Consider the following 57,671-nt stretch of genomic DNA (forward strand, 5'->3'; position numbering starts at 1 on the left):
CCGTGATTTCTTAGATGACCTGTTGCTGTAAGCTGTTATACTAAAAAATCAAAACTTCAAAGGATGAGTGAAGGCGTCATCCGTTTTATAACAAATTAGTTTATCTGTAATTCGTTCAAAGGTAACGAAGCAGCTGAGGAGAGAAAGCATCACTCATTGACAAAATATCTGAATAGGGTTTGTTATGAAAGGTTCTAATCATTACTAGCTATCCGTGATTTCTTAGATGACCTGTTGCTGTAAGCTGTTATACTAAAAAATCAAAACCTTAAGGGATGAGTGAAGGCGTCATCCATTTCATAACTATCTGATTTATCTCTTCGTTCAAATGAGAGAAAACCACTAGATGAGTGAAATCGTCACTCATCGTCAAATACTCTAAAAAAGATTTCTTATAGAACTTTCAAAGCAGTTGTTTAGCAAGTTATTTTTGTTTAAGTACTAAGTGAAACATCAGTGATTTTTAGCGTTTAAAAACCTAAGTTCCTAAAGTGTGAGCCAGTCACTCGCTAGTAAATTTATCATCACTGTTTATTCGGTAACTATTCATTGTCTGGCAAGTTATTTCCCTATTAAATCTGCTAACAAACTTTCCATCATGATCCAAACCTTTAGCCATTCTTCAAAAAAATGCTGATAAAGTAATAAAAAACAGGTATATCGACATCTCCTTTTCGGCTAGTTTGTTCTAATCCATCAATAAGCTAGTTGTTTTGATAGGACACTTATTTCTTCTATTTATTTATACCTTCACTATTAATACGAAATCAGAGAGGCAATCCTTACTAGTTTTAAAAATTCTTAACTTAAATTTAAAAGTATAACTGTAAATTACGAACTATTTCGACCTGAATTAGTTTTAAATTAAGAATTAGCCGTAGACGTAACTATCAGTTTTCCAATAGTTTCTGGCTAGTTTACATGGTATGATTTAGTTATGTCATTCAATTTCACTAGTGAACATAGGTTTAAAAAAACAATTTAATAAAGGAGACGATTTAATGGAATTAATTTTGAAAAAAGAAGGTTATTCAGTGGTTCAGTATCCTGTTAGTTACCAAGCAAACTTACAACATATAGAGGGGTTTAAGAGTGTTATCTGGACGGCAGAGGAGTGTTCCGTCGTTGCCTTGACTGATCAGTTGGATATGACTGAGGCTACGGCAGTGGAAGATGGGTGGGCCTTGTTGCAGATTACTGGTGTTCTAGATTTTGCCTTAACGGGTATTTTAACGCAATTGGCCAATCCTTTAGCAGATGCGGGAATTTCGATCTTTGCATTATCGACTTATAACACAGATTACCTTTTAATAAAAGCCGTTGATGTTGAGAAGGGGATGACAGTCCTAAAAATGGCAGGTCATCAATTGACTATTGTTTAGGTTTCGGCAGATTAGTCCGTGTGGCCTTCCTTTCTGAATGGACTAGTGATAAAATGAAACAACGAATGAGTCAGAGTCAATTCGATATTGTGTAAAGGTTGTGTTATTGGTGAATGAAGAAAATGTATCGAGGCAAAAATGGGGGATGCTGGCTGGCCTGATGGCTTATGTCCTTTGGGGAATTTTACCTTTCTATTGGAAAGCAGTTGGCAGTGTTTCTCCCTTATCTGTCTTGAGTTATCGAATTGTTTGGTCATTTGCTTTTATGATGGTCATTTTGATTGTCAGTGGAAAATGGTTCAGTTTTATTAAGGAAGTAAAAGCCGTATTAAGAAATCACCGTCGCTTGCTGGCGATTGTGGCAGCTGCTTTATTGGTTACAACAAACTGGTTTATTTTTATTTTTTCAGTCAGCAGTGGTAAAGTGATCGATGCTAGTTTGGGCTATTATATGAATCCATTAGTTAATGTGGTGTTAGCGACTGTTTTTTTGAAAGAACGTTTAGGTCGAGGGGAACTGATTGCTTGCTTGTTAGCAGCACTTGGCGTGGTTTTATTAGCCTTTCAAAGTGGCGTTGTCCCTTGGTCGTCTATTGCGATGGCAGTAACCTTTAGTTTGTATGGGTTAATTAAGAAGGTTGCTGCAGTTAGCTCCATGACTGGGTTAACATTGGAAACAGCGATTGTAGCGCCCTTTGCTTTAGTTTATTTGTTTTTCTTTTCTGCTGAAGGTTTTATGTCTTTTGGGTTAAGCTTGAATTTACTGTTAATCGGCGCTGGCATCGTTACAGCCATTCCGTTATTTTTATTTGCAGAAGCAGCAAAAAATATATCTTATATTTTGGTTGGCTTTTTACAGTATATCGCGCCAACTCTGATGCTGATAGCGGCTATTTTTCAGTTCAAAGAAACCTTTGCCCTCCCCCAATTATTAGCTTTTGGGTTGATTTGGTTAGGCATTCTGATTTTTACTGGAAGCAATATATTAGTGCTTCGTAAAAATAAACAATTGAGTAAGGGAATATCAATCGACAGTTGAGTGCATCAAGTGTCGTTTTTTTTTTGCGGTCAATCATGAAGAATGTTTGAAGAATTTTCTCGAAAAGTGGGTATTAAACTAATAATTAACTATAGGGGATGTTTTTATGATAAAATGAATCAGGTAAGATTTTAAACTCTCAGGAGGTAAGATATTGAACAAGAAAGAGATAATTAGCAATATTATATGGTTTGGCGGTCTATTAATCGTCTTATTCATAATCCGGACCTTTGTCTTTATGCCTGTAGTGGTGTCTGGCAATTCGATGGACCCAACGTTGCAAGATCGAGAACGTGTCATCGCAACCAAAACGAAAAAAATTGAACGATTTGATATTGTCACATTTCCAGCACCCGATGATCCGAAAAAGAGTTATGTCAAGCGGGTGATTGGCTTACCTGGAGACACAGTGGAGTATAAAAACGATCAACTGATTATTAATGGTGAAGAGTATGACGAACCTTATTTAAAGGAATTTAAAGGTGAATTGGCAGAAGGTGATTTTTTGACCTATGTAACAGGAGAAGATGGTCAGCCTCACAGTGAGTTCAGTTTAGGAAATTTAACAGCTCTAGGTTCCAGTACGGTACCTGAAGGTGAATTGTTTGTATTGGGCGATAATCGCCAAATTTCAAAAGACAGCCGTTTAATCGGTTTTATTGAAAAAGCGGATATTACTGGTAATGTTAAGTTCTGTATCTGGCCGCCTAGTAAATTTGGTCCAGTTAATAAGTAATTAATTAAAAAGCGTCTCAATGATAAACGGTCTTACTTATCATTGAGACGCTTTTTGCATGGCTTGAAGCAGCTCTTTGAGATTAGATCTTACTCTTGCTGTCAAGTATTCAATTTTGATTCAACTTAATCCCTTATATTGCCCCTTGTATTGGCATCTGTGATTGATTAAACTGAAACTAATTAGTTGAAAGTTAGAATGAATCCAACCTTTAGGCGTTTCTAAACGTCTAATCTATGAACCGTGTAATTATTAGGGAGGAAGTGAGTGAGTTGGTAGATGAAATGGATGTTCAAGCGGCAATGAAAGGCGATCGCCGAGCGCTTGAATCCTTGCTGAAAGCTCAATATCAGCAATTATATAAGACGGCCTTTTTATATGTAAAAAATGAAGCCGATGCTTTAGACGTTGTTCAAGATTCGGTCATAAAAATAATGACGAAGATTGGCAGTTTGACTCAGCCAACCTATTTTACAACTTGGGCCGTGCGAATTGTGATTCATACAAGTTTAGATCTATTGCGACGGCCAAGTCTTCAAGTATCAAATGAACCTTTGGGGGACCTAGAAGCGAAAAAGGAGTTGTCGGATGACAATCGTCTGGATATTCATGCGGGCATCGCCAGCTTACCAGAAGACTTGCAGGAAGTGACTATTTTACACTATTTTCATGGTAGAAAAATCAGAGAAATCAGCTTAATAACGGAAGAACCAGTAGGGACAACCAAATATAAGTTGCACCAGGCCCGTGGATTATTGCGAGATTATTTGGAAGGAGGGGACTGTGATGAAGCTGACTAGTCAATGGGAAAAAGAATGGCAAGAAATAGACGTTCCTCAAGACGCAGTCTTTCAAGCAATTGAAAAAGGCTTGAGAGGTGATGAGAAGGTCAATTGTAGTCAAGGGCAATTGAAAAAGTCAGGAATAAAACGATTCTTTGTCAAACAGCGCCGATTGTTAGTTATTGCTGCTGCGTTAATACTGCTTGCCACGGCAAGCGTCGCAAGTGTTGCTGGGAATCGACAACTGAAACAACAGGCTAATAAGAGTGATAGTAGGTCTACTCTAGAGAAAGAAGTAGTGCCTACCGCTCCTGATAGCGGGGCCGAGGGGACAGGAAAAAGTGAGACGAAAGGGAAAATCGAATTTTATTCTGATGAGGCTGGAACAACCGAAGCTAATCAAGCGGTGGAGACCAGTGAAAAATCGGCACAAAAATTAATCAAAACCTATGATATTATTAAAGAGACCAATGACTTTAGAGAGACAATTGAAGGGATTGAAGAGACCGTTAAATCTTATGGCGGATACTTTAGCCAATCAGATATCACCAATCAGGAAAGTGATCGTCAGCTGCGCTCGGCTCGTTATACGATTCGAATTCCCCAAGCAAAAATCGAAGAATTTAGTAACGCATTAGCTAAAATTGGCGAAACTATTTCTGCTTCGGAAAATGCCACCGACCATAGTTTGAGTTACTCAGATAATCAAAGTCGAATTAAAGCATTGCAAACAGAGGAAGAAGCACTATTGAATTTATTGGGAAAAAGTGATACTGTTCAAGAGATGATAAACATTCAAGATCGGCTATCACAAGTTCGAAGTTCAAAGGAAAGTTTGATTCAACAAAATAAATTGATTGATAATCAAGTCGCTGAAACGGAAGTCCAGTTATCCGTCAGCGAGGTGAAGAAAATCACCAAAGAAAAAAGTGTAGCAGTCATGAGCAGAGTACAAGATAATTGGCGGGATCAAATGAGATTTTGGCAGGAGGCAGTCCAACAACTAGCAGTTTTCTTTTTAAGTGTGGGTCCGTCTATTACTGCCGTGATAATGTTGGGCATTATCTGGGTGATTATTAAGAAACGTCGAGTTTGATACTCAACTCGATTTGGAGGAGTTATGATGAAGTTAACATATATTGGAGCCATTGTTACTTTGGGAAGTTGTTTATTATTAAGTGGCTGTATGCCTGAACAACAAGCAGTCAATGTGACTAAAAATGAAAAAAGCAATCAGCTCATCGATTCTGGTAATGAAAAATACACCAGCCAAGACCGTCTGGTACAATTTGCTGCCGAGAGTAGCAGTTTGATGTTGCAATCAAAGGGAAATCAAGTGTATAGCCCTGTGGCGCCTTATTTAATGCTGTCTCTTTTAGCTGAAGGAGCTGTCGGCGCCACTCAGACGGAGTTGTTTGAAGGGTTGTATCAGACACCGACCTCACGTAAAACGCTTCATCAATTTAATGAGGCGTTGTTAGGGAAGTATCTCGGTTCAGGCGACATTAAAATGGCAAATGCCCTTTGGTTGGACAAACCGGTCAAATTAACATCGCCCTTTAAGGAACTAGCAGAAACATACTATTACGGTGATATTAAGCGAGTCCCGTTTACCGATAACCCTGAAAAGGCGGCAAAAACAATTAGTAATTGGGCAAAAGCTAATGTGGGCGAAACCACTTATGACACGTCATTAATTGAGCCAGGTTTCGCCTTAGTTTTATTAAATTCGTCTCACCTTGAACTGGAGTGGCAGCACCCTTTTGACGAGAAATTGACCAAGGAAGAACCGTTCAATGGGAACGAGTTAAAAACAGCGATGATGCAGCAACAGTTTGCAAGTTTTCCTTATGGAATAGGTGATGATTATCTGGCCACGTCCTTACCCTTGAAAAATGGAAACCGACTTCAACTTATTTTGCCTAATGAGGGAGTTGATGTCAGAAGTTTGATTGACACGAAAGAAAAAATGCTATCATTGTTTTGGATTGTTGAAGATAAAAAAAGCAAAATGACTCTCTCAATCCCTAAATTTAATGTGGTCAGTAACCTTGATTTACAACCTAATTTAGATAAAATGGGTTTTGGCCGAGCATTCTCAAAAAAAGAAGCAGGTTTTAGTCGCCTGTCAAGCAACGTTAGTCTTTATCTAGGTCGGGCACTCCAAACTAATCAGTTATCGTTTGCAGAAAATCAAGTTGATGGCGCGGGTTATACTCAAGTCATGATGCCAATTGTTCCAGAAGAGGCCACAATTGCGCCGGTCCCTCCAGTTGTAGAGGAACCTGTGCTGGAATTTAAACTGAACCGTCCCTTTATCTATCTTATTTCTGATCAAGACGGGGTGCCAATATTGCAAGGTATTGTAGATAATCCAACTCTAACTAAATGAATTTTGCTAGCAAGCTAACACAGGGTCTAAGTGTTAGCTTGCTTAATTTGAGTCTACTTGACTGGGGGCGGTCTTACCACCCATTTATCCAGAAATATGATACACTTATGATAAGCGTTTAATAAAAGTAGAATCCTGATTTAAACGCAAAAAATTAGTCTTTGATGAGATCGAAACGAAGTGAAGTGTTTAGGACAACGGATGCAAGGAGAGCAGCTTATGAGCTTAGAATTTATATATGGACCAGGGAGTTGTCAACATGAAAAACCGCTGGTCGAACGAGCAACAGAATGGCTAACGGCCGATCCAAAACATGAGGTATTTTATTTGGTACCGAACCATGTGAAGTTTGAGACGGAAGTTAGTGTATTGGAAAATTTACATCAATTACCAGCTTATGCTGGTTGGAATAATATGACGACCATGCGCTTACAAGTTTTTAGTTTTTCACGTTTAGCCTGGTATTATTTGCAACACACAGCTTTGTATCAGGACGAGCATTTAAGTGAGGCTGGTACTCATATGCTAATTCGTAAAATTCTATTGGAGCAAGCTGAAAATTTAACGATTTTTCGTGGCGAAGTAAATAAGGCTGGCTTTATTGAGCAATTGGCTGATCTATTTAGTGAACTTCAAGATGGCAGTATTGATTTGGTAGATTTGAATGAGATTTCAATGGGGTTGGGAGGTTCTTTGAAGGAAGTTGATTTTAAAGGGAAACTTGAGGATTTCCAATTATTGTATGATGCTTACTGTGTGGCATTAGCCAATCGAGAAGTTGGCACCAAAGAATTAATCACGCATTTGGCGACTTATTTAAAAGATCGTGACTTATCTCAAGTGATGTTTATCATCAGTGGTTTTTCGCGTTTTACGGCCCGAGAGCAACAATTGATTGCAGTCTTGGTTGAACGAGCTGCTGAGGTGAAATTAAATTTAGTTTTAGACCAAGCCTATGTTCAACGCCCTCCAGAGCGCTTTAATATGTTTTTTGATGCTGGAAAATTGTATTATGAGTTATCTCAGTTTGCTCGCAGTAAGCAGGTTCATCTATTAGCCGACACTCGTTTACAATCAGATGACCCCAATGCTATCGCAATAGTAGATGAATGTTGGCGTGAGTCTCAGGAGATTAGTCCGTCTAAAATATTTCCCAAATTAGTAACGGATAAGGTCCAAATTTGGGAAGGGTCGACTCCTTTTACAGAAGTTAGTCATGTGGCCAAGGAGATACGACGTCTGGTGTCAGAAGAAGGCATGCGCTATCAAGATATTCAGGTCTTGACGCGAGAAGTGTCGGCCTATACCAATACCATCGGTCCGGTCTTTAACAGCCACGAGATTCCCTATTATTTAAATCAGGAATTGGAAATGAAACACCACCCCTTAGTGGAGTTCTTAACCAGTTTGTTTGCGATACAAGCACGGCATTTCCGTTACACGGATGTCATGCGCTTTTTACGGACCGAGTTGTTTTTACCAATTGCTGACCCTTCATTATCAGTCGAGGCATGGCAAGCCCTGCGAAATCAATACCGGGATAAGGTGGATGTAACTGAAAATGTGGCTTTAGCCTATGGGTACGAAGGATTTTATTGGACTCAGGAGAAAGATTGGGTTTATATTTATTATGATTTTGAGAATGACGAGACGAAGGAAGATGAAAATCTCTATGCGCAACGGATTTCCAATGAAGTTCGGGGCCATTTACGTCAGACGCTATTGCCTTTTTTTGATCAGTTAAAAAAAGCCAAGAAGGGGCGTCAGGCAGCAACTGCCCTTTATCAGTTTTTAATTGACAGCGGAGTCGAACAAGAGATTATTTACTGGCGGAATCAGGATATTGAATCGGGAAAATTAGAAGAAGCCAAAATTCATGAGCAGACTTGGCAAGCGTTTATCCAACTTTTGGATGAATATGTGATGATTTTAGGCGAAGATGACTTTGTTCTAAAGGATTTCGTGGCGATACTGGAAACAGGAATGGCGGGTCTTTCTTACGGCAAGGTACCAACTACCATTGATCAGGTCAGTGTATCAGCCTTGGATTTAATCCATGCTCAAAAAAGTCGTGTCACTTTCATAATAGGCGCAACTGACAACGTGTTGCCTAAAAAAATTGAAAACAAAACCTTGCTATCAGATGAAGAGCGTAGTTTAGTCGATGAGCGGTTAGCAGATGGCAAGTATTTAATAAAAAATACGGCGGCAGATTTGGCAAAAGAACCTTACATCGCCTACTTGGCTTTTAATTCCGCCTTTGATCGTTTATATTTAACTTACCCCGCTACTAAGGAAGGTAGCAAAGATGTGAAAATGTCACCTTATCTGGGAATAATCTCACGTCGTTTAGGCCTGCCTGTTCAATTAAAAACAGGATTGCCAGCGGATTTTGGGTTAAGTTTAGAGTATGTTAGTACGTACCGTAATTTAGTGACGGATTTAAATGCCTTAAAGCGGCAGGCAAAAGAGGCGAAAATGGCTATTTCACCACTGTGGTTAGAACTTGAAAAAAGACTACTGCAACACCCGCTTTATCATGAATTGGCACGGAAAACATTTGAAAGTCAAGTTCACAAAAATGTGCCTGATGCCTTAACGCCTGCTTTAGTTGATGCATTGTATGGTGAGACGATTCATGGTTCTGTCTCAAAAATAGAAAATTTTTACCAATGTCAGTATAAGTATTTTATGAATTATGGGCTAAAATTAAAAGAGCGGGATGTTTTTGCTTTAACGCCAGCTGCAACAGGTGATTTTTATCACGATGCCCTTGATCAATTGTTTAAAGTGCTGATTCGTGAACAGTTGAATTTAAGCCAGTTGACGACGGAAGAACTCAAAGAAGTGACCAATCAAGTATTGGCGGGGATTTTAGCAGAACCTAAATTTGCGATTTTAACAGCCAGCAACAGGATGAACTATATTCGTTACCAGCTAGGACAAACGATTCAACGAGTGGGATGGGCCTTGAGGAAACAAAGCCAACGGACAGGGTTATCAACGGTTCAAACAGAGGTACTGTTTGGTCAATTTGCTCAGGAAGTCAGCTTAGATAGTTTGAATGTGGATTTAGGTCAAAATAAACAGATGAGTATTCGAGGCAAGATTGACCGACTGGATCGAATTGATGTCAATGATCAATCGTACTTGGCTGTGGTTGATTATAAATCTAGCCGTCATACCTTTGATTATCGCGATGCTTATTTTGGACTGGCTATGCAGATGATAACATACTTGGATGTGGCCTTGAGCAATGCAGTTAAACTGATTGGCACAGAAAAAGCGAAACCAGCCGGTGCATTTTACTTACAGATTAAGAACCCTACTGTTGAAGGCAATCTGCCTGAGGATGTCGTAACGGAAGAGTTATTTAAAGAATACGGCTATAAAGGCATATTGTTAAATGAGGCGCCACTCTTAGAACGGTTGGATTTGACTTTAGATGAGCAACCAAAATCAAGTGTGTTTCCTTATACGATGAAAAAAAATGGTGATTTTTCATCCAGTCAATTTGTGACGGAAGATGAAGTTGAGTTATTGATTCAGCACAATCGTCATAACTTTAAAGAGGCAGGGGAAGAAATTTTTAACGGCTCAACAAAGTTGAACCCGGCTTATCGTGATAAATTGCGTGTGGCTTGCCAGTATTGTCCGTTTCGTAGTGTCTGTCAGTTTGATGTCATGTTAAAAGAAAATGACTATCATCGAATTGATAAGTTGAAAAAAGACGAGGTCTTAAAGAAAATCGCAGAGGAGGGCAATCGAGATGACGGAAATTAGAGCAGATTTGCCCTTAAAACCAAGTAACAGCCAGTTCACTGATGGTCAATGGCAAGCTATTTACGATCAAGGAGCCAATATTTTGGTGTCGGCTTCGGCTGGCTCAGGTAAAACAACGGTGTTGGTTCAACGGGTTATTGAAAAAATTAAAGCAGGAACAAATGTCGATGAACTGCTGATCGTGACTTATACTGAGGCGGCGGCAAAAGAGATGAAGCAGCGCATAAAGAAGGCTGTCGAGCAATCGATCTCAGAAGAATCAGATCCAGAGTTAAAGCGTCATTTTATGCAGCAGTTGACCTTGATACCAACGGCTAATGTCAGCACGCTTCATGCCTTTTGTCTGCAAGTGATTCGCAAGTATTATTATTTAATTCAAATTGATCCTGTCTTTCGCTTATTAACGGATGAGACTGAAATGATTTTGCTAAAAGAAGACGTCTGGGAAGAATTAAGGGAAGAACTTTATGAAAAAGATCAAGAAGATTTTTACCGATTAACGGCGAATTTTTCCAATGACCGCAGTGATGATGGCTTAACTCGTTTGATTTTTTCACTCTATGATTTTGCCCGCTCTAATCCTAATCCGAAAGCTTGGCTAGATTCATTAGGAAAAGCCTATGAAGTGACGGATAGTTTGGCTGAAGCGGGGATTTATCAAGATGTGTTGAAGCCTAATTTAATTAAAGAGTTGGACTTAATAATCAGTCAGAGTCAAGAGATGGTTGGCTTAGCCGAGGGGGATGAAAAATTCAGTAAAGTCAGGGATTTGATGGTAGTAGAAGCAATTTTTGGTCAGACCCTGTTAAGTCTGATTCATGAGGATGATTTAGAGGGTGTTTATCACTATCTGATTCAACTGAATTTTGCTCGCTATCCTTCTTTACGCAATTTAGAGGACGAAGAAAAAGCAGTCAATGAGTTGATTAAGGAATTACGGAACAGCAATAAGAAGATGCTGACCGATTGGCAAAAGGGGTTATTTAGTATTGAACCTGCTAAAATGTTGGAAGTTATGAAAGACTCTCAGTTAATGGTCAGTCAGATGGCTGACGTGGCCTTTCGTTTTGAACAAGCTTATTCTGAGCGCAAAACGGAGAAAAATCTGGTGGATTTTAATGATTTGGAACACTTTACCTTGCAAATTTTGGCGACGATTACGCCAGACGGTTGGCAAGGGTCGGAAGCATCGACGTATTATCGTGATAAGTTTGTGGAAGTCTTAGTCGATGAATACCAAGATATTAATCAACTGCAGGAAAATATATTGTTATGGTTGCGCCAGCCAGATGCTAAAAATGGCAATCTATTTATGGTTGGGGATGTTAAACAATCCATTTATTCTTTCCGTTTGGCTGATCCAACTTTGTTTATCGATAAGTACAATCGCTTTGGTGAGAGTCAGGATGGTCGGCGAATCATTTTGGCCGAAAATTTCCGTTCGCGGCGCAATGTTTTAGATTTCACGAATCTGATTTTTGAGCAGTTAATGAATGCGTCGGTTGGCCAACTGGAGTACGATGATGCCGCACAGCTCATCAATGGTTTCAAAGGATTCCCGGAAACGGATCACTACGACACTGAAATTTTGATTTTTGAGAACGCCAATGAATCGGAGGAAGAGCTCGAGGATGTGGATGATCGGTTTCAAATTGATGATAAAACGGAAGGTGAGCTCCGTTTAGTCGGCAATAAAATCAAAGAATTAATAGCCGAGAAGTTTCCAATTTACGACAAAAAGACGAAAGAAACTCGTCCATTACGCTATCAAGATATTGTTTTGCTGACGCCGACTAAGAAAAATAATTTAGTGTTGTTGGATATCTTTAAGGAATTAGAGATACCTTTACATGTTAACGACACTCAGAATTATTTTCAAGCCACGGAGATTCGGATTATGATTGCCTTATTAAATGTGATTGACAATCCTTATCAAGATATTCCATTAGCCGCGGTTTTACGGTCGCCAATGGTTGGCTTAAAGGAAAATCAATTAGCGGAAATTAGAGCGAGCTTAGGAACAGGTAGTTTTTTTGATGCCTTGACCCATTTTTTGACAACTAATAGGAGTGAGCTCGGGGTTAAACTCCAAGTTTTTATGGATCAATTGTTAAACTGGCGTGAAATGGCCCGCCGTCAACCTTTAGTGGAACTGATTTGGCAAATCTATCAAGACACAGGGTTCCTTGATTACGTTGGGGGCATGCCTGCTGGGGCACAACGGCAAGCGAATCTCCATGCTCTTTATGAGCGTGCCACTAGTTATGAGGAGATGAGCTTTAAAGGATTGTTTCAATTTGTCCGTTTTATTGAGAAGATGCAAGGGAAAGACAAGGATTTGGCTGAACCCACTGCTATTAGCGATGATGAAGATGCGGTTCGTGTCATGACGATTCACGCCTCCAAAGGGTTGGAATTTCCAGTGGTATTTGTCTTGGATTTAACCCGTCGTTTTAATTTAATGGATTTGAATAATGCTTATATTTTTGACGATAAGCTAGGTGCGGGGATTAAATATACGGATCAGGATAGTCGCCTCTTTTATCGCACCTTACCTTTTTTAGCGATTCGTGAAGAGAAGCGTAAAAAACTATTGTCAGAGGAAATGCGCAAGCTCTATGTGGCATTAACTCGGGCAGAGGAAAAACTCTTTTTAGTTGGTTCCTACAAAGATCAGGAGACTGCTTGGAAGAAATGGAGCCGCAGTGCCATGGAACCTCATGTGGTTTTGGGAGATGAGTTACGCTTAAAAAGTTTATCCTTGATGGATTGGATTGGATTAACTCTGATGCGTCATCAGGATGCTCAGACCTTTCAATCGGAGTACGAGATTGCTAAAGTTGGCGGTGTGTATCAGCATCCGGCTCATTTTAAGATCAGTTTTAATGGCTTAGAAGATGTTAAGCCAGAGTTGGTTTCTCAGATTGAACTAATCAGTGAATCTAGTGGTACTTTTGTGGCAGAAAACCCAAGTCTGTTAAATGAGGCTTTAGCTCGTTTAAACTACACGTATCCCTTTAAGGATTCGACTCAAACGACAAGTTATCAGTCGGTTTCAGAAATTAAGCGTGTGTTTGAAGATCCGGATAATGCGGATTTGTTAACCCTGGATTTAACACAGGAACGGGCACGAACAGTCAATCGACATGCAGATGATCAATTGGCTAAACCTAAATTTATGGAAGAGGTTGGCGAGGTTCAGGGAACCGAAATTGGAACAGCCACTCATTTGATCATGCAGTTAATGCCTTTGAATGAAAAACCGACAGAAGCGAGCCTCAATCACTTAATTATCGAATTAGTGGGAAATCATTCCCTTGATAAGCGGGTGGCTGAAAAAATTGACCGACAGGCTATTTTAGATTTTTATCAAAGTGATTTTGGTCAATTATTGTTAGCCAATGGTCAAGGGGTGACGCGTGAACAGCCCTTCTCAATGTTGATGAAAGCAGAAGCTATCTTTAAGGACTACCCGGTAGCAGCCAATGATAAAATTCTTATTCACGGAATTATTGATGGTTACTACGAAGACCAGGACCAGTTAATTTTGTATGATTTTAAAACGGATTATATCGGAGAGGCCGATCAGGTGAGGTTAGAAACGGTTAAACACAAGTACCGTGGGCAGCTACAATTGTATAAACAAGCCTTGGCACAGGTTAAGGGCCGTCCGGTAACCTCGGTAAAATTAGTTTTATTATCAGCTGGGCATATTTTAGAGATGTCCGAGAATGATTAAATAGGCTGTAGACAATCAATAGCAAAAGGTCTGGCGAAGCTATTCTCGTCAGACTTTTTGTTATTTTTCTACGTCGATGCCCAAAACAGTTAGATGGCCATTTCCAACTAATTTTATCACTAAACGTGACATGTGATTTGGTGGGAAATCAGAATCACTTTTGACCCACCAGTGGACGGTACCAATAAAAATCGAAGTCATATATTCGATAATAAAATCGATTGGTACCTCAATATCATTTTCAGTAATTCTTAATGAGCTGAAAACATCTTGGTATTGTTCGGTTAATAGCTGAGATAATTTTTCTCTAAATAATAGGGCAGAGGTACCTTCTGTTAAGGTCAGAAAAAACGTTTTATTTTCTCTGATTTTAACAAAGACAGAGGTTAACATAAATTCAACTTTTTTTAACTTCAAAAAATTGCCTTCGACTAGCTGCTCGGTATTCAAAATAGAGGCGAAAATATCGATGGCAAATTCTAGTACGTGTTCATAAAGGTCTAATTTGTCTTTAAAGTGAGCGTAGAAGGTGGCTCGGTTGATCATTGCTTGGTCGGCAATATCTTGGATAGTGATGGCTTCATAGCCTTTTTCGTCGATTAATGTGATAAAACCCTCGACGATCATTTTTTTTGTTCGGAGAACTCGTAAATCCGTCTTTTTTTTCATGAATAACCCTACTTTCTTAGCGATGTTAACGACTTTTTTCTAAATTAATATTAAGAAAAGCAACAATTCGACCGACTTTGTTGTTTATGTCACAAAATCAATGAAATTGATTGTTGAATTAATTTGTAGTTGTTATAAAATGATTATAACAGACGAGTTGTTTCATATTCAACAGGTTGTTGCTTATTTAGTGAAAAAGAGAGCAAGAGAATCTAATTGAAACACTATGGAGGTAGGAAAATGTATTACAGAGCAGGAATTGATGTGGGCTCAACAACGGTGAAGTTGGTTGTCCTAAATGGACTCAATCAAACGGTTTTTTCGAAATACGAGCGCCATTATTCAGATGTGACTAAAGCGAGTCAAAAGGTCTTGGAGGAAGCTCAAGAAATTCTGGGGCAGGATGCTCAGGTAGCTATGACAATTACTGGATCAGGTGGTATCGGCTTGGCAGAAGTTTTGGCTATTCCTTTTGTTCAAGAAGTGATTGCTTGCACGAAAACAGTAGAAGAACTGATTCCTGAAACAGATGTCGCCATTGAACTTGGTGGAGAAGATGCCAAAATTACCTTTTTTGAAGGGGCGATGGAGCAACGAATGAATGGTAGTTGCGCAGGTGGAACTGGTGCGTTTATCGACCAAATGGCCAGTCTTTTAAAAACAGATGCCAACGGTGTGAACGAATTAGCAAAAAATTATGAGAATATATACCCCATAGCATCTCGTTGTGGTGTTTTTGCCAAGACAGATGTCCAACCTTTGATAAATGAAGGGGCAGCAAAAGAAGATATTTCTGCCAGTATTTTTCAAGCAGTTGTGAATCAGACAATTGCTGGATTGGCTTCAGGCCGTAAAATAAAAGGCAAAATAGCTTTTTTGGGTGGTCCGTTGTATTTTATGAGCGAACTGCGTCAACGATTCATTGAAACCTTAAATATACAGCCGGAAGATGTGATTTTTCCAGAAAATCCTCAATTATTTGTGGCGATTGGAGCGGCGATTTATGCGGATGAAAATGACGATACCACAACTTTTGCTCGTTTACTGGACAAGCTATCACACGATACTAAAGAGCAATTACAACCAAGTCAATCGTTGGAGCCACTTTTTAGAACAGAGGAAGATTTAACGGCATTTCGTCAACGTCATAACGTAGCAACGGTTGAAACTAAATCTTTGGCTGAGCATCATGGGGTAACTTTTCTAGGGATTGATGCTGGATCTACCACTACTAAAGTTATTTTAATTAATGAAGAAGGGGAGATTTTATTTCAATTTTACGGCAATAATGAGGGGCAGCCGTTGGAAACGACTATGAAGGTCATCCAAGACTTGTATGCTCAAATGCCGGTTGATACTTACATTGGAAAGGCGGCGGTAACGGGTTATGGCGAGCATTTAATTAAAAATGCGTTAAAAGTGGACATTGGTGAAGTTGAAACGATGGCTCACTACAAGGCTGCAAATAAATTCCAACCAGGAGTGGACTTTATTTTAGACATCGGTGGCCAAGATATGAAGGCCATGAAGATCAAGGACGGTGTATTGTCTTCCATTCAATTGAATGAGGCTTGTTCTTCAGGCTGTGGTTCCTTTATCGAAACCTTTGCCAAATCCCTGCGTTATACAGTGGAGGACTTTGCTGAAGCAGCTTTAAGTTCTCAGGGGCCGGTAGATTTAGGGTCTCGTTGTACCGTCTTTATGAATTCCAAGGTTAAACAAGTCCAAAAAGAAGGGGCTACTGTAGGAGATATATCTGCTGGTTTGTCTTATTCCGTTATTAAAAATGCGATTTACAAGGTTATTAAGATTCGCCGTCCAGAAGAGTTGGGCAAAAAAATCGTGTGTCAGGGTGGCACCTTTTATAATGAAGCTGTTTTACGGGCTTTTGAGCTAGTTAGTGGACGAGAAGTGGTTCGACCTGCTATTTCTGGTTTAATGGGAGCTTATGGGGCTGCATTGATTGCTCTGGAGCATTTTGAGCTGACAGATGAAACCACGATGTTGAGCGCTAGTGAGATGGCTGAATTTACTGCTGAGAATGAATTTGCCAATTGTGGTTTGTGTGAAAATAACTGCATGTTGACGGTCACTATCTTTTCAGATGGCCGGAAATTTATTACAGGAAACCGTTGTGAGCGTGGGGCCCAGATAAAAATCAAACGGGAAGATCGCCGTGTTAATTTAGTCGAGTATAAATACCGCCGTCTCTTTAAGTATCGTTCTTTGAAAGCTAAAGATGCACCACATGGGGTGATTGGGTTACCACGTGTCTTGAACATGTATGAAAACTATCCCTTGTGGCATACGGTCTTTACGGATCTTGGTTTTCGTGTTGAATTATCGCCTCGTTCCAATAAAGAACTGTACGAACAGGGAATGGAGACAATTCCCAGTGATACGGCCTGTTACCCTGCTAAGTTGACGCACGGTCATATTCAAGCGTTGATTAATAGTGGTGTGCCCTTAATCTTTTATCCGGGGGTCGTTTTTGAACGACAGGAATCTGCAGAAGCTGATAACCACTTTAATTGTCCGATTGTGCAAAGTTATCCCGATGTGATTCGCAATAATGTGGATGATATTCGTGATGGCTTAGTGGATTACCGTAATCCTTATATGAATTTGGCTCATGAAGCTTCAGTGGTGAAGGTCATGACTGAGGCCTTTGCCGATTTAGGCATTACTGAAGCGCAGATGTCGGCGGCGATTCACCATGGCTTTGAGGAGTTGGATGCTTACAAGCATGACATCCAAGTTAAGGGGGAAGAAGTATTGGCAACCTTAACTCAAAAAGGGGAAAAGGGTATTGTGTTGTCAGGTCGTCCCTATCATGTGGATCCGGAAATCAATCATGGGATTGCCGATGTCATTACTCAAGAAGGCTTTCATGTTCTAACTGAAGACAGTGTGTCTCATTTAGAAGACGTTGGCGGCTTGCGGGTAGTCAATCAGTGGGTCTATCACTCCCGCCTTTATGCAGCAGCTCGAGTTGTTGCTAAGTCGACTAATTTGGAACTGGTTCAATTAAATTCTTTTGGTTGTGGACTTGATGCAGTGACAACTGATCAAGTAGAAGAGATTATGGAACAGTATGGGAAGATTTACACGGTTTTAAAAATAGATGAGGGATCCAATTTAGGCGCTATTCGCATTCGATTGCGTTCTTTAAAAGCGTCTGTCAACGAGCGGGCCCACTTAAATGTGGTACCTGTAAAACAGTTTGATGAACCTGAAAAGATTGTCTTTACAAAAGAGATGAAAGACACTCATACGTTATTGTTACCGATGTTAAGCCCGATTCATCAAAGTGGTCTCGTTGATGTGGCATTACAGGAATCTGGTTATAAAGTAGTTTGCTTGCCTTCAGAAGACACGGGGGCCATAGATGTTGGGCTAAAATTTGTTAACAATGATTCCTGTTATCCTGCGATAATTTCCATTGGGCAGCTGATTGAAGCTCTTCAAAGTGGCGATTATGATGTCGACAATACTAGTGTGATGATGACTCAAACAGGTGGCGGATGCCGTGCCACCAACTATATTCCGTTATTGCGTAAAGCTCTAAATGACGCTGGCTTTTCTCAAGTTCCTGTGGTGTCAGTTTCCATGGGGAATCAGGGCGTAGAATCCAATCCTGGCTTTAAATTAAGCTTACCCTTGTTAAAACGATTAGCCGTGGCCTTCCTTTACGGCGATTTATTTGAACGAGTGGTATACCGAACTCGTCCCTATGAAGTCGAGCTAGGAATGGTTGATAGACTTCATGATCAATGGCTTGAAAAAATTAAGCCTAGTGTTGTCAGTGGTTCATTCCGCCAGTTTAATAAAAACATGAAGGCTATTGTAAAGGACTTTGATACGATTCCGCAGACGGGGCAAAAGAAGCCGAAGGTTGGAGTGGTAGGCGAGATTTTGGTTAAGTACTCACCGATTGCCAATAATGATATTGTTCGCTTGCTGGAAGCAGAAGGCGCCGAAGTGATTGTACCTGATATTTCAGGCTTTATGAACTATTCTTTGTACAATCAAATTTGGAAACATGAGAATCTTGGAACAACTAAGAAAAGCAAATGGGTGGCTGAATTCGGAATTAAATTTATTGAAATGTGTCAAAAACCGATGGACAAGGCGTTGAGAGAGTCTGACAGGTTTACAGGTATTGCTTCAATTTATGAATTAGCCGAGGATGCTGGGAAAATTCTTTCAATCGGGAATCATACGGGAGAAGGTTGGTTCTTAACAGGCGAGATGATCGAACTTTTAAAAGAAGGGGTTCATAATATTGTTTGTCTACAGCCCTTTGGTTGTTTACCTAATCACGTAGTGGGCAAGGGAGTGACGAAAGAGCTTCGTCGCCAATACCCTAAGGCAAATATCGCGCCGATTGATTACGACCCAGGCGTTTCAATTGTCAATCAACTAAATCGCATACGCTTAATGATGGCAACAGCAAAAAAAGTCTTTAATCAAGAGCAGGCTGATCAGGAGCAAGCTGCCTTAAAGGCTGAGCAAGATAAAATAAGATTAACAGTAGCAACAGATCGAGATTAATTTCTTGATCTGTTTTTTTAGTTATTTTGCTAAATTACAGCGAATACTATTGTAAGTTTGGTATATACCAGTTATAATAAGAGAGAAAGAATCAGCCGTTGTTAAGGTTTTGATTGTCTTGCTAAGTGATAGACCAATCAACTCGCTGCTGAAAGAAAGGGAGAGTAGCATGCCAAAAAAAAATTTACCAGTTTATATTCAGATACATGACCAAATTCGGGAAGAGATTGAAAAAGGAAAGTGGGCAGTGGGAGATCGTTTGCCATCTGAGCGTGAGTTGTCCATCCAGTTTGGCGTGAGTCGAATGACTTTGCGGCAGGCTGTCCAAACTTTGGCAGATGAGGGAATCTTGGAACGTAAAATTGGTTCGGGAACTTATGTGGCGCGTAAAAAGGTTCAAGAAACGATGACAGGAACCACAAGTTTTTCAGAAATTATGATCTCTCAAGGGAAAAAACCAGCCAGTAAAACGACGTCCTATTTTGTTACAAAACCAAGTTCAAGTGAGATGGAAAAATTACAATTGACCGAAAATGATCAAATCCTGCGAATGGAACGGATTCGTTATGCCGATGATTTACCTATTTGTTTTGAGGTGACGAGTATTCCTTATGAATTTGTTAAAGATTACAATAAAAAAGAAATCACGCAGTCCTTGTATCAAACCTTGGCAGAACACAGTGAACAAAAAATTGGCAAAGCGGTGCAGCGGGTGACGGCGATGGTGGCTTCCGAGAGAATTGCAGAGCATTTGGACATTAAAAAAGGTGATGCGATTCTAAGACTACGTCAAATCACTTATTTTAAAAACGAACAACCTTTTGAGTACGTCCGTTCTCAGTATGTAGGCAATCGCTTTGAATTTTTACTTGAAAAATAAAAGAACCTAAAAGGAGAGTGTTTCTCTTCTTTTTATTTCAGTGATTTTGTGAAAGGTGTAACAATTCAACTAGGAGGAATTAGATGGTAAAAATTTTTGGTAGCCCCAGTCGTTATGTTCAGGGGCCAGGTGTTTTAAAATCTGAAAGTCGTTATCTTGAATTAGGCCGCCATGGCATATTAGTAACCGATCAAAGAGTCTGGGAAATATGTGGTGGCCAATTAGCTGACCAATTAAAGGAAAATGGTGTGGAGATTACACCCTTCTTTATTCAGAGTCAATCGTCGGAAGAAGAAATCATGGACTTGGTTAAGCAAAACCAAGATGGTGACGTTGATTTTGTGTTGGCGTTAGGAGGTGGGAAAGCCATTGATTTGGGGAAATCTGTCAGCTATCGGTTAGACTTGCCAGTGGCTGTTGTACCGACAGCAGCTAGCACTGACGCTCCAACTTCTGCGATTTCGGTAATTTACAGTTCTGATGGCTTATTTGAGAGGTATCATTACCATCATAAAAATCCGGATATTGTCTTAGTGGATACAGAGATTATTATTCAAGCACCCCCTTTTTTATTGAGTTCAGGAATAGCCGATGGATTGGCTACTTATGTGGAGGTGAGAGCGGTTGTGGCGGAAGGCAAACTTAACTTGCTGGGAGGAGAGCCCACTCTGACGGCGATTGCGATTGCTGAGAAATGTCAGGAGATTCTCTTTCAGCATGGCAAGGAAGCCGTGGTTGATAATCAGGAGAAGAGACTGACGCCGGCTTTTGAAGCGGTTGTAGAAGCGAATATTTTGCTTAGCGGTCTAGGGTTTGAAAGTGGCGGTTTAGCAGCGGCTCATGCTATTCAAAATGGGATGTCTGTTTTATCTGGCAAGGTCCAAACCTTGAGTCATGGGCAGAAAGTTGCTTTCGGAACTTTGACACAATTAGTCCTTGAAGGGAGACTTGAAGAGGTGCCTAGGTTTGTCGGATTTTATAAAGAGCTTGGATTGCCGACTAACTTAAGGGATTTGTTTATCAATGGGGCTGGTTCATTGATGGCAATTGCTAATCAAGCCACAGTTAACGGAGAAACAAGTCACTATAATGTAGAAGTGACACCTCAAAAAATAATTGACGCTATGCTGAAGGCTGACCAATTAGGTCAACCTTAAATAGGAGGGTGGGATTATAAGTTCCACCCTCTCATTCAGTTTCATGCATACTGTGCAATAGACAGGCTCTAAAAATCCGCTCCCTCCGCTGGCCTAACTACTAAAGAGGGACCTAAGAAGCAAGGTGACTTAATTTCCTAGATTGCTCCAGGTCTTGGTTAGTGGACTTTGGTGAGGTAGTCCGTTTCGAAATAGTTTTTTTCGCCAAGTGTGATGGTTCCTTGACCATTAAGGATATTAGTGACCTCTTGTTGAAAGGTTTCGACTTGATCGTCATCCACCATGCAAATCACGTTGACCACATCGGTGAACAGTGTTTCTTTAATCCCATACGAAGACTGTTCCATAAAGTTTTCGAGTTTACCATGATTACTGTAATCGATTTTAACGATAACTTCTTGTTGCAAGCGGCCTTCAGAGATGCCGATGACATCAAGAGCTTCTGAGACAACGCCACCATATGCCCGAATTAAGCCTCCCTTACCAAGCTCAGTTCCGCCAAAATAGCGAGTGACTACGGCTAGGGTGTTAATTAGGTTTCTTTTTTTTAGAACTTCTAGCATTGGAAGTCCTGCGGTGCCTGCTGGTTCACCATCGTCATTGCTGCGTTGAATTTCGTGACGATCACCGATGACAAAAGCGCTGCAATTGTGACTGGCTTTCCAATGTTCTTTCTTAATGTTTTGAATGAACTGTTTGGCGAGATCCTCAGTTTCCACTCTGGCGAGGGTACAAATAAAGCGTGATTTTTTTATTTCAATCTCGTGTTGACCCGTTTCTTTAACGGTTAAATAACGTGATAACATAATGCACCTCATTTCTCTTTTAGTATAGTATAAGTCAAAGGGCAGGCGCAAGTTTACTTTATCGCGAAAAATAGGGCAATCTACTGGACAAAGCTGGAAGCATTTGCAAGAATGGCATTATATGAGATAATATCAGTATAGACAGAGGACAAGTCATTAGCTCTGAACTATAAATGAGTTAAACTGCGAAGAAGAGGTGAAAGGAATGACGAATCACTACCAGTCAAGACGAGAACGTAAATACGATGCTGTCACCCGCTATATGTTGAGTAATGGCGGTTCTCAAGTGACGTTAACCTTTACTCAATTCGATGAGCTACTATTTCCATATAGTGGTTTACCAAGATCAGCAAGAACGACGGAAGATTGGTGGGCCAATGATTATAAGTATCCCGAAAAGGGAGCGTATGGCTGGCTAAATGCGAGTTATGAAGTTGTGCGGGTTAATTTAGAAAAAGAGTATGTAGTCTTTAATAAATTGATGAAGTCGACATTTTTATTGGAAAAAGAGTGAAGTTATTAGCTAAAATAACCGATACTAAAATAATAAGGTGATTGATTGGAATATAATAATGAATTTATTCACAAAAAAATCAACTAAAATAAAAAAATCTATTGCTTTTATTGAAAAGGTGATAGTAAAATAGGCAAAGTATGAATGAGGCAAGTGAGGCAAACTCTTTGCCTAGTGAGATGTCAGAAGCGGATAGGTATGAGAGGTTGATTTTCAATTAATTGAAAGTGGAGTTTGACATTTTTTCACAAAATCAGGCGTATAAATACTTGACGATAGAAGGAGAGATGCAGATGGACGTAGTTGAGGGACTTTTTGATGGGGATGCAATTGTTTTGAAAGACGAGTCGTCAGTTCCATTAAAAGACATTCGACGTGCGCGAATCGAGTTACACCCCTATTTATTATTTCCAGTTAAACTGGAACAAGCAGATGGTAGTTATGAGGAAGAAGAGACTGCCATCCTTTATCCTCACACGGTTGATCGTGAGCTGGATAAAGGAGCCTTGGTCTATGGCGAAAAAAGACCGACTAGAATATTGCACTACGTTCCTTACGAAGATAATAGGATTATCCGGAAGCCGGATTTAAGACATCCTCATACAGTCAAAATGTTAGGATATCGTGAGCTGATTATTGAGCGACAGGATGGAACGGAAGTTCGTGTTGATTTTGATGGCAATTGTTACCATATTCCTCAAGGGGTGACAACCTTGCTTAACGGCCAAGAAGAAGTTGCGCTAGAAGAATTTTTTGATCGACCGTCAGAATTGGCCAATATTATCAAAAAAGCGGGAATTGAAGTTTATTCGAAATAGTGAGCATGATGGTGTGGCTGACGTCTTGTCGGCTACGCTTTTTGTTTGCTTCCGGACAGCTTATTTGAAAGGAGAGGTTATTAGGTGAACTATTTTGATGCTCAACGCATAGGTAATCGTTATTTAGATGGGCTACTCATGCGGGAAAATCAAGAAGAATGGGTGTGGTACCATTGTTATAACTACTTTAGCACAAGCCGTTACCGAAACTTAAGGGCAACTGATTATAATATGTTGTCTTTACACCTAAGTGTTTATTTAGCTCAAGCGAATATGTATCATGGCTCCTCTTTTATTTTGCAACATGGCTATAAGGTACACCGGGAAGCAATTCAGTTAATTTGTTCACCAGACTATCATGAGTTAAGTGGGATTTCTTGTCAGGATTTATCTTTAGAAGCGAATCGGGATCGTTTATTTGAATTGACAGATAATATTACCGAAATCTATCATAGAATCAGACAGGCTACTTATGCAAGTTTACAAAAAAAAGAGCCAGAAAGTCCGGTCTCACAGCAACTAATTACAAAAGTTTTACTTGGCACTTTAGGCTGCATCCCCTCATTTGATAGTCGAGCTCAAGGCGTTTTTAGAGAGTTTGATTTAGGCCCTCAAACTTATTCACCTGAGTCCGTGACGAGTTTAATTAACTTTTATCAAAGAGAAGAAGCAGACTTTACTCAATTGGCCCAGATTATCCATAGTCGGCAAGTGGAAGTTCCGCAGATGAAATTAATTGATATTATTTTACAAAATGCTGCACGAGAAAAGAACGTCTGATTAATTGACCAGACGTTCTTTTTGCTATAAATGACGGTTTAACCAATTTAAAATATCCATCATGACCATTTGCTTCTCATTCTCATTAAGAATTTCATGTCGCAAGTCACGATAAAGGTGGAGAGTGACATCTTTAAAATCTGCCTCTGCCAGTTCATTGGCAACTTCTCTAGGACCTTTACCAAAGTCACCAACTGGATCTTGCTCACCACTGGTAATATATATCGGTAGTTCTCGTTGAATGGGCTCAAACCAGTTGATCTCAGTGGCTTTACTCATTAAGGTGAAGAGCGTATGAAACCCATTGTTAGTAAAAACAAATCCCATTTTAGGGTGAGCGATATAAGTCCTTACGTTGTCTGGATTTTTAGAGAGCCAATCAAAACTGGATTTTTTTTCAGGGAAGTGCTTAGCAAAGCCTCCAAAGGCCAGTTTATCAAAAAAGTGATTGATACTTTTCGGCTGTTGTTGATTTAATGCTTTTGCTAGTGGTAAAGCGAATTTTAGTTCTGAACGTCGCCCTCCGGTTCCCATAATAATGGCACCTGCCAAATGTGTGGAATAGCGGGTTAAATAATTTCGTAATACGAAGGATCCCATGCTGTGGCCCATTATAAAGAGGGGCAAGTCAGGATGCTGAACTTGAATTAGTTCAGTTACTTGATAGGTGTCTTCAATTAACAGGTTAGCACTTTGCGAGTCTGAAAAATAGCCGTATAGGGGTTCAGTTTTTGAGACGGACTGGCCGTGACCTAAGTGATCATGTCCGATGACCAGAAAATCCTGCGCCACCAAATAATTAGCAAATTCGTCATATCGCTCAATAAATTCAGCCATCCCATGGACCAATTGTAAAATGGCTTTCGGTTTCTCAGGGGTCCATTGGACAAGGTGGAGCGTCGTTAAAGCATCTTTTGAAGGAAGTTCTATATGGGTTTTCATTGATTTCGTCCTTTCGAGTCGTTAAATAGTCGTGTAGTCACTCATCTGATTTGTGGCATAGGTCATTTATTTGACCCAATAATTAGGGTTTCTGTGTATGGATTACTCACAGTATAGTCCATTTTAGAAAACTTTCCCAATAAAATAAATGACTTTTCTTATTTTTTGCGAAATATATAGTAAGAGCTTTTGGAAGGGAGAGGTGGATGATGAGAGGATTAAGCTATTTTTCTGGCCGACGTTTGTTACTTAGTGAGGTTCCCAAAGAACTGAGAGGGGTATTGGAAAATGCCAGAATTAAACAATATCCAGCCATGGAAATAGTCGGCCAAACTGTGGAATGTTTGCGCTGTCATAGGGTTCATCAGAGAGAGACGGTTAAAATTGTCAATGAGTTTGAGACTTTTTATTATTGTCCTAGCTGTATTCAACTTGGGAGAGTGCAAAGTAATTTATTCTTATACAGCAGTCAGTGGCGGCCAAAGAGGGGCCAAGCAAAGGTTGTATTAGATTGGCAAGGCCAATTAACAGAGAGTCAAAGAGAGGTATCTGAAAAAGTGAGGGCCGTAGTAGAAATGAAGGGGGCTCTTTTGGTACATGCTGTAACGGGGGCAGGTAAAACAGAGATGTTGTTTGAGGGGCTTCATTCTGCTTTAAATCGAGGGTGGCGGGTTGCGTTGGTGACCCCTCGAGTGGATGTTTGTTTGGAGTTATTTCCGCGACTTCAAGCTGTTTTCCCAGGGCTGGAAATTGGATTATTGTATGGGAAACAAAAGCAGAGATATCGTTATTCGCCCTTAGTAATTTGTACGACGCATCAATTGTTACGATTTTATCAGGCTTTTGATGTGTTAATTGTCGATGAAGTCGACGCATTTCCTTATGTGGATAATCAGATGTTGCAAGTGGCGGCAGTCAATGCGAAAAAGAAAAATGGCGCCCATATTATGCTGAGTGCCACCTCGACTGTTAAGTTGGAGAAAGAGGTTGCGTCAGGGCGCTTGGAAAAAATTATCTTGCCTGCCCGCTTTCACGGGTACCCATTACCGGTGCCTGAGGGGCGCTGGCTGGCTAACTGGCATCAGTTGGGAAAGGGCAGACTGCCATCCTCGTTTAAAGGGCTGTTGGTAGGGCAGATTGAACAGCAGCGCCAAACATTGATCTTTTGCCCAACTGTTGATTGGCTAAAGGAGATGAGTCAGCTGTTAGTCAAGGAGTTTCCCCAGTCTGCGATTGGTTCTGCCCATGCAAAAGACGATCAACGTTATGAAAAGATTGAATCTATCAGAGCTCAGACGTATGACTTTTTTTTGACGACAACCATTTTAGAAAGAGGGGTTACTTTCCCCAATATTGATGTTATCGTCATGGGCAGTAATCATCGAGTATACAGTCAGTCTGCTTTAATTCAAATGGCGGGCCGAGTGGGACGGAGTAATCGGGATCCCATAGGCAGTGTCTGGTTTATTCATGACGGTTGGAGCAGGGCCATGAAAGGGGCTGTTCGAGAGATTCGCCAATTAAATCGTTCGGCCAGAGAAAAGGGGCTGATTAGAGAATGAGATGCGTGTACTGTCAACAACATTTCACTGAGAATTTATCCTTAAGAGACATTTTTTTATTAGAAAAACTATTGCCTAAAGAACTTTGCAGAAGTTGTCGACGTCTTTTTACTTTAAATGACCATTCAGATAAGTGTTTGGGCTGCGATAAAGTATCAGCCATCGATTATTGCCAGGATTGCCAGGCGTGGCAGCGGGCTATTCCTGGTGTTGAGTTGAATCATGAAAGCTTGTTTTGTTATGATGAAGCTCTTCACGATTGGTTTCAACAGTATAAATTTAAAGGGGATATTCGCCTGTCTCACTCTTTTAGTCAAGAGTTAAACGCTTATTTTCGGAAGTATGCTCAATGGCTTATTGTTCCGATTCCCGTTTCTGCCAGTCGTTTAAAAAGCAGAGGCTTTAACCAAGTGGAGGAGCTGTTAAAGGCGGCCATGGTTCCGTATGTCTCTTTGTTGAAAAAGCAAACGCAAGCTGAAGTGCCTCAGTCCAATAAAACAAGACATGATCGGTTAAAGACGCCTCAGAGTTTTTATCTAGCTGAAAAAAAGAGCCTGATAACAAAACGACAAGTGTTAGTCGTGGATGATGTTTACACGACAGGTCGTACTATTTTACATGCAAAAGAATGTCTGGCTCAAGGTCAACCGCTTGGGCTTAAAACATTCTCTTTAGCTCGCTGAAATAAAAAAATTAAGAATTTGTTATTAAACTAAAAACCGATGTAAAGCCATTACATAAGAGGAAAAAAAATAGTTGTTATCTATTTTCCAAAAAAAGAGAACAATAATTGTATTTTAATCGGAACTTAGTTATAATAAAGGTAAGAAGAAACAGACGGGAAGAGTGGTCCTTTCCAGTTTCTTTCAATGGTAGACGAAAGGGGTAATTGCTATGCTAAGATTTAACATCAGAGGAGAAAACATTGAGGTAACGGATGCTATTAGAGCTTATGTGGAAAAAAGAGTGTCTAAGTTAGAACGCTACTTTGATAAAGAACGTTCTCCTGAAGCAACAGCTCATGTAAATTTGAAAGTTTATTCAGATAAAAACGCCAAAGTGGAAGTTACAATTCCACTACCATATATCGTGTTAAGAGCAGAAGAAACGTCTCATGATTTATATGCTAGTATTGACTTAGTTGTTGATAAACTAGAGCGACAAATCCGTAAATTTAAGACAAGAATCAACCGCAAACAACGTGAGGTAGCTGTAGATACCCAAACAGCGGCAGTTTTCTTAAATGGTCAAGCAGAAGCTGATACTGAAGCTAAAGAGCATGAACTTGAAATTGTTAGAACCAAACGCCTATCATTAAAACCAATGGACAGTGAAGAAGCTGTATTACAAATGAACATGTTAGGACATAATTTCTTTATCTTTGAAGATGCCGAAACCAATGGCACTAGCATCGTTTACAGTCGTAAAGACGGAAAATACGGTTTAATTGAAACCAACTAAGGTTAATTAAATAATTAAAAAAAAGGTAAAAATTCATTTTGAATTTTTACCTTTTTTTCAGGCTTGTTATTAGTTCTGGGGTTGGTAATTTAGACTGGTCAGTGTCAGATAAAAAGTCCCTGACCCAATCACTGACCTCCTGGTTATCGCTAATCAGTCCAACATGGCTAGCGCCTCGCCCGTAACTTAAGCGTTCTTGGTAAGAATCAACGTATTCTGGAAAAATTAAACGGGAACCTAAAGCGCTACTAATAGGCACAACTGTATCGGAGTATGATAAATCCCCGACATCTCCAGCAATTGCTAGGACATTTAATGTGGAAGGCAGCTGTTCCTTTTTTTTCAAAAATTTATCGAAGTAGGGGTCTTGATTGGTTAAATCCTTAAAATCTAAGGGATTGCCAGCGTTTAAGGGTTTTAAGTCGTTAAAGGGGGCACCGATCATCACCAGCTTATTTAAAGCTGGCAGGTCCCTGTATTCAGAAAAACTTTCTGCGAAATAACCAGCTGCTAAGCCGCCATTTGAAAAACCGACTAGGTCGGCTGTTTCAAACTGGTAGTGTGTCGTTAAATCTTGCAAGAGAGCCGCTAATCCTTGGCTCCACTCTTCGATTGGAGCCTCCCCCTCCTCAAATCCGACAAATATTAGTGGCAATAAGGCCTGATCGCTAAGTTTATTGAGATAGGTCAGATGCTGATTGCCGTCAATGGTAACCATCAGTGAATCTGTTCCTTGGGAGGCCGCTATCTTTTGTGCAAAGGCTGTCAGGTCGTTTTCTGATCCACCGCTACCGTGAAGAAAAATGATCGGTGTGTGCTCACTTAGATTTAGTTTCGGTTGTTCGACTGTAGCAGTAGCCTTTGAATGTGTGGTTGGGCTGCAGCCTGTAAAAAAAAGAACCAGGAAAACAGTCACTTTTAGAAAACTCTTATTCATAATAAAAAGATAATCCTTTCAAGAAAACATGATACCTTATTATAACTCACGGATATAAAAATAAACATGGGGGAATGTTACTGAAGAAAGGTCATGTTTTTAGGTGTCTAAGCATACTGATAGCTAATTTAATTATTATTGTAATAAAATATGATTAAGTAAGGGCTTTGCTTGTTGGGAAAATAAGGAAAGAGCGACTTGAATGAATCAGTTTTTTAGGGGGAAGTCCTGATTTAAGCCTTTTTCAGACTTGAAACTGATTGGTCTTTAATCTAGGCGTAAGGGGAAAGAGTGGTACCAATTGAGGTGGGAAATCAGTGGTTTTTGAAGAAACCTTTGAAAAAGATTGATTAATTCTTTCTAAAAGCAGGATATCGCTAAAAATTGTTTCATTTTCAACATAAAAATGCTAGAATAAAAAAGATGGGGTAATATCTCAATTTTTATTATGAAATGTAGATAAAATGTAATCAGTTTTATTCTATTAGGGAAAGGAAAGACAAGACAAGATGGCTAATTTTCTTAAAAAAATTATCGAAAGCGACAAGAAAGAATTGCGTCGCTTAGAAAAAATAGCAGACCAAGTTGACAGCTATGCTAAACAAATGGAAGCCTTAAGCGATGAACAGATTAAAGCAAAGACTGAGGAGTTCAAAGTAAGATATCAAAAAGGTGAAACTTTGGATCAATTATTACCGGAGGCTTTTGCAACAGTTCGTGAAGCGTCTAAACGTGTGTTGGGATTATACCCTTACAAAGTTCAGTTAATGGGGGGAACGGTCTTACACGATGGTAACATCCCAGAAATGAAAACTGGTGAAGGTAAAACCTTAACAGCGACAATGCCCGTTTATTTAAATGCCATGACAGGCGAAGGGGTTCACGTTGTGACAGTTAATGAGTACTTGGCAACACGTGATGCCAGCGAAATGGGTGAGTTGTATAACTTCCTTGGCCTATCTGTTGGGTTAAACTTAAATTCTAAATCATCTGAAGAGAAACGTCATGCTTATGCGTGTGACATTACTTATAGCACGAATAATGAATTAGGTTTTGATTATTTGCGTGACAACATGGTGGTTTACCGTGAACAAATGGTACAACGACCTTTAAACTATGCGATTGTCGATGAGGTTGATTCCATTTTAATTGATGAAGCCAGAACGCCTTTAATTATTTCAGGACAAGCAGAGAAATCAACTGCATTGTATGCACGTGCGGATAATTTTGTGAAGCGTTTAGTTGATGAGGAGGATTATAAGATTGATGTTCAATCTAAAACCATCGCGTTGACAGAAGAAGGTATTTCAAAAGCGGAAGAAACATTCGGAATTGACAACTTATACGACATTGATAATACTGCTTTGACACATCACATTGATAATTCACTACGAGCAAACTACATCATGTTACGTGACATTGATTATGTGGTACAAGAAGGAAAAGTCATGATCGTAGACCAATTTACTGGTCGTATTATGGATGGACGTCGTTATTCTGACGGTCTTCACCAAGCGATTGAAGCTAAAGAAGCAGTTGAAATTGAAGATGAAACCAAAACAATGGCAAACGTGACATTCCAGAACTATTTCCGGATGTACAAAAAATTGTCAGGAATGACTGGTACGGCAAAAACAGAGGAAGAAGAATTCCGCGAGATTTACAATATCGAAGTGATTCAAATTCCAACCAATCGTCCAATTGTTCGTGATGATCGCCCAGATTTATTGTATCCAACTTTGGAAAGTAAATTTAATGCTGTAACAGCGGATATTAAAGAGCGTCACCGCAAAGGGCAGCCTGTTCTTGTGGGGACAGTGGCAGTGGAAACTTCTGAGTACTTATCGCAATTATTAAATCGTGAAAAAGTCCCTCATGAAGTCTTAAATGCTAAAAATCACTTTAAAGAAGCGGATATTATTTTAAATGCGGGCCAAAAAGGTGCGGTAACAATCGCGACCAATATGGCGGGGCGTGGTACTGATATTAAACTTGGCCTTGGTGTGAAAGAACTTGGCGGTTTAGCAGTTATCGGGACTGAACGTCATGAATCTCGTCGTATTGATAATCAGCTACGTGGACGTGCAGGTCGTCAAGGAGATCCAGGTGTGACCCAATTCTATCTGTCACTGGAAGATGACTTGATGAAACGCTTTGGTTCAGATCGTGTGAAAGCTATGCTTGATCGCTTTAAGATTGAGGAAGACGATGCAGTTATTCAAAGTAAAATGTTATCAAAACAAGTTGAATCTGCACAAAAACGTGTTGAGGGTAATAACTATGATACACGTAAAAATGTTCTTCAATATGATGATGTGATGCGTGAGCAACGTGAAATAATGTATGGCCAACGCAACCAAGTAATCATGGAAGATGATAGCTTAACTGACGTTCTTTTAGGAATGGTCGAACGAGCAATCAACCGCAGTGTGGATGATCATACGGCATTTGAAAAAGAAACGGATTGGAATTACGAAGGGATTGTTGATTTCGCTCGCTCATGTTTAGTCCATGAAGATGCTATCAGCTTGGAAGATGTCAAAGGCAAGAAGCCTGCTGAAATCAAGGCGATGTTAATCGATATGGCGAAAGCTGTCTATCAGGCAAAAGCTGACGTTTTAAATGGCAGTGAACAATTACTTGAATTCCAAAAAGTTGTGATCTTGCGTGTAGTTGATATGAAGTGGACAGATCATATTGATGCCATGGACCAATTACGTGAGTCAATTGGTTTGCGTGCTTACGGACAAAATAATCCACTTGTTGAATACCAACAAGAAGGGTATAAAATGTTCGAAACAATGATTGGCGCCATCGAATTTGATACAACGCGTCTCTTTATGAAAGCAGAAATCAGACAAAACGTTCAACGGGAACAAGTAGCCCAAGGCGAAGCGGTTCATCCAACGGAAGAAGACGGACGAGTTGATGCGGATCAACGCAAGAAACCACGTCAAGTTGATAAAGTTGGCCGAAATGATTTATGCCCATGTGGTAGTGGTAAGAAATACAAAAACTGTCACGGTAAAAACGACTAATGAGTCAATGCGGTTTGGAGCCTTCCAAGCCGCATTTGCTTTGTGTAGAATGGAAAAAACGCGCGATTTTGTCGTGAATACTGTGATATTTTCAGAAATTAAGATAAACTTATTTGAAAATACAAAGCGTCATACTAGAAAATTCACAAAAAAGTTGTACAATTGGTAATGGAGAATTTGTTTTATTGGAAAGCTGTACAGTAATGGAGACAGAAACAAAAGAATGTGTCTGTCACAGTAATGACTGGCTTTTATGACTTGATTCTTGAGAGAGTTGATTAAAAGGGGAAGTGGTGAAGATTATCACCACACTTTTTCTAATTTTTTGAAGAACTAAACAAGTCAAAAAGCGTTTCAAGGAGGAAAAGTTATGGAAATCAGTGAGTTGAAAAACGAAATCGAAAGCACAAAGCAAAAAATCGGTGACTTCAGGAGGTCTCTTTGACTTAGATGACTTAGAGGAACAGATTGCAGGTTGCGAAGAACAAATGGCAGATCCGGCCTTCTGGAATGATAATGATGCGGCTCAAGAAGTTATTAATCGTAATAACTTCTTGAAAAGTAAGTATCAGGCTTTTATGGATTTAGCAGAAGAGCATGAAGAGTTGTCATTAATGTTGGAAATGCAACAAGAAGATTTCGATGAAAGTCTTCATCAGGAGCTAATAGAGCGGTTAAAATCCTTTACTGAGCGCTTGGGTGCTTACGAGTTGGAGCAGTTGTTAAATCAACCATATGATAACAATAACGCGATTTTAGAATTACACCCAGGGGCGGGTGGAACCGAATCTCAGGATTGGGGAGACATGCTCTTAAGGATGTACACACGTTGGGCTAATAATCATGATTTTACCCTGGAGTATCTCGATTACAGTGGCGGTGATGAGGCAGGGATTAAGAGCGCGACGATCCTGATTAAGGGCTATAATGCCTACGGTTATTTAAAATCTGAAAAAGGGGTTCATCGCTTAGTTAGAATATCGCCATTTGATTCAGCTAGTCGCCGTCATACGTCTTTTTGTTCCGTTGATGTTATGCCGGAATTAGCCGGTGATATTGAAGTGGCAATTAACCCTGATGATATTAAGATGGATACATTCAGAGCCAGCGGTGCTGGTGGTCAGCATGTTAATAAAACTGATTCTGCCGTTCGTTTGACTCACATTCCAACCGGGTTTGTCGTCTCAAGTCAGGCACAACGGTCTCAATTAAAAAATAGAGAGCAAGCTATGGGCATGTTGCGGGCAAAGCTATATCAGTTGGAAGTTGAGAAAAAAGAGCAAGAAGCAGCAGCTTTACGAGGCGAACAGTTAGAAATTGGTTGGGGATCGCAAATCAGATCCTATGTGTTTCACCCGTATTCAATGGTTAAAGACCATCGAACTAACTATGAAGTGGGAAATACTCAAGCTGTGATGGATGGGGATATTGACGGGTTTATTGATGCATACTTGCGCTTGAGTTTGTCGCGTAATGAAGACAGTGAGTTATAAATGAAATATATTTGTAATTAAATGTTAGATGAATTACAATAATCAAGTGATATAATAAATGGAGTCTTGCTTATGTTAATTAAAACCTGCTAGTGTTCAATCCATTATCAAGTTAGGACATTGGGCTAAAAAAGCTACAAGTGACTATTGAAAGATAGGGGAATGTTAAATGATTGAAATGAAAGATGTTATGAAGAAGTACTCAAATGGAACAACAGCGATCAGAAATATCTCCGTTAAAATTGAACAAGGAGAGTTTGTTTATGTTGTCGGGCCAAGTGGTGCTGGGAAATCAACATTTATCAAATTAATGTATCGTGAAGAAAAAGCGACGAAAGGCATGTTGAACGTCGTCGGATACGATTTAGTTAAAATAAAAAATAAAAACGTTCCGCTTTTGCGTCGTGAAATCGGAATTGTTTTCCAAGATTACAAACTGTTGCCTAAGAAAACCATTTATGAGAATGTTGCCTATGCTATGCAAGTCATCGGCAAACGCCCCCGTGAAATTAAACGTCGGGTAATGGAGGTCTTGGATTTAGTTGGCTTGCGCCATAAAGTTCGCGTTTTTCCTAGCGAATTATCTGGTGGTGAGCAACAACGTGTGGCGATAGCGAGAGCGATTGTTAACACGCCCAAAGTTCTGATTGCCGATGAACCAACAGGTAACTTGGATCCAGAGAACTCATGGGAAATCATGAAGTTATTGGATAAAATCAACACTCAAGGAACGACAGTCGTGATGGCAACCCATAACAGTACTATTGTTAATACGATTCGTCACCGTGTTCTGGCAGTGGAAAACGGTCGGATTATTCGTGACCAGCATGAAGGGGAGTATGGCTACGATGATTAGAAATTTTTTCCGTCATGTAGGCGAGAGTTTAAAAAGTTTAAAGCGTAATGGCTGGATGACCTTAGCGTCTGTCAGTGCCGTTACGGTGACATTAGTATTAGTCGGTGTATTTCTTTCGGTTATTCTAAATGTTTCTAAGTTAGCGAAAGATGTGGAAGACGCTGTGGATGTCTCTGTTTTCGTTGAAATTGGCACAAAAGAACCAGAGTTAGGTCACTTGGAAGATGAATTAAAGGCATTGCCTGCTGTTAAAAAGGTGAAATTTTCCAGTAATCAGGACGAGTACAAACGTCTTGTAGAAACTATGGGAGATACTTGGAAACTGTTTAGTGGGGATGAAAACCCGCTTTATGATGTCTTTGTTGTTAGTGCTGACAGCCCTCAGGATATTAAGAAAGTTCAAAAGGCTGCCGAGCAATTAAAAAATGTCGATCGGGCCGATTATGGTGGGGTTTCATCTGATAAGATTTTACTTATCTCCAATGGTGTCCGTAAGTGGGGAATTTTAGCGACAGGGCTGTTGATTTTTGTTGCCGTCTTTTTAATCTCTAATACGATTCGGATTACGATTATTTCACGGAAACGTGAAATTCAAATCATGCGCCTAGTGGGGGCTAAAAATGGTTTTATCCGTTGGCCTTTCTTTTTTGAAGGTGCTTGGATAGGTGTTTTAGGTGCTGCGGTGCCAATCATCTTAATGACTTTTGGTTACATGCAAGTTTATTACTTGGTTAATCCGAACTTACTTCGTTCAGGTTATTCATTGCTAAGTCCAGATAAGATTGTGATGCAAGTTAATTCACTCATGTTGTTAATCGGTGTATTAATTGGGTCTGTTGGGTCGATACTCTCAATGAGACGATTCTTGAAAATATAAGCGTAAAGCAATTGACTGTGGGGTAACTCAGGTCAATTGCTTTTTTTGTCTGTGAAATCTTACTTATATGTAATGGCAATTCTTAAAAGCCATCAAAACAATAGATTTCTTCGTCCTTTACATTTCTGTCTATTTTATGGACTGTTAAAGGCTACTTATTTTACAGTGAGAAAAGTGGTGTGGATGACTTATATGTTAAACAATATGACGACTGTTATTTTGATATTAAACGTTATCTTGGCTTTTACCATTGTTTTTTTAGAGAGAAAGGCTACAGCCCAAACACGGGCTTGGTTGCTAGTACTAATCTTTGTCCCGATTTTAGGGTTTCTTTTATATTTTTTTAGGAAGAGGTTTGTCAAAAGAAAAAATATTTGATATGCGGATGCAAGAAAAGTAGGGCTTGAAGAAGTTCTGGATAAACAGATCTTGGATTTGGAAAATGGTGTATTTCCAGTTTCCCACACGGAAACAGTTGATGCAGCCGAGTTGATTTATATGATGTTAATCTATGATGACGGGTTATTCACGGCAAACAATCAGGTTCAACTGTTTACCGATGGTGAGGAAAAGTTTGATTCAGTAATTAGAGATATTCGAGCGGCTGACTATCATGTACATGTCCAGTACTACCTTTATCGGAATGATGAGTTAGGACAGCGCCTGCGAGATGAGTTGATAACAGCCTCTGAAAGAGGGGTTAAAGTAAGACTTTTAATCGATGGCTGGGGTTCTTGGTGTATTGAGAACTCTTTCTTTCAACCCTTGCTCGAAACTGGTGGCTCTGCTGAAGTGTTTTTTCCTTTATTTTTACCATATATCAATCCTCGCTTGCAATATCGAAATCATCGTAAAATAGTGGTAGTTGATGGGAAAATTGGTTATACGGGTGGTTTTAATGTTGGCGATGAGTACTTGGGTAAAGTTGAAAAGTTTGGGTACTGGCGAGACAATCATCTACGGATTTGTGGTGAGGCGGTTTACTCCCTGCAAAGTCGCTTCTTAATGGATTGGAATTCTCAAAAGAAGGCTAAAACAGCGTTTTAACCAGATTTTTTTCCAGTGATTGTGGCGACAGGCGATAAAGACGTCCAGATTATTACTAGTGGTCCCGATTCTACTCATGAACAAATCAAAATGGTTTATCTCAAGATGATAAATTTAGCTAAAAAGGAAATTTTAATTCAGTCTCCGTATTATATTCCTGACGAATCGATTCACGAGGCCTTGCGACTGTCCTTGTTATCAGGTGTGAAGGTTCTTTGCAAATTCCCAATAAGCCTGATCATATGATGGTTTATTGAGCAACCTATTCATTTGCTGCTGAATTAATTGAGTTAGGTGCAATTGCGGAAACCTCTGAAGGGGGATTTATGCATTCCAAGACAGTTGTCATTGATGGTGAGGTTGTTTCGATTGGGTCGGCTAATTTTGATAATCGTTCCTTTCGTTTGGATTTTGAAGTCAATGCTATGGTCTATGATATACCTCTGGCTCAAGAAGTGAGGGCGGCCTTTTTCAAAGATTCACGGCAATCAGCGATATTGACGGCTGAAAAATATCAAAAGCGAGGCTTAGTCATTAAGTTTAAAGAAGGGCTGGCAAGGTTGATCTCGCCTTTGCTTTAATAAAACAAAGAAAAAGAGCATTCCTTGGGGAATACTCTTTTTCTTTTATAAGGGATGATAAATATTTTTCTCGCTGTTGGGTGATTATGGGGAATTAACCAACATGAGAAATTGAAACCATTAAGGAGCAATTTAACCGATGTTTTTGGACTTAACAAGTAAAGAACATTATTTAAACATTACAGTAGGGATTGGGGAAGTTACTGTAGTGGCTAAATAAACACTCCATCAAACTAAATCGTCTAAAATAGATTTCGTACATATTATAGCATATTGTTATTATAAATTGTTAGAAAATTGCGATTTTTATTGATAAATAACTTTCTATTTTAAAATAACGTACGTTTAGTGTACAGAAAATCAGTGATTGGATCCAATATAAAATAACGCTTTTTTTATTTGCACTTTTGAAATAAAAATACTTGCTTTTTCTCGGGCGAACCTATATGTTTAATAAAGAGAAGTTGTTATGGAAAAATACGTTATTTAGCAGTTTTAAAGCCGCTAAATAATTTCCGTTTTTTTCAAGACTTTTCGCTAAATTTAGGGAGGATCAAAAGTGAAAAAATTCTTACAACTCAGCTATATATTGCTTGCAGTTTTGGCATTGTCAGCTTGTAAAATTGACCGCGGCGAATCTGTCATGGCAGTCGGTTCATCAGCAATGCAGCCTTTAGTTGAGGCGGCTGGCGAACAATATAGTGGAAAACATGTTGGAAAATTCATTAATGTTCAAGGCGGTGGGAGTGGTACTGGTTTGAGTCAAGTTCAATCGGGGGCGGTTGATATTGGCAATTCGGATTTATTTGCTGAAGAAAAATCAGGTATCGATGTGAGCAAACTTGTGGATCACAAGGTGGCTGTTGTAGGTACAACACCAATCGTTAACAAAGAAGTCGGATTAAAAAATATTTCGATGGAAGATTTAAAGAAAGTATTTACGGGGGAAATCACCAACTGGAAAGAAATTGGTGGCAAGGATTTAGACGTTGTTCTTTTAAATCGCGCAACCGGCAGTGGAAGTCGTTATACATTTGAGCACTGGGTCTTAAATGGCGAAACAGCTAAAAAAGCTCAGGAGCAAGAGTCAACAGGGATGGTCAGACAAATCGTCAGTACCACACCCGGAGCTATTAGTTATGTGGCATTCTCATATGTTAATGAGGACGTTCACCCCTTAGCGATTGATAATGTTCAACCAACAGATGATAATGTAATGACCAATGCATGGCCAATTTGGTCTTACCAGCACATGTACACGAAAGGTGAGCCAACAGGTTTAACAAAAGAGTTTCTGGATTTTATGTTCTCGCCAGAAGTACAAGAAGAAATAGTGCCACAGCTAGGCTATATTCCAGTTTCAAGTATGGAAGTAGAGCGAGACGCTGAAGGTAATCTTGTTAATTAGCCATTAAATTCAGCTAGGTTGAGAATTTATGGTTACTGAAAAATGAAAATTGAATAGAAAATTTATCTGTAAATAATTTTGAAAGTTACATGATAGTTATGTGCAACAAGCAGATGGCCCAGTGATGATGGCCATCGTTCGTAATGCTTAGTTAACTCACTAGGAGGGTACGTCTTGGAAGATGTCCGGAGTAATTTATTAAAAAAATCCAAAAAAGCAAAGTTGGAGCAAGTTGGAAAAACCATTAGCTTCCTTTGCATTACGTTTATTGTATTAGTTGTTGTCGCCATTTTTTATTTTGTTGCTAGCAAAGGGTTAGCCACTTTTTTTAAAGACGGCGTGAATGTTTTTGATTTCTTATTTGGCACTGACTGGAGTCCTGGAAATGTTGGGGAGAATGGTAAGCCTTTAGTTGGGGCTTTACCAATGATTGTGGGTTCCTTTGTAGTAACTCTCTTGTCAGCTTTGGTAGCCACGCCATTTGCTATTGGGGCAGCGGTTTTTATGACGGAGATTTCGCCTAAATTAGGAACTAAAATTTTGCAGCCTGTTATTGAGCTGCTAGTGGGGATACCTTCCGTGGTTTATGGTTTTATCGGTCTATCCGTAATTGTTCCAGCAGTCCGTTCTGTCTTTGGCGGCAGTGGTTTTGGTATTTTAGCAGGAACCTTTGTCTTGTTTGTCATGATTTTACCAACGGTTACGTCAATGACTACTGATGCTTTAAAAGCAGTCCCTCGTCACTATCGCGAGGCGTCATTGGCCTTAGGTGCGACTCGTTGGCAAACGATTTACAAAGTAGTGCTACGCTCGGCTGTGCCAGGTATCTTAACAGCTGTGGTTTTTGGAATGGCTCGTGCTTTTGGTGAAGCCTTAGCCATTCAAATGGTTATTGGTAATGCGGCCTTGATGCCAACCAGCTTAACAACACCGGCATCAACCCTTACAAGTATTTTAACCATGGGAATCGGGAACACTATCATGGGTACCTTAGAAAACAATGTCTTATGGTCGTTAGCATTGATTCTATTGACGATGTCACTTTTATTTAATATTTTAATTCGCTTTATCGGCAAGAAAGGAGCGATTAAATAATGACTCCTAAAAAAGCAGATAAATTAGCAACAGGCATTCTCTACGGGATTTCTAGCATTATCGTTTTGATTCTGGCTAGTCTATTGATATACATTCTGGCCCGTGGTTTGCCACATATTAGTTGGGAATTTTTAACAGCTCGCTCAAAAACGTTCCAAGAGGGTGGAGGAATCGGCATACAGCTATTTAACTCCTTCTACCTATTACTCATCACCATGATTATCAGTATTCCGATTTCTTTAGGAGCAGGGATTTATTTGTCGGAGTATGCAAAAAAGAATTGGCTAACTGATTTAATCAGAACAGCTATTGAAATCTTAAGTTCATTGCCATCTGTTGTCGTTGGTTTATTCGGTTTCCTCGTGTTTGTTGTACAAGCGGGGCTGGGTTTTTCCATAATTTCAGGTGCCTTAGCTTTAACATTTTTTAATTTACCATTACTGACTCGGAATGTGGAAGAGTCTCTAAAGGCCGTTCATTTCACTCAACGGGAAGCTGGTTTGGCTTTAGGTTTATCTCGCTGGGAAACCGTGATTAAGGTAGTTGTCCCTGAAGCCTTACCGGGGATTTTGACGGGGATTATTTTAGGAGCGGGCCGGATTTTTGGTGAAGCGGCTGCCTTGATTTATACAGCAGGGCAAAGTGCGCCAGCTTTGGATTTCTCGAATTGGAACCCAATGAGCATCTCTAGTCCGTTAAACATTTTCCGCCAAGCGGAAACCTTAGCAGTCCATATTTGGAAGGTAAACAGTGAAGGGACAATGCCTGATGGGGTTCAAGTTTCGGCTGGTGCGTCAGCAGTCTTGATCATCGCCGTTTTGATGTTCAACTTGGTTGCTCGTTTCTTAGGAAAGAGACTTCACAAAAAAATCACCTCTGCCTAGTTGGCCGTTGAGTTAACTAAATCAAGTTAATCAGCCTAGCTAGTGAACGAGCGGTAAGTGCTGACACAGTTTTTCAATAAGGAGCTTATATCATGAAAGAATATGATTTAAACGACACACATATAATAAAGTTTAACCCTAAAATCCAAGATATTGCCCTGACGACGAATGATTTGCATGTTTGGTATGGCCAAAATGAAGCCATCAAAGGGGTCTCTCTGGAATTTGAAAAGAATAAAATTACCTCTCTCATCGGACCTTCAGGTTGTGGCAAGTCCACTTATCTGCGTTCTCTTAATCGTATGAATGATGAAATTGCCGGTACTAAAGTTACAGGTGAAATCATGTATGAGGAAACCAATATTAATTCAAAACAAATCGATGTTTATGAAATGCGTAAGCACATTGGCATGGTCTTTCAACGACCTAATCCGTTTAGTAAGTCGATTTATGGCAATATTACCTTTGCTTTGAAGCAACATGGTTTGCACGACAAAAAGCAGTTAGATGAAATCGTTGAAACGAGCTTAAAGCAAGCAGCTCTTTGGGATCAAGTAAAGGATAATTTGGATAAGAGTGCTCACGCCTTGTCAGGTGGTCAACAGCAACGGCTGTGTATCGCCCGGGCAATTGCTCTGAAACCGGATGTGCTACTCTTAGACGAGCCGGCAAGTGCCTTAGATCCGATCTCTACCAGTAAGGTTGAAGAAACACTGGTCAATCTGAAGGAAAATTACACTATTGCGATTGTGACTCACAATATGCAACAAGCCGCTCGGATTAGCGACTACACAGCATTTTTCTATATGGGGAAAGTTTTAGAGTACGATCAGACTGCTAAAATATTTACCCGTCCGAAAATTCAAGCAACTGATGACTATGTCTCAGGACACTTTGGTTAAGGAGACGACTATGACGATTATTGAATCAAAACAACTCCATTTGTTTTATGGTAAAAAAGAAGCGTTAAAAGGTATTGATATGCGTTTTGAAAAAGGTGAGATCACTGCCTTAATTGGGCCGTCAGGCTGCGGGAAGTCCACTTATTTGAGAACACTGAATCGGATGAATGATTTGATTCCCGATGTGACGATCACCGGAAATGTTCTGTTTAAGGACAAAAATATTTACAGCCCTAAGACAGATACAGTTGAACTGCGTAAGCAAATCGGTATGGTATTTCAGCAACCAAATCCCTTTCCCTTTTCAGTTTATGAAAATGTGATTTACGGGTTGAAATTAGCCGGAACTGCCGATAAACAAGAATTAGATGAAGCCGTTGAAACCAGTTTGAAAGCGGCGGCGGTGTGGGATGATGTGAAGGACAAACTCAATAAGAGTGCGTTATCTCTGTCTGGCGGACAACAGCAACGAGTGTGCATCGCCAGAGTGCTGGCGGTTAAGCCGGAAATTATTTTATTGGATGAACCGACCAGTGCATTGGATCCTGTTTCAAGTGGTAAAATAGAAAATATGTTGTTTGAATTAAAAGAGCATTATACAATGATTATGGTGACACACAATATGCAACAAGCATCACGAATATCAGATAAAACTGCGTTCTTTTTGAATGGTGACCTTATCGAATACGATAAGACTAAGAAAATTTTCTTGAATCCATCCAAACAAGAGACAGAAGACTATATCACCGGTAAATTCGGGTAGGGAGGAGTAACATTATGTTACGGACACAATTTGAAGAAGATTTACAGAATTTACATACTCAGTTTTCAACAATGGCTCAAGAAGTAAGTGATGCCGTTTATAAATCGGTCAAAGCTTTTATTAAACATGATAAAGAAATTGCCTATAATGTGATTGAAAATGATGTTAAAATTAATGAGTTAGAAGTTCAATTAGAGAAGAAGAGTCTTGAGATGATTGCGTTACAGCAACCTGTCACAACGGATTTGCGGATCATTATCACCGTTATGAAAGCTAGTTCAGACTTAGAGAGAATGGGTGATCATGCTGTGTCGATTGCCAAATCAACTATTCGCGTTAAAGGCAACGAACGGATTTTGGAAGTGGAAGAAAAAATTTCAGATATGGCCGATGCTGTTAAGATTATGGTTGACAGTGTTAAAGATGCTTATATCAACGGAGATTTGGATCAAGCTAAAGCAATCGCTCAAAGTGATGCCAAAGTAAATGAATACTTCAACGAGATTTATGACATGTGTATTAAAGAAATGAAAGAAAATCCAGAAACCGTTGTCGGTGGCACTGATTATTTACAAGTCGCTGGCTTTCTTGAGCGAATTGGCGATTATGTGACCAATATTTGCGAATGGATTGTTTACTTGAAAACAGGTAAAATCTTGGAATTAAACTCAAATCGCGACGATTTAATCAGCTAGGCATCATTATAGGTACCAAGAAGAAGGGCAGATTGCTAAGCAATTTGCTCTTTTTACTTGCAGTCTTTTATCGTTTCCGTTAAACTATATGTTTGAATGTTTGACAATTCACAGAGTTAGGAGTGTGATAAATGTCAAAAAATGAGTGATGAACCACTGATTATTGACACAAGTTTGTGTTTGTCGCGTGTTACACTTAGTTCAATCCTGCAGCAAGATACCTATTGCTAAAGTCGCTGATTATGGCTGTAAAGTAAGGCGAAAACTTGTAATAGAACTGTAACTTTGTATCATGAGATTTTATGTTATAGTCTTATATGTAGGAAAAAATAATAAAGAGGTAAACTAATTATATGAAGAATAAATATATCACCCTGTTATCAGTGCTAGTTATCGGCGCCTCTTCACCATTAATGGCTGCCGCTGATACGATTGACAATGAAATTAATCATACAACCAATAAAATAGAAACTCTTAAGGGGCAAAAGGCGGAAGCGGAAGCGACTCTGGAGGCCTTAAATACTGAAGTAGCAAATCTTGAAGCACAAGTTCAAGAGACTTTAGATAAAAAGGGCGAGCTTGAGCAAGAGTTGAATAACTTAAATACTGAAATAACCAAATTGGAAAATGCCATTGAAAAGCGGAATGTTAAAATTAAAGAGCAGGCTCGTTCAGCTCAAGTTAATACATCAAGTAACAGCTATTTAAATGTTGTGCTTGAGTCAGACAGCATTTCTGATGCGATTACGCGTTCATGGGCTTATTCAAAGTTAGTTTCAGCCAATAATGATATTATGACGGCTCAACAAGAAGATAAACAAGAATTAGCTGATAAAAAAGTAGTAGTTGACGGGAAAATTGTGGAAGTCACTGCCTTAACTGAAGAATTGAAAGTTAAGCAAGAAGAAATGACGGCTAAACAATACGATCAAGCGATTTTAGCCAAAGAAGTGGCAGCTAGTCTAACGACAGAAGAGTCTAAAAAAGCTAGCTTGTTAAAAGAAAAAGAAGAAGCTGAAAAACGCAAAGCCGAAGCGGAACGTTTGGCTAAAGAACAAGCCAAAAAAGAAGCGGAAGCGGCAGCTAAATTAGCAGCTGAACAAAAGAAACGTGATGAGGAAGCCGCTAAAACAAGTGTGGCTATCGCTCAAGAAATTAGTACTATTAATACACAAGTAATGCCTGATGATAAAGATAATCAACCAGCAAACCGTCCAGCTCAAGGGTCTGGTGATTTCCAACACCCACTGCCAAGCTTAATCATGACAAGTGGTTATGGTAATCGACCTGATCCAAATGGTGTTTCTGGAAATGGTCATGATGGGATTGACTTTGCAGGAAACTTAAACGATCCTGTTTATGCAAGTCGTGGTGGTACTGTTGTGTCGTCTGGCTTTGATGGCAGTGCAGGGAACTATGTCATTATTCAACATGATAATGGCTACTATACTTATTACTTGCACTTGAACTCAATTTCAGTGTCAGGTGGAACGGTCGGTGCTGGCCAAGTGGTTGGTCTGATGGGAACAACTGGTAACTCAACAGGGGTCCATTTACATTTCGGTATTGCCACAACTGGTTCTTGGTCAGGTTTTGTTGATCCAGGTCCATACTTAGGTCTATACTAATACATACTATAGAAGAAGTTATCGTAATGATAGCTTCTTTTTTTGTGCGACACTCTATGGGAAGGGATTCAATAGTAACGTGCTGTTTGATTCTAGACGCCTGAGAGCTGATAAGTGAAATATTGAAATATCTGTGAATTCATAGGCTGAGGATTGAGACTGGTGGAGATCTGAGGTACACTTAAGTCAAGTAATCAGAGATGAAGGAGGTTAGGCAGGTGTTTTGAGTTAGGCAATCGGTTTAGGTCTTAAGAGGTAGTAAGACTATCAAATGAAGAATAAATCCATCTTAAGTCCTATGACAATTGAATGAAAACAAGGCATAATAAGTATGTAAGAAGGAATACTTCTTTTATATGAAGGTAATTAGCTAAGGAGGCTATATAGTTATGAAAGAAAGAGAAAGAGTATTTGAACTAGTTAAACAAGGTATCATCACTACTGAAGAGGCTTTGGTCTTGTTAGAAAATATGGCAACTGAAAAAGACGAAAAAATCGTCAAAAAAGAAGCTCAGGACGTTAAAAAAGGTCCAGTGAAACCAAGTACTGAAAGCCCAGCAGACAAACCGTTTGATGAGAGTGATTTATTCGGTCCTGAAAAAGACTTGGAAGAAGCTGAAGAAGAAGCTTTTCAAAAATTTGCTGCTAATGAAGAGGAAGACCGTCAACGTCTCGAAAAGATTTTAGATGAGTTAGCAACAGAAGCGAATAAGACATCTGCTGAGTTAGATGAAGTGAATGTTGAGATTCAAGGTATTAATGCAGCGATCAAAGAAAAAGAAGAGCAGTTAATGGTTCTTAATACTATTGAAGAATTGGATGAGTTAGCAGAAGACAAAGTGGCTGAACGGACTAAGATTGAAGAAGAAATCAGCGACTTAAATGCTAACAAAACCCAATTAGAAGTTGAAAAAGAAGCGTTTGAAGAAAAATTAAAAACCATTCGAAAAGAACAAAAAGAAGGGACCCGCGAGCAATGGTCCAAGAAATTTGAAATTCCGAATGATTGGGAAGAGTCATTTAATGACTTTGGCCAAAAAATGGGTGAAGCTGGGACGCAATTCGGTCGTAAGATGGGAGAAGCTGGCAGTCAATTAGGCCGTTTCTTTAAAGACACCATTAAAACAGTGACAGAAACTGTGAACGATAACGTTGATTGGAAAGACATCAACATCAAAGTTCCGGGAGTGGCAACTAATAGCTTCCAACATGAATTTTATTACCCTGAAACTGCTGCATCATTAATTGATGTGAAGGTGGCAAATGGTGAAGTAACCTTCAGTACTTGGGAATCAGAAGATTTAAAAGTCGTGGCTGATATTAAACTTTATGGTAAGATGGATGCCGATACGCCTTTTGAAGCTTTCTTAGAAAGAAGTCAAATTGATGTGGATGATGAAACCATTTCATTCCAAATTCCAAATAAACGAATCCGTGCAGATTTACATTTCTACTTACCAACACGCGTTTACGATCACATCTCTGTTAAATTATTGAATGGTGACGTGAATGTGGAAAGCTTGGAAGCGAAAGATTTGTTTATGAAGAGTACGAACGGTGATATGAGTTTTGAGAATTTAACAGCGACGATGTTAGAGGTAGAAGGTGTTAATGGTGATGTGACGGTTAGTGATAGTGATATCATGGACTTCTTGGCTGAATCCGTTAACGGTGACTTCGTCATTCAATCTAAAATTGAAAATGCTAATATCTCTAATGTCAATGGCGATATCAAGGTCACTGCTCAAAAAGAAAACTTGAAAAAAATCGAAGCGAAAGTGGTTAACGGCGCTATTAAAGTGGCAGTTCCCAAAGAAGTCGGCATTGAAGGGCTTGCGAAAACAAGTTTAGGCAGTATTAAAAATCGTATTAGCGAATTTGAAGTGATTCGCGAGAAGAAAGAAAAAACAAATCAAATGTTACAGTTCCGTCGTTATAATGAAGAACAAACCGTTTATATTCGTTTGAGCACAACGACAGGCAGTGTCTATTTGAAAGATACAGATCAGTAATAACAAAAATAAGAAACAGAAATGGTGTAGAAGGAGCGTGAGCTCTTTCTTACACCGAGGTTTAACGATAATGTCAGAAGAGGTGAGAGAGATATGAAAAAGAAATTAACTAAATCAAAAAACAATGTGGTCGTATCTGGTGTACTAGGTGGGATTAGTGAATTTATCGGAATTGATCCAACAATTATCCGGGTGGTCTATATTATTTTAGCTCTATTTACGGCTGGTTTCCCAGGCTTTATGTTGTATATTGCATTGATGATTATTATGCCAAGCGATCGTAGTAATGCGAACAGCTATAATGGACCCTATAATCAAAACCAACAAAATCGTGATCGTTATCAAAGTTATCATGGATATGGTAAGGAGCAAAAAGCGACGAAACGTAAAGAGGCGGAAAAAGTCAACGACGATGATTGGAGCGATTTCTAATGTCGTATTTTCAACGTTTGATTGTTAATACGTTGACATTTATCTCACTCTCAGTCTTGTTACCTGACGATATGTTTCATGTTAATAGTTTTCTGATTGCGGTGATGGCAAGTTTCATATTATCGATTCTAAATGGTTTTGTTAAACCGATATTATTGCTGTTATCATTGCCGATTACGATTATTACCCTTGGTTTTTTCAGCTTTGTAATTAACGCGTTAATGCTAACCATGACGTCTAGTCTGATTGGCCAGCATAACTTTGGCTTCTCAAGTTTTTGGATAGCTATTTTAGTGGCGATGATTATGTCGTTTGTCAATTCGGTAGTAATTAATCATAATACATCAGATCGTTATGAGTAGGTCCAGTAAGTTTGAAAGTAAATTTGTATGTTGAAAAACACCTTGATTCCATCGTGGAAGAGGGTGTTTTTTGGTTTAGTAGTAGATTAGCGAAAAATTAGTCTTCGTTTAGAAAAAGGCGCTTATAAGCAATCTTTAAAATTAGCGGTGGAAATATCACGTGTTGTTAAGACGCCTATTGAAGATTTGTTTATTTTTCCTGAATAATATGTAGCCTTGGGCTTGTATTTACTGAAATAATATTTTATAATTGGACTATACCAAATAGCAGAATGGAGACGTCACTGATGAATATTATTGCAGTTAAAGACCAAATAGAAGGCGGTAAAAAAGCGTTTGAACTTATCCGTCAAGGAATAGAAGCGAACAATGCTAATGTATTAGGATTAGCAACAGGAAGCACTCCTGTGACATTATATGAAGAAATGGTAAAAAGCGACTTAGATTGCAGCGGTTTAATTGCCATCAATCTGGATGAATATGTGGGATTAAAGGGGACCGATAGCCAAAGCTACCGGACGTTTATGAATGAACATTTATTTAATGCCAAACCATTTAAAGAATCTTATGTGCCAGACGGCATGGCCCTGGATGCCGATGCGGAGTGTGCTCGTTACGACGAAATAATCGCGAACAACCCAATTGATATTCAAGTCTTAGGCATTGGGACAAATGGTCATATTGGTTTTAACGAACCAGGAGCACCTTTTGATTCAACTACTCGTAAGGTTGATCTAGTAGAATCTACGATCGAATCAAATAAACGTTTCTTTGAGAAAAAAGAAGATGTGCCAACCCAAGCTTATTCAATGGGGATTGGTTCGATTTTGAAAGCCAAAGAAATCATTTTGATTGCTTATGGCGAAGCGAAAGCTGAGGCTCTTAAAGGGATGATCGAAGGACCTAAAACAACCGATTGCCCCGCTAGTGCGTTACAAGATCATGCTAATATTTATGTGATTGCTGATGAAGCAGCTTTGTCAAAATTAAGTAAATAAACTTATGGCCCTTTTACTAATCCTTACTGATTGGTGAAAGGGCCTTTTGGTGTGACCATTAACCGGCAACCAGAACTGGCAGCTTTTAAAGTAGAGACAAAACATGTTTAGGAATTAAGCTAATGAGAATGTAAAAGGAGCTGAAACTTAATGTAATAAGTAATAGAATAGTCTGGACTGTCATGTTTAATAGGAAATTGTCGTTAAAAGATAAGGCTAAACATTCAATAATTAGACATATTAAGCTGACAGTAGCGGTTAAGGTAAATGCTTTTTTTAGAACTTTTAGATGGTGAGTGACTGTCAAACAATTGCGGATAAAAACCACAATCAGCGCCACGGCAATAACCGATTGAATCATAGAAGGCTCCTTTCTTTGTTGAGGTTTATTTTAACAGATAGCTAGATTAAGAGGGAGAAATTGGCTAAAAGGTAAGAAAAACGACCTGAATTGTTGGAATATTCTTAAAACACTTGTTTATTATTTAACTAACCTTTATTATTAACTAGTATTCGTTTTTTGAACAAATAAATGATTCTGTCAAATAGTGAAGAGGGAATTAGTTCGTCGACATAAAAACCAGGTTAGGGGAAGTTAGATGGAAATATCAGTAGCGGAATTATACATGCTTAATTTAGTTGGTTCCTTTATTTCTGTGGCACCACTTTTTATTTTAGTCTTTTATGCAAGTCAAAAAAGTTATTCTGTTAAGAAACAAGCAAGTTTTATCCTAATAGCTAGCCTTAGCAATGGTTTTATTGGATCAGTTTTGACTGATTTGACCCAACCTGTGATTTCAAGTAGTAGGATGGTGTTGATTTCCTGCTTGTATCTTAGCAGTTTGTTAGTTTTAGCTAGAGGTTATGTTGGGAATGACGGATTGGCGGTGGTTGGAATGGCTAGTTTTTTTTCGGTTTTTTTCCAAATGATTGAGGGCGTCGCTGTAGTCATCCGTTTTTCTTTTTTAGATGAATGGTCGTTGGTTCCAGCTCATTTATTTGCCTATTGTTTCATAGGGGTGATTATGTCGCTTGTTGTTGTAGTTGTCATGAGATTTAAGTTGTTTTTAACAAAATTATGGCAGGTTTTTCAATTAAGGAAGATGGTAGTGGTGGCAATTGTTGTGGATTTGGCTTACACTCACTTGCCGATTCATCTTGATGTCTTTTTACGGGAGCAGCTTGGGGCAGATTTAATGTCCAGTCGCTTGTTAATTCATGTTTATTTAATCGTTTCAGGCATTTTTCTGTATACGGTGGTCAATATTTTCGCAAATAGTTTAGTTGAGGCTCAGCTACTTAAGAATCAACAGACAAGGATTTGGCAACAGGAGATCCAGGTTAAACGCTTAGAAGGGATTCAGCATAAAATGCGATTGTTACAACATGATTATAAAAATATTGTGGCAAGTACACGGTATAGCAATAATCAAGGTGTTCATGAAGTTGAAGGGTATCTTAACCGGGCACTAACGAGTTTAGACGATGAATTAGCTGCGAGTATACGGCAGATTAATCAATTGACAGCTATCGATATTATGGAAATCAAGGACTTAGTATTAAGGCGTTTGGTTGAGATGGAAGCCAAGCAAATCAAATTAAATCTTGAAGTATTTTCAACGGTGTCGACTTGTGGAATTCCCATTGCTGATTTAATTGACTACTTGGATCGTGTATTAGATGAAGCTATCATGACTGTTTTGCCTATAGAAAAACCGACTGTTCACTTGGTTTTACTTCAAGAGGAAACACGACTGTCAGTGATCGTCAAATATATAGCTAAAGAGGGTGAGCAGTTTAGACGGGGTCATCAGAAGGATAGTCTTCGTCAATATAGTCAGGTTGCCCGTCGACGATTTAAGGAAGACGATTATTTGATCCAATCATTAACAATTGTCTAATCAGGTGAAAGAGGGAGGTCTTGGCATGAATGGGTTTGCTGAGTTTATGATGACTGGACTAACAAATTTGATTTATATGACATCGGTGGTAGCTTTATTTAGTGAACTAGAAGAGGGGAAACTAGCGTTAAAAACGAAGCTTTTACTAATTGGAACAGTGGCGTTGGTACAAGTTGTGATAATTCATTGGCATCAAGTTGATTATAGTCTGGTCAGCCTGTCATTGCTGACTGTCAGTGAATTATTAGCTATTATTTTAGTTCTTAAGCTGATTTTCCGTCATAATTATTGGTACTTGATGGGCTTGTATTGTTTGGCCTATTTATTTTTTAGCATCGTTCCTACTATGACAGGTACTTTTGGTGTTACTTCAGTAGGGAATGGTCTGAATCTGTTGGTTTACCTTAAATCGCTGGTTCCATTTGGTCTGATGCTGGGGATATTGAGTGGTTACATAATTTATAGGCGCCCGTCTTTCTTGAAAAAGGTAAGGTTGATTTTCTGTCGGAAAGCTGTGATTATCGCGGCGATGATGGCTTATGGTGTAAATCGGATGGGAGCTTTTGTGATTAAGGAGCATGCACTTGGAATGCTTCGGATAGACAGCAGTGCTTCCAGTCTGGTAGTGATGGCATTTATGATAACTTTTTATTTTTTGTTGGTGATGCTGACGACAACAGAGGTTAATCATCATTATCAACATGCTCAAATTATGACGGGTCAAACGACGATTCTTCAGCAGGCAACCTATATGAAGCGACTGGAAGCTATTCAAGCGGAAATGGGATTGTTGCAGAACGAGTATCAAAAGGAATTAAGCAGAGGTTATCTTGATGGATCTGATGAATGGATAAAAGAGGGGCATGCTCAATTACTTAATGGAGTGGGAGAAGCCTATAAGGAAATTGAACTTAATATTAGGCAAACGACACGGCTTTCGGCAATTGGCGTTGATGATATTCGCAGTCTTGTTTTCGCAAAGTTAGTCGAAATGGAGAACCGTCAAATTACCTTTAGTCTTGTGGTAGAAAATGAGATAAAAGAGTGTTGGATGCCAGTCACTGATTTAGTGCGCTGCTTGGGTATTTTGCTGGATAATGCGATGGAGGCAGTGGTTTGCTTGAGAGAGCCTGAGGTGATTATGGGTATGATACAAAAGGAAGAGGAATTAGTCATTATGGTCCAAAATCTTTTTGGTGAGAGTGAACTGACAGAGGAAATCTGGCAAAGTGGTTTTTCGACTAAAGGAGATAACCGGGGACTAGGCTTAGGAAGCTATCAAAAGATTGTGAATAAATGTCATAATGTAGAGAGAGAGACGAAAATTGAGGGTGATTGTTTTACCCAAATAATGACCATCTCGTCTTACGAGTAACCCTATGAAAACTATCTTATTTGCCCCAGAAACCTTAAATTTAGTCAAAATGACTCGTTGTTTAGAAATTGCCAAGGAATTGGAAGTGGATTATCAGTGTTTATTTTCTAGCTACTCAGACAAAATTTCTGAAATAATTACAGAGGGTGGTTTTGAATTCCAACATTTAGAGCCTAAAATGTCAGAGGCGGATTGCCAAAAAATGATGAACTTTGACCAGTTAAAAGACTAAAGCAGCCGATTTCCTATGACCTACTGAATCAACGAAGGAAGTCAGAAATTAAGTCGATCAATGATTGCAAAGTTGATGTAGTGGTTATCGGCGGATAGGGTTAACTTGTCTGAGTTGGCGCTGATTCATGGTGGTGAAGAAACCATTTGCAGGATTAGGGGTACGAGGTGAGCTGCGTGCTGACCTTAAGCAATGTGAGGCTTATGGTAATGCCGTTGAATTAAGAAAAGGACAGCATAATGTAGAGGATTTAAAGAGAGTATTTGATAAATTACAGGGACCAGCTTTTATTGAAAAAGCTAAAAATGTGCCTCAATTAATGAATCAGGTTGATGGTGCTGAAAATGCTGCTGGAATTATTCGGAAAATACTGGACTGAGCGATGTTGAAATGCTCAGTTTTTTTGTGACTTGAATAATAAGTGAAAATGATTTATAATAAGTTTACTAAATAATTTACTGGGAGGTTTACTAGATGTTGGAAAGACTTCAAGCGGCATTTAAGGACAGGTTTAACGTAGTGAGTGAAGGTACTTTTTTTGCACCGGGACGAATTAATTTAATTGGGGAGCATACGGATTACAATGGGGGGAATGTCTTCCCTTGTTCGATTTCCATGGGTACTTATGGGATTGTTCGTAAACGTGAGGATCGAATCGTCCGATTGTTTTCGGAGAACTTGCCTGAAAAAGGCATTATTGAGTTTAGTTTAGACCAATTGAACTATCGCAAAGAAGATAATTGGGCTAATTATCCAAAAGGAATGATCAAGTATATTCAGGAAGCTGGTTATCCAATTGAGTCAGGATTTGATGCTTATTATTATGGCAATATTCCTAATGGTGCTGGTTTGTCATCCTCTGCGTCCATTGAATTACTAACAGGTGTTATTGTCCGTGATTTAATGAAGTTGGAGATGGACATGTTAGAACTGGTCAAAATTGGTAAAAAAGTGGAAAATGAATTTATTGGTGTAAATTCTGGAATTATGGATCAGTTTGCCATCGGTATGGGACAAAAAGATATGGCAATTTTACTGGATACTAATACGCTTGAATTTGAGATGGTCCCTGTTAAACTAGGTGAGTATGTGATTGCCATTATGAATACGAATAAGCGTCGTGAGTTAGCTGACTCAAAATACAATGAACGTCGCAGTGAATGCGAAGAGGCCTTGGCTCGTTTGCAAAAAGGACTGGCTATCAAAGCCTTAGGTGAATTGGATAATGAGACCTTTGAAGCGAATATTGAGTTAATTGGCGATGAGACATTGATTAAAAGAGCTCGTCATGCTGTGACGGAAAACCAGCGAACACTAAAAGCGAAGGCGGCTTTAGAGGAAAATCGTTTAGAGGAATTTGGGTTGTTGTTAAATGCTTCTCATGAATCTTTGGCACATGATTATGAAGTGACAGGGATTGAATTGGATACCTTGGTTTATGCGGCTCAAAAACAACCAGGAGTTTTAGGTGCCCGCATGACAGGTGCTGGTTTTGGTGGCTGTAGCATCGCTTTGGTCAAAGAAAGTAAGTTGGATCATTTTATTAAGGAAGTCGGTGAAGCCTATCAAGAGGCCATCGGCTACCAGGCAGATTTTTATAAAGCATTGATTCACGATGGTGCAGGCAAACTATCGTAGTTATTTGACAGGTAATTTGGTAAAATGGATGAGGTAAGATGGGTCTTATTGAATAAAATGACTGATACAAAGAAAGTGGGATATTAATGACAATTTTAGTATTGGGTGGAGCAGGTTATATCGGCTCCCATGCAGTGGATCAATTAATTGAAAAAGGCTATGATGTAGCGGTGATCGATAATTTACTGACAGGCCATAAGGCGGCTGTTCATCCCAAGGCGCGCTTTTATAAAGGGGATATTCGTGACAAAGAGTTTATGCAAGAGGTGTTTGCTAAAGAGACGGTTGAAGGAGTTATCCATTTTGCAGCCAGTTCTCTTGTTGGCGAGTCTGTGGAAAACCCCTTGAAATATTTTAACAATAATGTTTATGGCACTCAAATTTTATTGGAAGTAATGGCCGAGTTTGCTGTTAAGAAAATTGTCTTTTCATCTTCCGCCGCTACCTATGGTGAGACTAAGGAGAACCCGATAAAAGAAACGACAGCAACGAATCCAGAGAGTCCTTATGGTGAAACCAAATTAATGATGGAAAAAATGATGAAATGGACGGATGTGGCACATGGCATCAAATACGTGGCCTTGCGTTACTTCAATGTAGCGGGAGCAAAACTGGATGGCAGTATTGGTGAAGATCACAAGCCAGAAACCCATCTGGTGCCAATTATTTTGCAAACGGCCTTAGGTCAACGCGCTGAAATTACGGTTTTTGGTGAAGACTATGAGACGCCAGATGGGACTAACATCCGTGATTATGTTCATGTGGTTGACTTGTGTAATGCTCATATTTTAGCCTTGGAGTATTTGGCTAAGGAAGAGACGAGTAATATCTTTAATCTAGGTAGTAGTGAAGGTTTTTCTGTTAAGCAGATGATTGAAGCGGCTCGAAAAGTCACTGGGAAAGAAATACCAGCTAAAATAGGTCCACGTCGGGCAGGTGATCCTGCTAGCTTGGTAGCGTCTGCTGCCAAAGCTCAGGAGCTATTAGGGTGGCGTCCTGAACATACCAATGTGGACACAATTTTTGAATCAGCTTGGCAGTGGCATCAAGCTCATCCAGCTGGGTATGACGATTAGAAAGGGGAGAGTAGTGTGTCTGTTAGTCAATTAGTTGAAGAATATACGACTCTCGCCATTCGCTCAGGTGGTTGGATGGAAATGGATCGACTATATTTACGTAATCGCCTGTTAAGTTTGATTGGTGAGAGTGAATTTTTAGGAGCGGAACGAGCCGAACCTAGAGCTGGACTGGAATTATTGGATGCATTAGTTGAAGTGGGAATCAGCAATCAGGTTACAGGCGATTCGCTTCCGGAACGTGAGATATTAGAAGCGAAAATTGGTGATTTATTGACACCACCGCCTTCCGTCGTGAACGCGTTGTTTGCAGAACGTTATGATAAGGATCCAGTTGATGCGACGGATTACTTTTTTGATATAAGTCGTCAAAATAATTACATTAAAACGAGAGAAATTGCTAGCAACATTGTGTTTCCTGTTGAGACAGAGTATGGTGAATTAGAAATTACCATTAATTTATCTAAGCCGGAAAAGGATTCCAAACAGATTGCCTTAGAGAAATCGACACCCTCTGCTAACTATCCTAGATGCATGCTGTGCATGGAAAATGAGGGATACGAGGGGCGTTTGAATTATCCGGCGCGAACGAATCATCGTTTGATTCGGATGAACATTGAAGGCGAAAGTTGGGGACTTCAATATTCCCCTTATGCCTATTATAACGAGCACAGTATTTTCTTGTCGGAAGAACATCGGCCAATGGTTATTAGCCAAGATACCTTTAAGCGTTTGTTAACAATTGTTGAAATTTTTCCTCATTATTTTGTAGGGTCTAATGCGGACCTCCCGATAGTTGGCGGGTCTATTTTATCTCACGATCACTATCAGGGTGGAAGGCACACTTTTGCAATGGCCAAAGCGCCCATAGAGACGGAAATTGCTTTGCCACTCTTTAAAGAAGTGAGTGGAGGTATTGTTAAATGGCCAATGTCTGTGATTCGCCTCCAAAGTAATAATAAACAACAGTTGATTCAAGCTTCTTATTATATTTTGGAGCAATGGAAACAGCATTCAAATGAGGGCCTTGGAATTCAGGCGTTTTCCGAAGATGGAACCCCTCATCATACGATTACCCCGATTGCTCGTCGAGTGGATGAGTTATACGAGCTGGATTTAGTGTTGCGAGACAATAATGTTTCCTCAGAACATCCTGAGGGGATTTTCCATCCTCATCATGATGTACAACACATAAAAAAAGAAAACATCGGATTAATTGAAGTCATGGGATTAGCTGTTTTACCGCCCCGATTAAAAGAAGAATTATTAGAAGTGGAGCGTTATTTATTAGGGCACGAAAATCACATGGCGGAGTATCATTTACCTTGGGCCGAAGAGTTAAAATCTCGTTTAACTATCAGTGCGGATTCGATTCACCAACAGGTTTTGCAAGAAGTCGGCTTGATATTTGCTAGAGTATTGGAAGATGCTGGAGTCTTTAAGCGAGATGAAGCGGGTCAAACTGGCTTCCGCCAATTTACTGATGGCTTGTAAGATGAGAAGAAAAGGAAAGGGTGAGTAAAATAGCCACAATCAAAGATATCGCAGAACGCGCAAAAGTCTCACCTGCAACTGTTTCTCGAGTCTTAAATTACGACAGTGAATTATCGGTTAGTGATGGGACGAAAAAGCGGATATTTGAAGCGGCTGAGGCGTTGAACTATACGAAACATAAGCGTCAACCTAAGTTGCATTCAGGTAAATTAGCTTTAATTCAATGGTATGAAGACCAAGAAGAATTAGAAGATTTGTATTACTTGGCCGTTCGTATGGGCATTGAGAAAAAAGCCGAGGAACTAGGTATTGAAATATTAAAAGTGACATTGGAGTCTTTGGATGAGGTGCAAGATGCAGATGGCTTGTTAGCACTTGGTAAATTCTCTTCTAAAGAAGTTGCGATGTTTGGCAAGCAAACGGACAATTTGTTATTTGTTGATTTTGATGCCATGGCATTTGGCTTTGATTCGTTGGTCGTGGATTTTAACCAAGGCGTGACTGCAGCCATTGATTTATTATTAAGTAAAGGTCATAGCAATATTGGGATTTTAGCAGGGGTTGAGCGGACCAAGTCAGAAAAAGAACGGATTTCTGATAAGCGACTGGCTTATTTTCGCGAAAAATTGTTGCAAGAAAATCTGTATCATGACGAATTTGTCTGGGAAAGTGATTTTTCCGTCGATGGTGGATTCAAAAAAATGCAAGAGTTGTTGGAACTTGAGGTGACCTTGCCGACTGCATTGTTTGTCTCGAACGACGCCATGGCGATTGGTGTTATTCGGGCATTGCAAGAGGCGGGGAAACGAGTGCCGGAAGACATAAGTATCATTGGTTTCAATGATATTAGTGTGGCGAAATATCTATCACCGGCCTTAACTACTGTTAAAGTTTACACAGAGTGGATGGGTGAATTAGCGGTGCAAACTATTTTAGAATCATTACAGCAGGAGGCGCCTGTTCCTAAAAAAATCACGATTGCTTCAGAGTTAGTTGAACGCCAATCGGTACAAACAATTTAATTTTCGAGACGTGAGAAGCCAATTCTTGCGTCTTTTTTCTCTTAACCGATGTTATTATGGAAAATATCAAAAGTGGACTAATGTGACCTTATTTTAGGTAAAGGGAATTGGCTGAAGACAATAAAGAGCGTGATTCATGGTAAAATAAGGCGAAGAGTATAATGGGAGGAATGAGGTAAGCTTATGGAGATGACAAATATGTTAACTGCTACGACCCGTAGCGAGCTACGGCAGTGGTTGGTCGAAAATAGTGATAGTGAAAAAGAGTGTTGGGTGAGAGCCACAGTTAAGTCAAAGGAAGAGACTCTGCGCTATTTAGATGTGGTAGAAGAAGCCCTGTGTTTTGGTTGGATTGATAGTACTAAAAAGAAGGTTGAAGGTCAAGTGTTTCAGCGTCTGTCGCCTCGAGGCAAACGAAGCCTATGGACTGAGTTAAATAAAGAACGGGTGAGACGATTGAGAAAGTTGGGACTAATGACGGAAAAAGGTGAAGCTGTCCTGCCTGAAATGTCTTTAGCCGCTTTTGTTGTGGATCCAATCATTGAAGAACGGTTGCAAATGGAAGGTCTTGATCAACTTTTTTCAGAATTCCCAACGCTCTATCAAAAAATCAGAATTGATACCATTCAAAGTTACAAGAAAGATCGGCTCCTTTTTGATAAACGTTTAGATAAATTGGTTGAACAAACCCGCGCTAATAAGATGTACGGTGCCTGGCATGACGAAGGCCGTCTACTGGACTACTAGGGTTTAGTTAGAAAAGTTTAATGGGGAAGTCATGGCTGATTATTGGCAATGACTTTTTACTGTTTATTCAGAATGTGCTACAATAGTCAAGAATTCATAGTGAAGGAATGGGATAAATGAAAGTGTTAGCTATTGATACATCTAATCAAGCTTTGGCTGTGGCAATCTGTGAGAATGATCAA

The 57,671-nt window shown here is 39.5% G+C and carries 45 protein-coding genes and 2 pseudogenes (1 of these 47 running past the window's edge); 43 read left to right on the plus strand and 4 right to left on the minus strand.

What is annotated here, in order from left to right; all coding sequences use genetic code 11:
• Positions 1-1,001 precede the first annotated feature (1,001 nt).
• The 8 genes from RWN13_RS13000 (at position 1,002) to addA (ending at position 13,853) form a co-directional block, all read left to right on the plus strand.
• Positions 1,002-1,382 carry an ACT domain-containing protein gene (locus RWN13_RS13000; RefSeq protein ID WP_314064286.1) on the plus strand — a complete coding sequence of 127 codons (381 nt, stop codon included), beginning with the start codon at positions 1,002-1,004 and terminating at the stop codon, positions 1,380-1,382.
• A 109-nt stretch (positions 1,383-1,491) separates the two neighbouring features.
• Positions 1,492-2,421 (plus strand): EamA family transporter RarD, encoded by a 930-nt coding sequence (gene rarD / locus RWN13_RS13005; RefSeq protein WP_314064289.1) that lies wholly within the window; start codon positions 1,492-1,494, stop codon positions 2,419-2,421.
• 154 nt (positions 2,422-2,575) lie between these two features.
• The gene (gene lepB, locus RWN13_RS13010; protein ID WP_314064292.1) at positions 2,576-3,157 is read left to right on the plus strand and encodes a signal peptidase I; all 582 of its coding nucleotides are present in this window, start codon (positions 2,576-2,578) and stop codon (positions 3,155-3,157) included.
• Between the two features lie 263 nt (positions 3,158-3,420).
• Complete coding sequence (locus RWN13_RS13015) at positions 3,421-3,957, plus strand: sigma-70 family RNA polymerase sigma factor (RefSeq protein ID WP_314064295.1); 537 nt, start codon at positions 3,421-3,423, stop codon at positions 3,955-3,957.
• Positions 3,944-5,035, plus strand: coding sequence for a DUF4349 domain-containing protein (locus RWN13_RS13020; protein WP_314064298.1), 1,092 nt, complete (start codon positions 3,944-3,946; stop codon positions 5,033-5,035). The genes RWN13_RS13015 and RWN13_RS13020 overlap by 14 nt, the downstream gene beginning before the upstream one ends.
• A 24-nt stretch (positions 5,036-5,059) precedes the next feature.
• On the plus strand, positions 5,060-6,331 hold the full coding sequence (locus RWN13_RS13025) for a serpin family protein (RefSeq protein ID WP_314064300.1): 1,272 nt from the start codon (positions 5,060-5,062) through the stop codon (positions 6,329-6,331).
• Positions 6,332-6,550: 219 nt separating this feature from the next.
• Complete coding sequence (locus RWN13_RS13030) at positions 6,551-10,114, plus strand: PD-(D/E)XK nuclease family protein (RefSeq protein WP_314064302.1); 3,564 nt, start codon at positions 6,551-6,553, stop codon at positions 10,112-10,114.
• Positions 10,110-13,853, plus strand: coding sequence for a helicase-exonuclease AddAB subunit AddA (addA, locus tag RWN13_RS13035; RefSeq protein ID WP_314064474.1), 3,744 nt, complete (start codon positions 10,110-10,112; stop codon positions 13,851-13,853). The genes RWN13_RS13030 and addA overlap by 5 nt, the downstream gene beginning before the upstream one ends.
• Positions 13,854-13,913: 60 nt before the next feature.
• Here the strand turns inward: addA and RWN13_RS13040 are convergent, their stop codons facing one another.
• Positions 13,914-14,522: a TetR/AcrR family transcriptional regulator gene (locus RWN13_RS13040; protein ID WP_314064304.1), complete on the minus strand. Its 609-nt coding sequence runs from the start codon at positions 14,520-14,522 to the stop codon at positions 13,914-13,916.
• Between the two features lie 240 nt (positions 14,523-14,762).
• Between RWN13_RS13040 and RWN13_RS13045 the strand changes: the two are divergent.
• From RWN13_RS13045 to RWN13_RS13055, 3 genes and pseudogenes are all read left to right on the plus strand, one after another.
• Positions 14,763-19,001, plus strand: a pseudogene (locus tag RWN13_RS13045) (acyl-CoA dehydratase activase-related protein); the annotation flags it as partial.
• Positions 19,002-19,245: 244 nt separating this feature from the next.
• Positions 19,246-19,956, plus strand: a complete 711-nt coding sequence (locus tag RWN13_RS13050; RefSeq protein ID WP_314064309.1) for a GntR family transcriptional regulator — start codon at positions 19,246-19,248, stop codon at positions 19,954-19,956.
• An 83-nt stretch (positions 19,957-20,039) separates the two neighbouring features.
• The gene (locus RWN13_RS13055; RefSeq protein ID WP_314064311.1) at positions 20,040-21,113 is read left to right on the plus strand and encodes a glycerol dehydrogenase; all 1,074 of its coding nucleotides are present in this window, start codon (positions 20,040-20,042) and stop codon (positions 21,111-21,113) included.
• Between the two features lie 158 nt (positions 21,114-21,271).
• On the opposite strand, the gene RWN13_RS13060 is transcribed toward RWN13_RS13055, so the two are convergent.
• Positions 21,272-21,919 (minus strand): YigZ family protein, encoded by a 648-nt coding sequence (locus RWN13_RS13060; RefSeq protein WP_314064313.1) that lies wholly within the window; start codon positions 21,917-21,919, stop codon positions 21,272-21,274.
• Positions 21,920-22,124: 205 nt separating this feature from the next.
• Between RWN13_RS13060 and RWN13_RS13065 the strand changes: the two genes are divergently transcribed.
• From RWN13_RS13065 to RWN13_RS13075, 3 genes are all read left to right on the plus strand, one after another.
• Positions 22,125-22,433 (plus strand): hypothetical protein, encoded by a 309-nt coding sequence (locus tag RWN13_RS13065; RefSeq protein WP_314064315.1) that lies wholly within the window; start codon positions 22,125-22,127, stop codon positions 22,431-22,433.
• A 293-nt stretch (positions 22,434-22,726) separates the two neighbouring features.
• The gene (locus RWN13_RS13070; RefSeq protein WP_314064318.1) at positions 22,727-23,251 is read left to right on the plus strand and encodes a hypothetical protein; all 525 of its coding nucleotides are present in this window, start codon (positions 22,727-22,729) and stop codon (positions 23,249-23,251) included.
• Positions 23,252-23,335: 84 nt separating this feature from the next.
• On the plus strand, positions 23,336-24,031 hold the full coding sequence (locus tag RWN13_RS13075; protein ID WP_314064321.1) for a hypothetical protein: 696 nt from the start codon (positions 23,336-23,338) through the stop codon (positions 24,029-24,031).
• A 24-nt stretch (positions 24,032-24,055) separates the two neighbouring features.
• Here the strand turns inward: RWN13_RS13075 and RWN13_RS13080 are convergent, their stop codons facing one another.
• Positions 24,056-24,973 carry an alpha/beta hydrolase gene (locus RWN13_RS13080; RefSeq protein WP_314064323.1) on the minus strand — a complete coding sequence of 306 codons (918 nt, stop codon included), beginning with the start codon at positions 24,971-24,973 and terminating at the stop codon, positions 24,056-24,058.
• A gap of 206 nt (positions 24,974-25,179) precedes the next feature.
• On the opposite strand from RWN13_RS13080, the gene RWN13_RS13085 reads away from it, so the two are divergent.
• From RWN13_RS13085 to hpf, 3 genes are all read left to right on the plus strand, one after another.
• On the plus strand, positions 25,180-26,535 hold the full coding sequence (locus RWN13_RS13085; RefSeq protein WP_314064326.1) for a DEAD/DEAH box helicase: 1,356 nt from the start codon (positions 25,180-25,182) through the stop codon (positions 26,533-26,535).
• Positions 26,532-27,218, plus strand: coding sequence for a phosphoribosyltransferase family protein (locus RWN13_RS13090; RefSeq protein ID WP_314064329.1), 687 nt, complete (start codon positions 26,532-26,534; stop codon positions 27,216-27,218). Before RWN13_RS13085 ends, RWN13_RS13090 begins: the two co-directional genes overlap by 4 nt.
• A 211-nt stretch (positions 27,219-27,429) precedes the next feature.
• Complete coding sequence (gene hpf, locus RWN13_RS13095; RefSeq protein ID WP_209531069.1) at positions 27,430-27,996, plus strand: ribosome hibernation-promoting factor, HPF/YfiA family; 567 nt, start codon at positions 27,430-27,432, stop codon at positions 27,994-27,996.
• Between the two features lie 46 nt (positions 27,997-28,042).
• Here hpf and RWN13_RS13100 read toward each other — a convergent pair whose 3' ends face one another.
• Complete coding sequence (locus RWN13_RS13100; RefSeq protein ID WP_314064332.1) at positions 28,043-28,933, minus strand: alpha/beta hydrolase; 891 nt, start codon at positions 28,931-28,933, stop codon at positions 28,043-28,045.
• A gap of 509 nt (positions 28,934-29,442) precedes the next feature.
• Here RWN13_RS13100 and secA point away from each other — a divergent pair.
• The 26 genes and pseudogenes from secA to tsaB form a co-directional block, all read left to right on the plus strand.
• The gene (gene secA / locus RWN13_RS13105; protein WP_314064335.1) at positions 29,443-31,971 is read left to right on the plus strand and encodes a preprotein translocase subunit SecA; all 2,529 of its coding nucleotides are present in this window, start codon (positions 29,443-29,445) and stop codon (positions 31,969-31,971) included.
• A gap of 370 nt (positions 31,972-32,341) precedes the next feature.
• Positions 32,342-33,464 (plus strand): peptide chain release factor 2 gene (prfB, locus tag RWN13_RS13110; RefSeq protein ID WP_314064338.1). Its coding sequence is split into 2 segments (ribosomal slippage): positions 32,342-32,413 and positions 32,415-33,464, totalling 1,122 coding nucleotides; the frame shifts between segments, so codons are not numbered across the junction.
• A gap of 169 nt (positions 33,465-33,633) precedes the next feature.
• Positions 33,634-34,320, plus strand: a complete 687-nt coding sequence (gene ftsE / locus RWN13_RS13115) for a cell division ATP-binding protein FtsE (protein ID WP_314064340.1) — start codon at positions 33,634-33,636, stop codon at positions 34,318-34,320.
• Entirely contained in the window at positions 34,313-35,197 is an 885-nt protein-coding gene (gene ftsX, locus RWN13_RS13120; protein WP_314064344.1) for a permease-like cell division protein FtsX, read from the plus strand. Before ftsE ends, ftsX begins: the two co-directional genes overlap by 8 nt.
• A gap of 183 nt (positions 35,198-35,380) precedes the next feature.
• Positions 35,381-36,825: pseudogene (cls, locus tag RWN13_RS13125) on the plus strand (cardiolipin synthase).
• A gap of 559 nt (positions 36,826-37,384) precedes the next feature.
• A complete protein-coding gene (locus RWN13_RS13130) occupies positions 37,385-38,233 on the plus strand; it encodes a phosphate ABC transporter substrate-binding protein PstS family protein (protein WP_314064347.1) in 849 nt (282 codons plus the stop codon).
• 174 nt (positions 38,234-38,407) lie between these two features.
• Positions 38,408-39,328: a phosphate ABC transporter permease subunit PstC gene (pstC, locus tag RWN13_RS13135; protein ID WP_314064350.1), complete on the plus strand. Its 921-nt coding sequence runs from the start codon at positions 38,408-38,410 to the stop codon at positions 39,326-39,328.
• Positions 39,328-40,212, plus strand: a complete 885-nt coding sequence (pstA, locus tag RWN13_RS13140) for a phosphate ABC transporter permease PstA (RefSeq protein ID WP_314064352.1) — start codon at positions 39,328-39,330, stop codon at positions 40,210-40,212. Before pstC ends, pstA begins: the two co-directional genes overlap by 1 nt.
• 92 nt (positions 40,213-40,304) lie before the next feature.
• Positions 40,305-41,114: a phosphate ABC transporter ATP-binding protein PstB gene (gene pstB / locus RWN13_RS13145; RefSeq protein WP_314064353.1), complete on the plus strand. Its 810-nt coding sequence runs from the start codon at positions 40,305-40,307 to the stop codon at positions 41,112-41,114.
• Positions 41,092-41,877 carry a phosphate ABC transporter ATP-binding protein PstB gene (gene pstB / locus RWN13_RS13150; protein WP_399553669.1) on the plus strand — a complete coding sequence of 262 codons (786 nt, stop codon included), beginning with the start codon at positions 41,092-41,094 and terminating at the stop codon, positions 41,875-41,877. The genes pstB (RWN13_RS13145) and pstB (RWN13_RS13150) overlap by 23 nt, the downstream gene beginning before the upstream one ends.
• 14 nt (positions 41,878-41,891) lie before the next feature.
• Positions 41,892-42,572: a phosphate signaling complex protein PhoU gene (gene phoU / locus RWN13_RS13155; RefSeq protein WP_314064359.1), complete on the plus strand. Its 681-nt coding sequence runs from the start codon at positions 41,892-41,894 to the stop codon at positions 42,570-42,572.
• Between the two features lie 353 nt (positions 42,573-42,925).
• Positions 42,926-44,200, plus strand: a complete 1,275-nt coding sequence (locus RWN13_RS13160; protein WP_314064362.1) for a peptidoglycan DD-metalloendopeptidase family protein — start codon at positions 42,926-42,928, stop codon at positions 44,198-44,200.
• A gap of 389 nt (positions 44,201-44,589) precedes the next feature.
• The gene (gene liaX / locus RWN13_RS13165) at positions 44,590-46,212 is read left to right on the plus strand and encodes a daptomycin-sensing surface protein LiaX (protein ID WP_314064365.1); all 1,623 of its coding nucleotides are present in this window, start codon (positions 44,590-44,592) and stop codon (positions 46,210-46,212) included.
• A 93-nt stretch (positions 46,213-46,305) separates the two neighbouring features.
• Positions 46,306-46,644: a PspC domain-containing protein gene (locus tag RWN13_RS13170; RefSeq protein ID WP_314064367.1), complete on the plus strand. Its 339-nt coding sequence runs from the start codon at positions 46,306-46,308 to the stop codon at positions 46,642-46,644.
• Complete coding sequence (locus tag RWN13_RS13175) at positions 46,644-47,006, plus strand: phage holin family protein (RefSeq protein WP_314064370.1); 363 nt, start codon at positions 46,644-46,646, stop codon at positions 47,004-47,006. The genes RWN13_RS13170 and RWN13_RS13175 overlap by 1 nt, the downstream gene beginning before the upstream one ends.
• A 287-nt stretch (positions 47,007-47,293) precedes the next feature.
• Positions 47,294-48,004 (plus strand): glucosamine-6-phosphate deaminase, encoded by a 711-nt coding sequence (locus tag RWN13_RS13180; protein WP_314064372.1) that lies wholly within the window; start codon positions 47,294-47,296, stop codon positions 48,002-48,004.
• A 599-nt stretch (positions 48,005-48,603) separates the two neighbouring features.
• Positions 48,604-49,905, plus strand: a complete 1,302-nt coding sequence (locus RWN13_RS13185) for a hypothetical protein (protein ID WP_314064375.1) — start codon at positions 48,604-48,606, stop codon at positions 49,903-49,905.
• A 25-nt stretch (positions 49,906-49,930) separates the two neighbouring features.
• Entirely contained in the window at positions 49,931-51,280 is a 1,350-nt protein-coding gene (locus RWN13_RS13190) for a GHKL domain-containing protein (protein WP_314064378.1), read from the plus strand.
• Positions 51,281-51,284: 4 nt separating this feature from the next.
• Positions 51,285-51,512 (plus strand): hypothetical protein, encoded by a 228-nt coding sequence (locus RWN13_RS13195; protein WP_314064381.1) that lies wholly within the window; start codon positions 51,285-51,287, stop codon positions 51,510-51,512.
• A 127-nt stretch (positions 51,513-51,639) separates the two neighbouring features.
• Positions 51,640-51,891 carry a hypothetical protein gene (locus RWN13_RS13200; RefSeq protein ID WP_314064384.1) on the plus strand — a complete coding sequence of 84 codons (252 nt, stop codon included), beginning with the start codon at positions 51,640-51,642 and terminating at the stop codon, positions 51,889-51,891.
• 95 nt (positions 51,892-51,986) lie between these two features.
• A complete protein-coding gene (locus tag RWN13_RS13205) occupies positions 51,987-53,150 on the plus strand; it encodes a galactokinase (RefSeq protein ID WP_314064387.1) in 1,164 nt (387 codons plus the stop codon).
• 86 nt (positions 53,151-53,236) lie between these two features.
• Complete coding sequence (galE, locus tag RWN13_RS13210; protein WP_314064390.1) at positions 53,237-54,226, plus strand: UDP-glucose 4-epimerase GalE; 990 nt, start codon at positions 53,237-53,239, stop codon at positions 54,224-54,226.
• Positions 54,227-54,241: 15 nt separating this feature from the next.
• Positions 54,242-55,720, plus strand: a complete 1,479-nt coding sequence (gene galT, locus RWN13_RS13215) for a UDP-glucose--hexose-1-phosphate uridylyltransferase (protein WP_314064393.1) — start codon at positions 54,242-54,244, stop codon at positions 55,718-55,720.
• 29 nt (positions 55,721-55,749) lie between these two features.
• Positions 55,750-56,742, plus strand: coding sequence for a LacI family DNA-binding transcriptional regulator (locus tag RWN13_RS13220; RefSeq protein WP_314064477.1), 993 nt, complete (start codon positions 55,750-55,752; stop codon positions 56,740-56,742).
• Between the two features lie 183 nt (positions 56,743-56,925).
• Complete coding sequence (locus RWN13_RS13225; RefSeq protein ID WP_314064396.1) at positions 56,926-57,489, plus strand: thymidylate synthase; 564 nt, start codon at positions 56,926-56,928, stop codon at positions 57,487-57,489.
• 116 nt (positions 57,490-57,605) lie between these two features.
• Positions 57,606-57,671: the start of a tRNA (adenosine(37)-N6)-threonylcarbamoyltransferase complex dimerization subunit type 1 TsaB gene (gene tsaB, locus RWN13_RS13230; protein WP_314064399.1), read on the plus strand. 654 nt of this gene lie beyond the right edge of the window; 66 of the gene's 720 nt are visible here — the first part of the coding sequence; the start codon lies at positions 57,606-57,608; the stop codon falls past the right edge of the window.

Origin of the sequence: uncultured Vagococcus sp. (assembly GCF_963518325.1) — a bacterium.
Taxonomy (GTDB): Bacteria; Bacillota; Bacilli; order Lactobacillales; family Vagococcaceae; genus Vagococcus_D.

What these genes read in the sequence shown, in the direction of transcription:
- RWN13_RS13000 (WP_314064286.1), top strand. Translation starts at nt 1,002, where the DNA reads ATGGAATTAATTTTGAAAAAAGAAGGTTATTCAGTGGTTCAGTATCCT.
- RWN13_RS13020 (WP_314064298.1), top strand. Translation starts at nt 3,944, where the DNA reads ATGAAGCTGACTAGTCAATGGGAAAAAGAATGGCAAGAAATAGACGTT.
- RWN13_RS13025 (WP_314064300.1), top strand. Translation starts at nt 5,060, where the DNA reads ATGATGAAGTTAACATATATTGGAGCCATTGTTACTTTGGGAAGTTGT.
- RWN13_RS13030 (WP_314064302.1), top strand. Translation starts at nt 6,551, where the DNA reads ATGAGCTTAGAATTTATATATGGACCAGGGAGTTGTCAACATGAAAAA.
- RWN13_RS13040 (WP_314064304.1), bottom strand. Translation starts at nt 14,522, where the DNA reads ATGAAAAAAAAGACGGATTTACGAGTTCTCCGAACAAAAAAAATGATC.
- RWN13_RS13050 (WP_314064309.1), top strand. Translation starts at nt 19,246, where the DNA reads ATGCCAAAAAAAAATTTACCAGTTTATATTCAGATACATGACCAAATT.
- RWN13_RS13055 (WP_314064311.1), top strand. Translation starts at nt 20,040, where the DNA reads ATGGTAAAAATTTTTGGTAGCCCCAGTCGTTATGTTCAGGGGCCAGGT.
- RWN13_RS13060 (WP_314064313.1), bottom strand. Translation starts at nt 21,919, where the DNA reads ATGTTATCACGTTATTTAACCGTTAAAGAAACGGGTCAACACGAGATT.
- RWN13_RS13065 (WP_314064315.1), top strand. Translation starts at nt 22,125, where the DNA reads ATGACGAATCACTACCAGTCAAGACGAGAACGTAAATACGATGCTGTC.
- RWN13_RS13070 (WP_314064318.1), top strand. Translation starts at nt 22,727, where the DNA reads ATGGACGTAGTTGAGGGACTTTTTGATGGGGATGCAATTGTTTTGAAA.
- RWN13_RS13080 (WP_314064323.1), bottom strand. Translation starts at nt 24,973, where the DNA reads ATGAAAACCCATATAGAACTTCCTTCAAAAGATGCTTTAACGACGCTC.
- RWN13_RS13085 (WP_314064326.1), top strand. Translation starts at nt 25,180, where the DNA reads ATGATGAGAGGATTAAGCTATTTTTCTGGCCGACGTTTGTTACTTAGT.
- RWN13_RS13090 (WP_314064329.1), top strand. Translation starts at nt 26,532, where the DNA reads ATGAGATGCGTGTACTGTCAACAACATTTCACTGAGAATTTATCCTTA.
- hpf (WP_209531069.1), top strand. Translation starts at nt 27,430, where the DNA reads ATGCTAAGATTTAACATCAGAGGAGAAAACATTGAGGTAACGGATGCT.
- RWN13_RS13100 (WP_314064332.1), bottom strand. Translation starts at nt 28,933, where the DNA reads ATGAATAAGAGTTTTCTAAAAGTGACTGTTTTCCTGGTTCTTTTTTTT.
- secA (WP_314064335.1), top strand. Translation starts at nt 29,443, where the DNA reads ATGGCTAATTTTCTTAAAAAAATTATCGAAAGCGACAAGAAAGAATTG.
- ftsE (WP_314064340.1), top strand. Translation starts at nt 33,634, where the DNA reads ATGATTGAAATGAAAGATGTTATGAAGAAGTACTCAAATGGAACAACA.
- ftsX (WP_314064344.1), top strand. Translation starts at nt 34,313, where the DNA reads ATGATTAGAAATTTTTTCCGTCATGTAGGCGAGAGTTTAAAAAGTTTA.
- pstA (WP_314064352.1), top strand. Translation starts at nt 39,328, where the DNA reads ATGACTCCTAAAAAAGCAGATAAATTAGCAACAGGCATTCTCTACGGG.
- pstB (WP_314064353.1), top strand. Translation starts at nt 40,305, where the DNA reads ATGAAAGAATATGATTTAAACGACACACATATAATAAAGTTTAACCCT.
- pstB (WP_399553669.1), top strand. Translation starts at nt 41,092, where the DNA reads ATGTCTCAGGACACTTTGGTTAAGGAGACGACTATGACGATTATTGAA.
- phoU (WP_314064359.1), top strand. Translation starts at nt 41,892, where the DNA reads ATGTTACGGACACAATTTGAAGAAGATTTACAGAATTTACATACTCAG.
- RWN13_RS13160 (WP_314064362.1), top strand. Translation starts at nt 42,926, where the DNA reads ATGAAGAATAAATATATCACCCTGTTATCAGTGCTAGTTATCGGCGCC.
- liaX (WP_314064365.1), top strand. Translation starts at nt 44,590, where the DNA reads ATGAAAGAAAGAGAAAGAGTATTTGAACTAGTTAAACAAGGTATCATC.
- RWN13_RS13170 (WP_314064367.1), top strand. Translation starts at nt 46,306, where the DNA reads ATGAAAAAGAAATTAACTAAATCAAAAAACAATGTGGTCGTATCTGGT.
- RWN13_RS13175 (WP_314064370.1), top strand. Translation starts at nt 46,644, where the DNA reads ATGTCGTATTTTCAACGTTTGATTGTTAATACGTTGACATTTATCTCA.
- RWN13_RS13180 (WP_314064372.1), top strand. Translation starts at nt 47,294, where the DNA reads ATGAATATTATTGCAGTTAAAGACCAAATAGAAGGCGGTAAAAAAGCG.
- RWN13_RS13185 (WP_314064375.1), top strand. Translation starts at nt 48,604, where the DNA reads ATGGAAATATCAGTAGCGGAATTATACATGCTTAATTTAGTTGGTTCC.
- RWN13_RS13190 (WP_314064378.1), top strand. Translation starts at nt 49,931, where the DNA reads ATGAATGGGTTTGCTGAGTTTATGATGACTGGACTAACAAATTTGATT.
- RWN13_RS13195 (WP_314064381.1), top strand. Translation starts at nt 51,285, where the DNA reads ATGAAAACTATCTTATTTGCCCCAGAAACCTTAAATTTAGTCAAAATG.
- RWN13_RS13200 (WP_314064384.1), top strand. Translation starts at nt 51,640, where the DNA reads ATGGTGGTGAAGAAACCATTTGCAGGATTAGGGGTACGAGGTGAGCTG.
- RWN13_RS13205 (WP_314064387.1), top strand. Translation starts at nt 51,987, where the DNA reads ATGTTGGAAAGACTTCAAGCGGCATTTAAGGACAGGTTTAACGTAGTG.
- galE (WP_314064390.1), top strand. Translation starts at nt 53,237, where the DNA reads ATGACAATTTTAGTATTGGGTGGAGCAGGTTATATCGGCTCCCATGCA.
- RWN13_RS13225 (WP_314064396.1), top strand. Translation starts at nt 56,926, where the DNA reads ATGGAGATGACAAATATGTTAACTGCTACGACCCGTAGCGAGCTACGG.